This is a genomic window from Bradyrhizobium erythrophlei, from assembly GCF_042430365.1.
Taxonomy (GTDB): Bacteria; Pseudomonadota; Alphaproteobacteria; order Rhizobiales; family Xanthobacteraceae; genus Bradyrhizobium; species Bradyrhizobium erythrophlei.
Window position 1 is genome coordinate 135,059 of record NZ_JBHMET010000229.1, and the last position, 50,105, is coordinate 185,163.

Here is a 50,105-nt window from a genome sequence, read left to right on the forward strand (position 1 = left end):
ACGGTCTCGCCGGGGAGAGCACGAAGGAAACCGTAAAACCATCGCGCAGGGAAAGCCGGAGGATTCCGGTTACACCTGTGGTCCTACCCCCGTGCTTTTTGTTGCACGGGACCCATGGGTGCGATCGGCGCCTGTGCTTTTTGTTGCACAGGGCCCATGGGTGCAATCGGCACCCGGCTTTCCCTCCGCCCTCTGTTTTCAGAGGAGGGCGGAATGAGATGCAAAGCTCGGGCAGTTCATGTCGCGAGAACGAGGACTCATATCTGCAAGTTGCTAAAGGGAGATCGGTGCACACACTCGGTGTCGTCCCGGCGAAGGCCGGGACCCATAACCACTAAATTAATGGTTATTGCTTTGCGATGCTGGGTCGACGAGTCCCGTTCACAACATCGGCCGCGGAGTATGGGTCCCGGCCCCCGTGCGCAATTGCGCACTAGGCCGGGACGACGGAAGGTGGAGGCAGCCGGCGCAGCAACGCTACTCCGCCGTCCGCTCCCGCAGCCGCTGCGCGTAGACGTTGATGATCAGCGCGGCGAGCAGGATCAGGCCGCGGATCAGGATCTTCAGGAAGCTGTCGATATTGACATGGTCGAGCCCGTTGTTGAGCACGCCGAGCACGAACAGGCCGACGATGGTGTTGCCGATGCCGCCGCGGCCGCCGAACAGGCTGGTGCCGCCGACCACGACAGCGGCGATCGAATCCAGCAGATAGGTGTCGAACTCGTTCTGCTGCGCGCTGCCGAAATGCGCCACCCCGAGCATGCCGCCGATCCCGGAGCAGACCGCCGAGATCACCATCACGCTGCCGAGGATCAGCTTGACGTTGAGGCCGGAGAATTCCGCGGCCTCGCGATTGCCGCCGACCATGTAGACGTAGCGGCCGAACCGCGTGTAGGTCAGCACCAGATGGCCGCCGAGCAGCATCACCGCGGCCACGATCACGATCCAGGGGATTCCGCCGATCGAGCCGGAGCCGAGCGTCGTGATCAAAGGCGGGACCTTGTAGGCGATCTGGCCGCGCACCAGCAGCGCCGAGATGCCGGCGGCGATCTGCATCATCGCGAGCGTCATGATGAAGGAGGGGATGCCGATCGCGGTCAGCCCGAGCGCGTTGACGAGGCCGAGCAGCGCGCACAGCGCCAGCGCCAAAAGGATCGCGGCAAATCCCGGCATCGGGACGTTGGCGATGTTGACGTAGGAGTCCTGCAGCGTGAAATAAGCGACCGCGATCCCGGTGACATTGGCGATGCTGGCGATCGACAGGTCGATCTCGGCGCACAGGATCACGAAGGTGAGGCCGACGGCGATGATGCCGGTCACCGAGACCTGCGTGAGGATGTTGCCGACATTGTCGAGCGTCGCAAAGGAGGGGCTTGCGACGGCGAAGAAGCCGCTGAGGAAGATCAACGTCAGGAACGGCGCGATGTTGCGCATCTGCGAGCGCAGGAAGCTGCCGAGCCCGCGTGGCTGCCGGTGATCCGCCCGCGCGGTTGCGCTGTCACTGCTTGCCATCATGCCACTCCATCAAGCCGCCTCCAGCAGGCGGTCCTTGCTCACAGCCTCGCCCGCGAATTCCCGCACCACCGCGCCGCGCTTCAGGACCAGGATCCGGTCGGCCAGCGACAGCACCGTCTCCGGTTCCGTCGACAGCACGATGATCGCCAGTCCCTTGGCGCGGAGGTCGCGGACGATGTTGATCACGTCGTTCTTGGCACCAACGTCCATGCCGCGGGTCGGTTCGCACAGCACCAGCAGCCGCGGCGGGTAGGTCAGCCATTTCGCCAGCGCGACCTTCTGCTGGTTGCCGCCGGAGAGCATGCCGAGGTCGAGGCCGACGACCGGCGGGCGGATCTGCAACTGCTCGACCTGCTGCTGCGCGATCGCGCGCTCGCGCGCCGGTTTCAGCAGCAGGGCGGAGATGCGATCGAGGATGCTGATCGAGACGTTCTTGTAGACCGGCTCCTGGTGGAACAGCATGTCGCGCCGGCTCTCGGGGACCAGCGCAATGCCGGCGCGCCGCGCGGCCGCGGTGCTGCGGAAGGTTCTCGGCCGGCCGTCCACAGCGAGCGTTCCGCCATCGGGCTTCAGCTTGCCGAACAGGATGCGCGACAGCTCGAGCTGCCCGCAGCCCATGAAGCCGTAGACGCCGAGCACCTCGCCGGATCGCGCCTCGAACGAGACGTCCTTGAGGCTGCGGCCGAGCGAGAGCTCGTCGACCTTGAGGACAACAGCGCCGCCGTTGGATTGCGGAAGCATCAGGTCATCGGTGTAGCTGTGCTCCAGCGCCTCGCCGCCGCGGCCGATCATGGCCTCGATCAGCGCGCCCTTGGTGGTGCCGGCGGATGCGGTCTCGGCGACCTTCCGCCCGTTGCGGAACACGGTCACGGTGTCGGAGACGCGCAGGATGTCCTCGATGAAATGCGAGATGAAGACGATGCCGGTGCCTTCCTCGCGCAGCCTGCGCAGCGTCGCAAACAGGCGCTCGACCTCTGGCGGGGAGAGGGCGGATGTCGGCTCGTCCAGGATGATGATGCGCGCGCCGGAGAACAGCACGCGGGCGATCTCGATCAATTGCTGCAGGCCGATCGGCAGGTCGCCGAGCCGGGTCATCGGATCGACGTCGATGCCGAACCGCGCCAGCTGCTCGCCGGCCTCGCGCGCCATGCGCCGCCATTGCACGAGGCCGAGGCGGTTGGTCGGCTGGTTGCCGAGGAAGACGTTCTCGGCGACCGTGAGATCGGGTGCGACGCTGAGCTCCTGATGCACCATGGCAATGCCGGCCGCATGCGCGTCGCGGGTCGAGCGGAAGCGCGTCTCCCTGCCGTCGAGCACGAAGCGGCCGGAGAATTCCGGGTGCACGCCGGCGATGATCTTCATCAGCGTGCTTTTTCCCGCGCCGTTCTCGCCGACGAGACCGTGGATCTCGCCGGCGTAGAGCGCGAAGTCGACCCCACGAAGGGCTTCGACACCGCCGAAGGCCTTCGTGATCTGGTTCAACTCAAGGATCGGGGAACGTCCCTGCGACATGAGGGCCGCTCAGATCAGGAAGTGATCTTCCATCCATTGCATGCCGGCGGCGTTGGCCTTGGTCACGACGGGACCGTCGGTCACCACGCTCTTCGGGATGCCCTTGCCGCTCTTCTCGCCGGCGACCACGGCCGCGACACCGGCGATGATCGCGCCGCCATGGATCCGGCACGACGGATTGCGGACGGTCGCGAACATGCGGCCTTCGCTCACCGCCTGGATCGCCGGCGGCATGGCGTCGACGCCGCCGATCAGGATGTTGGTGCGGTTGCGCGCCCTCATGATGTTGTAGGCGGCGAGCGCCATGTCGTCATTGTGGAAGAAAGCGGCGTCGATCTGCGGGTATTTGGTCAGATAGGTTTCCCAAAGACGCGCGGTCTTCGAAACGTCCCAGTCGGCCGGCTGGGTGTCGAGCACCTCGATATTCGGGAACTGCTTGACGACCGAGTTGAAGCCCTTGGCGCGGCCCTGCGCACCGGTGTGGCCGAGCGCGCCTTGCGTCATGATGATCTTGCCCTTGCCGCCCATCGCGTTGCACAGGGCCTGGGTCACCGAGGCGCCCATGAACTCGTTGTCGGGCGCGAGGAAGGAATGGACGTTGATCTGGTCGAGCGGCGCGATCAGCGTGTCCATGTCGATGACCGGCGTGCCGGCATCGATCATCTTCTGCACCGGCTGGGTCAGGGTGCCGATGCCGAAGGCCTGGATCGCGACGAAGTCCCATTTCTGCGAAGCCATGTTGTCGATCGCGGCGCGCTGCTTGACGGCGTCAAGCTGGCCGTCGAACCAGGTGACCTCGACATTGAACAACTTGCCCCAGAACTCGGCGGCCTGCTTGCCTTGCGCGCACCAGGTCGCCTGCAATCCGGCGTTGGAGAATGCGGCCTTCAGCGGCTTCTCCGAGCGGCCCATCTCGGCCGCAAGCGCGGGGTTCACGCCCATCCCGCCGAACAGCGCGGCCGCTGCTCCGCCGGCCGCAGCCACTTGCAGAAGATCGCGCCTTGTCGTCGACGACTTGTCCGTCCCTGGCATCGTTGCTTGCTCCCTCATCCATTTTTGCCGTCGGCGTCAGTTGCACGCGCCGCGGATAAAGGGAGTGTGTCACAATCGGAACGACAGCGCTACGGGCTCTCATGCGCGAGATGTTTCTGTTGCAGCACGACAGCCTCAACGTCGCGCAACAGCTTGTGCCACGCAGCATCGATCTCATCGGACCATAGCTCGTCGAGGATGTCGCGCAGCGTGTCGGCGATTACGGCGAAGAACGCGACGAACAGGTCGCGTGGTGTGCCATATGCGTCGTGCGACGACACCTCGCATTCGATCAACCGGAAATGCCCGGTGCGCTCACCGGCGAAATCGAGCAGGGCTTCGATCGTCATCGACAGCATCGAACCCTTCACCGGCGCGCTACCTTCGGTGCGAAACATCGCCTGCGATTCGGGATGCTTAAGGAACAGGCGTCGATAGACGTGCGGCGTCAGATCATCGCAACGCTGTGCGGCCAATTCAAAACTGCGCTCGATCGGAGTAGATGATGACGTCATTGCGGTTGCGATCATCACATAAAAAAAGAGCAGGGCGCCGAGCCCTGCTCCAAAAATTGTGTCGACCCTATTTGCCCCAAAAATTCGATTTGATCTTGATTGATGGGGTGACGCTGCTTGTGCGCGTCGGGCTCCTCCCGAGACTTGGACCACCAGGACTAACCTTGCGGCTGGCCTGAGCCCGAATTGGTAGACCATCTTTTTCGTCTTGTCACCAATTTCGGCAACGATTGTTCAAATTTCGAGCAATTTGCGAAATGATTGGGATCATGCCACCGCCGGTTGCGAGATGCCTTCGAAAACCAGTGACCGGATAAGGAGATACGATCGCCTTGCCACGACGCGACGATGTACCCGGATGCACCGGCGCGTGCAGGTTATTTCCCGTCTCCCGGAACAAAGAGTTCGCCGGCCCGATCTCGACTTCCGACCCCCATAGTGGTTAGGTCCCCACCGGATGGATTTTGCGATGCGCCGGCGGCTGGAGAATTTTCTGCCCATCGTCCTGGTTGCCCTGTTGGTGCAGATCTTCGCACCGATCGGCGCATGCTGGGCCGCGAGCCTCGCGGCCACCGATCCGCTTGCCGCCGCCACCATTTGCCATAGCAATGGGGCGCAAGGAGCCGGGCAGGATGATCAGACCGGCCATCGCGCGCATGACGGCTGCTGCTCCGCCTGCTCAGTGCTGCAGACCGGCGCACCGGTCGACACACCGCAGGCATCGTCGGCGAACGCCGTCGACCGCCTGAGCAGCCAGATTGCCTGGCACGATCTCGCATCCGACCTCGATCGCATCCGCGCCGGCTCGCACGCGCAAGCGCGCGCTCCCCCATCGCTGTCCTGACGACGTTGCCGCGGCCGGTGCGTGACCCGCGCCGGTGAATGCCATTCAACAAGCCGGCCGAAGAGCCGGAGTCAGGACATCTTAATGCTTCACTCTCATCCGCGGGGCGGTGCCGGTGTGCTTGCGCTGGGCGCGGCGCTCAGCGATTCCATCCGCCGTCTACGCCAAGCCGGCCCGGACGATCCGCTACTCGTTTCCGACGGCAGACGGACCTATCTGCCCTGGATATGAAGGCCGACGGCTATCATTTTCAGACGATCGAAAGCGAACCATGAAACGCCAACTGCTTGCTGCGCTCATTCTACTGGCCACGCTGCCCTCGGGGCTGGCGTCGGAGGATGGCGCACTGAGACCGTTCGAGCGTGGCAGCTGGCGGCAATTGCTGCGCGCCCATGCGGGCCATCCCACCCTGGTGCATTTTTGGGGCGTGACCTGCGGGCCGTGCAAGGTCGAGCTGCCGCAGCTCGGGCAGTTCATGAAGGATCATCCGGGGATCGACATGGTCACAGTCAGTGCCGATCTCGTGCCGGATCTGCCGGCTGCAACGCGATCGATGCTCGATCGGGCCGGGCTCTCATCGGCCGAGAACTGGATCTTCGGTGACGGTTTTGCCGACCGCCTGAGACTCGAGATCGATCCGGCTTGGCAGGGCGACATTCCGCGAACCATGCTGATCGCCCGCGACGGGACGATCACGACGATCGAGGGATCGACCGAGATGACCGATCTGCAAAAATGGTCTGATGCGCAGGCCGCGACACAATAACGAAGCAACTTCAAACTGGACGACGGAACATATCGACATGAACATGCTCTCCCGCTTCATCACTCTCGCGGCGTTCGCCGCAGCACTCGTCTCCGCGCCGGTGCGCGCCGAAGACGTCAAGGCCGGCGATCTCGTGATCACGCAGGCCTGGAGCCGCGCCACACCCAACGGCGCCAAGATCGCCGGCGGCTATCTCACGATCGAGAACAAGGGCGCTGCGCCGGACCGGCTGGTCGGCGGCAGCGGCGAAATCGCAGGCAAGTTCGAGATCCACGAGATGGCTGTTGACAACGGCGTGATGAAGATGCGCCCGCTGGACAAGGGCCTTGCCATCGAACCCGGCAAGACGGTGAAGCTCGCGCCGGGCGGCTTCCATCTGATGATGTTCGACCTCAAGGGGCCGCTCAAGCAGGGCGACAAGGTGCCGGTGACGCTCGAATTCGAGAAGGCCGGCAAGGTCACGGTTTCGCTGGACGTGCAAGGCGTCGGCGCCCAGGCGCCTGTCGGCGGCGATCATTCCGGCCATATGAACATGAAGAAGATGTGAGGTCGGACATGAAGAGGCATACGCTGCCGCTCGTCGCCGTCGCGGCGCTGGCATTCTCGCCGGCCAGCGCGCACGTCACGGTTGAGAACAAGCAGGCTGCGGTCGGCACCTATTACAAGGCGGTGTTCGCCGTGCCGCATGGCTGCGCGGGCTCGCCCACGATCAAGGTTCGCGTGCAGATTCCCGAAGGCGTGATCGGGGTGAAGCCGATGCCGAAGCCCGGCTGGAACGTTGACACGGTCACTGGCAAATACGCCACCGAATACGATTTCCACGGAGCGAAGGTCACTGAAGGCGTCAAGGAAGTGGCCTGGAGCGGCGGCAAGCTTGCCGACCACAATTACGATGAGTTCGTGATCAGCACCTATCTCACACCTGGCCTGAAGCCGAACACCACGCTGTATTTCCCGGTCGTCCAGGAATGCGAGCAGGGCGTCAGCCGTTGGATCGACCTTCCGGTCGAGGGGCAGGGTGAGGGGCATGATCGCGGCAGCAAGGCGCCGGCGCCGGGCGTCAAGCTGTTGCCGAAGCCGTAACTGCCGTGCGGCTGCTCGCATGCCTCGCCGCGCTGCTCGCGGCGCTATGTCTTGCGACGCCAGCCCATGCGCATGCGGTCTTGATCGGTGCCGAGCCGGGCGACGGCAGCGTGCTCAAGGAGGCACCAAAAACGGTCGTTCTCCACTTCAACGAAGCGGTGGCGCCAACCGCGGTCAGCCTGCTCGATGCCTCGGGCAAGCCGCACGATGTCGCGTTCCGTGCCGTCGATCAGTCGGTGACGGTGACGATGCCGGGCGATCTGCCGCAGGGCACGCAGGTGGTCAACTATCGGGTCGTCTCGCAGGACGGCCATCCGGTCGCCGGCTCGTCGCTGTTCTCGATCGGCGTCATCACCGGCGCGGCGGTGACGCCGGGCGGTGGCGACGCACTGGTGACCGATTTCAAGAAAGTCACGCTGGAAGACGACTTCGACGTCAGGTAAAGGCGGGGTGTGCAAGCGCGTCTCCGCGGGCTGCTTCGCGCTCAAATGGCCGAAATTCGCCTGATTTGGCGGGTTTTTCGCCGCAAGCGGCCTTGTGTTTTCGCACCCGATCCGGTTTCACTGCAACTCTTCCCAGGCTCTCCTGATTCCCGAGTAACACCATGCGATTGTCGCGGTTTTTTCTGCCCATCCTGAAAGAGAACCCGAAAGAGGCGGAGATCGTCTCGCATCGGCTGATGCTGCGCGCGGGCATGATGCGGCAGGAGGCCGCCGGCATCTATGCCTGGCTGCCGCTCGGCTTCCGCGTGCTGAAGAAGATCGAGCAGATCGTGCGCGAGGAACAGGATCGCGCCGGTGCGCTGGAACTCTTGATGCCGACGCTGCAGCTCGCCGATCTCTGGCGCGAGAGCGGCCGTTACGACGCCTACGGCCCGGAAATGCTGCGCATCACCGATCGCCACAAGCGCGAGCTGCTGTACGGACCGACCAATGAGGAGATGATCACGGAGATCTTCCGCTCCTACGTGAAGTCCTACAAGAGCCTGCCGCTCAATCTGTACCACATCCAGTGGAAGTTCCGTGACGAGCAGCGTCCGCGGTTCGGCGTGATGCGCGGTCGCGAATTCCTGATGAAGGACGCCTATTCGTTCGACCTCGACGAGGCCGGCGCGCGCCGCGCCTACAACAAGATGTTCGTCGCCTACCTGCGCACCTTCGCAAGGATGGGCTTGAAGGCGATCCCGATGCGTGCCGAGACCGGCCCGATCGGCGGCGATCTCAGCCACGAATTCATCGTGCTGGCGGAGACCGGCGAGTCCGGCGTCTATATCAATCGCGATGTTCTGGACCTGCCAGTACCGGGCGAGGACGTCGATTATGACGGTGATCTGACGCCGATCATCAAGCAATGGACCTCGGTCTATGCCGCGACGGAAGATGTCCACGACGCTGCGCGCTTCGAACAGGAGGTCCCCGAAGCCAAGCGACTGAACACGCGCGGCATCGAGGTCGGCCAGATCTTCTATTTCGGCACCAAATATTCCGACACCATGAAGGCGCTGGTGGCGGGACCCGACGGCGTCGATGTGCCGATCCATGGCGGCTCCTACGGCGTCGGCGTCTCGCGTCTGGTCGGCGCGATCATCGAAGCCTGTCACGACGACGCCGGCATCAAGTGGCCCGAGGCGGTCGCCCCGTTCCGCGCGGCGATCCTCAACCTCAAGCAGGGCGATGGCGCCGTCGACGGCGCCTGCGAGCAGCTCTATCGCGAACTCTCGGCAAAGGGCGTCGACGTGCTCTATGACGACACCGACCAGCGCGCAGGCGCCAAGTTCGCCGCGGCCGACCTGATCGGCATTCCCTGGCAGATCCTCGTCGGGCCCAAGGGGCTTGCGGAGGGCAAGGTCGAGGTCAAGTGTCGCAGCGACGGCTCGCGTGAGAACATGAGCCCGGCCGACGTGGTCGCAAAGCTCGCGGGTTAAAGTTTATTCACCACGCGCTTTACGGCCGGGTAATCCGGCCACATTTGGCCCGAATCATGGGATTATCGAAAGGTGGATGAGACCATGAGCGAGCCAGTCCGTACCCCGCCGTTTGCGCCATTCGAATGGCTGCTGTCCGGACGCTACTTGCGCGCGCGCCGCAAGGAAGGATTCATTTCCGTCATCGCCGGTTTTTCGTTCCTCGGCATCATGCTTGGCGTCGCCACGCTGATCGTCGTGATGGCCGTCATGAATGGCTTCCGCAAGGAGCTCCTGGACAAGATCCTCGGCCTCAACGGGCACCTTCTGGTGCAGCCGCTGGAATCGCCGTTGACCGACTGGAAGGACGTCGCGGACCGGATCAGCCAGGTGCCCGGCATTCGCCTCGCCGCGCCGGTCGTGGACGGGCAGGGGCTCGGCTCGTCGCCCTTCAACGCGGCCGGCGTGTTCATCCGCGGCATCCGCTCCGACGACCTCAACAACCTCACCTCGATCGCCAAGAACGTCAAGCAGGGCTCGCTCGAGGGCTTTGACGAGGGGCAGGGCGTCGCGATCGGCCGCCGGCTTGCCGACCAGTTGTCGCTGCATGCCGGCGACAGCATCACGCTGGTCTCGCCGAAGGGCGCGGTGACCCCGATGGGCACCACGCCGCGCATCAAGCCCTACAAGATATCAGCGGTGTTCGAGATCGGCATGTCGGAATACGACTCGACCTTCGTGTTCATGCCGCTGACCGAGGCGCAGGCCTATTTCAACCGTAACAACGACGTATCCTCGATCGAGGTGTTCACCATCAACCCCGACCGGATCGACACCTATCGCAAGCTGGTGACCGAGGCGGCCGGGCGGCCGGTGTTCCTGGTCGACTGGCGGCAACGCAATTCGACCTTCTTCAACGCGCTGCAGGTCGAGCGCAACGTGATGTTCCTGATCCTGACCATGATCGTGCTGGTCGCAGCCCTCAACATCGTGTCCGGGTTGATCATGTTGGTGAAGGACAAAGGCCAGGACATCGCGATCCTGCGCACCATGGGCGCCTCGCAAGGCTCGATCATGCGCATTTTCCTGATCACCGGCGCCTCGATCGGCGTGGTGGGCACGCTGACCGGCTTCTTCGTCGGCATGCTGATCTGCCTGAACATCGAATCGATCCGGCAGTTCCTGTCATGGCTGACCAACACGGAGTTGTTCTCGCCTGAGCTCTATTTCCTCTCCAAGCTGCCGGCCGAAGTCGATTTCGGCGAGACGCTGGCGGTCGTGATCATGGCATTGACATTGTCTTTCCTGGCGACGCTCTACCCGTCGTGGCGCGCCGCGCGCCTCGATCCCGTCGACGCGCTTCGGTACGAGTGAGGGCGCACATGGCCGACGGGGCGGAAGATGTGCCGGTCATCTATCTCCACGACATCAAGCGGGAGTACAGGCAGGGCGAAGCGACGCTGACGATCCTGAACGGCGCCAAGCTTGCGCTGTGGCCGGGACAGTCGGTGGCGCTGGTGGCGCCGTCAGGCTCGGGCAAGTCGACATTGCTGCACATCGCCGGATTGCTGGAGAGCCCCGACGACGGCGAGGTCTATGTGGCGGGAACGCCGACCTCGCAATTGCCCGATATCGATCGCACCCAGATCCGCCGCTCCGATATCGGCTTCGTCTACCAGTCGCACCGGCTGCTGCCGGAATTCTCGGCGCTCGAAAACGTGATGCTGCCGCAGATGATCCGCGGCCTCAAACGTTCGGAGACGATCAAGCGGTCGACCGAAATCCTGGCTTATCTCGGGCTTGGCGACCGCATCACCCACCGTCCGGCGGAGCTCTCCGGCGGCGAGCAGCAGCGCGTGGCGATCGCCCGCGCGGTCGCGAACGCACCGCGGGCGCTGCTTGCGGACGAGCCGACGGGAAACCTCGATCCGAGCACCGCCGACCACGTGTTCAATGCGTTGATGCAGCTCGTGAAGGCGACGCGGGTGGCGATGCTGATCGCAACCCACAATATGGACCTCGCCGCGCGAATGGACCGCCGGGTATCGCTGTCGAACGGGCAGGTCGTCGAGCTGGACTAGGGCAATTTCGGTTCTGATTGAATCAGAACCGAAGCTCTGGATTTTCATTCTGACGCGTTTTCTTCACGCGAACCGGCGTCCACCGCGCTCGAAAGCGCTATCAGTAGGCCGGGCGAGTTCGCCTGGCAGGCCCCCGCGGCCGATCGGCGTAGGCACCGGCGTAATAGGGGTTGTTGACACATATCGCCCCGAGGCCGGACGCCGCCGCCTGGCACTGCGCCAGCGATGTGTAGCCGCAGTCGACATCCTCGCCGCCCCATCGGTAGTTGTGCTTGCAGAACGGCGAGGTCGTATCAAAGGTTTGGGCGGCCGCCGGCGCGCTTGCGACGGTGCCCAGGGCCAACAGCGCCAGAACCAGAATACGCATCAAATCTTCCCCGAACGGGCCGTGATTCTCCGCTGCCGACCCCACCCGGCAACAGGGCTTCCATCGTACGCTTGTGTCAAGTCACGTTCCCGAACGGTTCCGGCCGCGCGCCACGGTCAGTGGAAGAACAGCTCGAAGAAATTGCCTTCGCGACGTTCGCGCGGGGGAATATTGAGATAGGACCGCGGGTCACGGTCGCCGGCATAGTAGGGATTGGCGACGCAATTCTGTCCGATCCCCGAAGCCGAAGCCAGGCACTGCTGGTAGGTCTCGTACGAGCAGTTGCTGAGGCCGGGATATCGGTCGCCTTGCATGCAGAACGGATATCGGACGCCGACGGCGTGCGCAGGCGCTGCGGCGAGAAATGCGAGCGCGCTCGCTGACGCTGCCGCGAGAATCAGTCTGCGCATATGCATTCCTTTGTTCCGATGACTCGAGCTGTTGCAACGATCCAAACCGGACAAGCAGGTTCCCGTCAACTCAATCCCACACGCGAGAGCGCGCACATGATCGAATTGTGAAAACATTGCGGCGCGCGAGCGGCAAAATTGCAAGAAATGCCTGTAACACACCGTTAATTCACGATTTCGGGAGCGTCGTTTCGCGTCGCCTGTTGCAGCGAAGTTACAGCAATTCTGACTAGGACTGCTATGACGCTGCAACACGGCCTTGGGGGCCAGTAGAAAAGTTGGAACGGGAATAAAAATGAAGAAGGTTTTGCTTGTTACGGCCAGCCTGATCGCGCTCGGCGCGACTGCGCCGGCTCTCGCGGCGGATCTCGCGGCTCGCCCTTACACCAAGGCGCCGCCGATGATTCAGGCCGCTTATGATTGGAGCGGTTTCTACATCGGCATCAACGGTGGTTGGGGTTCGAGCCGCAACAGCTGGGATTCGGTTGCGCCGTTCTTGGTCGGCCCGGAAGGCAGCCATGACGCGACCGGCGGCACGATCGGTGGCCAGGTCGGCTATCGCTGGCAGGCCGGCACCTGGGTGTTCGGCCTCGAAGCGCAGGGCAACTGGGCTGACCTGAAGGGCAGCAACACGAGCACGCTGTTCCCCGGCTTCGTCAACACCTCGCAGATCGATGCGTTCGGCCTGTTCACCGGCCAGATCGGCTACGCCGCCAACAACGCGCTGTTCTACCTCAAGGGCGGTGCGGCTGTGACCTCGAACAAGAACCGCATCAACGCCGTCGCCACCAATGCGCTGTTCGCCCGCGCGAACGACGACACGGTTTGGGGCGGCACGGTTGGCGTCGGTCTCGAATACGCCTTCGCTCCGAACTGGTCGGTTGGCGTCGAGTACGATCACCTGTTCATGCAGGACCGTACCGTCAACTTCACCTCGCCGGCCGGCGTCACCGTTGCCAGCGATCGCATCCGCCAGGACGTCGACCTCGTCACCGTCCGCTTGAACTACAAGTTCGGCGGCCCGATCGTCGCGAAGTACTGATCGCTCGCTTAACTCAAGCGGCATCGAAAGCCCCGGGCCTTGGCCCGGGGCTTTTTTCGTTGGCCGGCCGTTTGCGGGTTAACCATCGCCTGCAATCCCCGGGATCAGCCCTTCTGGGTGCGCTTGACTCCTAGAACAAAAAAGGAACAATGTTCTTCATACGTTCCGGTTCGAGGAGACGGCCATGTTGAAGATTTTCGTTGAGGAAGCGGCGGCACTGGCATCGATCACGCTGTTCGTCGGGATGATCGCAGTCTGGGCCCAGTTGATTCCGCAGTTCTAGAAATGTGCGAGCGGGAGCAGGGGCATAGGCTGCCCTTGGGGATAAGCGGGAGGACCGGCCGCGATGCTGCGTTCCGCGTGGACACCGCAAGTCCGAAGCTTCACGATAGCGGGGCGAGTCGGGCCTGAAGTGTTCCTGCTTTCGGAGTTGGTGCTCGCTCCATCCCTGATGCAACGATCCTTCGAGCAGCCATGTCGAATGCCGGCTTCGTCCACCTTCACGTTCATTCGGCCTATTCGCTGCTGAAGGGCTCGATCAAGATCGCCAAGCTTGGCGAGCTTGCGAAAGCCGACCGCCAGCCGGCGCTGGCGCTCACCGACACCGACAACATGTTCGGTGCGCTGGAATTCTCCGACAAGATGGCGGGCTACGGCATCCAGCCGATCGTCGGCTGCGAGCTCGCCGTGGATTTCGGCGATGTCGATCCGAATTCCCGCAGCGTCCTCGCAGCGGGGCCCGCGCGCGTAGTGCTGCTCGCGGCGCGCGAGCGCGGCTATCGCAGCCTTATGCGGCTGAACTCGCGGGCGTTCCTGGAGACGCCCGTCAATCAGACCCCGCATATCAAGTTCGAATGGCTCACCGACGACGCCGAGGATCTGATCGCTCTGACCGGCGGTCCGGATGGACCGATTGCGCTGGCGCTCGGCGCCGACCAGGCCGCGCTTGCGGCGATCAGGTGCGATCGCCTCGCCAGCGTGTTCGGCGACCGCCTCTATATCGAGCTGCAGCGCCACGGCGCGGAGAAGGAACGTCGCACCGAAGGTGGCCTGATCGATCTCGCCTATGCCAAGGGCCTGCCGCTGGTCGCGACCAACGAGCCGTATTTCGCAACCAACGACGACTACGAATCGCACGACGCGCTCTTGTGCATCGCCGGCGGTCACCTGATCGCCGAGACCGATCGGGTGCAGCTCACTCCGGATCACCGCTTCAAGACACGCGCCGAGATGGCAGTGCTGTTCGCCGACATTCCCGAAGCGCTGGCGTCGACGGTGGAGATCGCCGAGCGTTGCTCGTTCCGGCCGAAGACCCGCAAGCCGATCCTGCCGTTCTTCACCGTCGGTGCCGCATCGAGCTCGGATGCCGCCGCCGACGAAGCCGCCGAACTGAAGCGTCAGGCGGAGGAGGGGCTCGCAAACCGCTTGCGTGTGCACGGTCTCTCGCCGGGAACGACCGACGAGGATTACAAGAAGCGGCTCGCCTTCGAGCTCGACGTCATCACCCGCATGAAATATGCGGGCTACTTCCTGATCGTCTCCGACTTCATCAAATGGGCCAAGGCGCAGGGCATTCCGGTCGGGCCAGGCCGTGGCTCCGGCGCAGGTTCGCTGGTCGCATGGGCGCTCACCATCACCGACCTCGATCCGATCCGGTTCGGCCTGCTGTTCGAGCGCTTCCTCAATCCCGAGCGCGTATCGATGCCGGACTTCGACATCGACTTTTGCCAGGATCGCCGCGGCGAGGTGATCCAGTATGTCCAGCAACGCTACGGCCGCGACCAGGTGGCGCAGATCATCACCTTCGGAACGCTGCAGGCGCGCGGCGTGCTGCGCGACGTCGGTCGCGTGCTGCAGATGCCCTACGGGCAGGTCGACAAGCTCACCAAGCTGGTTCCGCAGAATCCGGCCGCGCCGGTGACGCTGGCGCAGGCGATCGAAGGCGAACCCAAGCTGCAGGCGTTCCGTGACGAGGACCCGGTGGTGGCGCGCGCCTTCGACATCGCGCAGCGCCTCGAGGGACTGACCCGGCACGCGTCGACCCATGCGGCCGGCATCGTGATCGGCGACCGTCCCCTGAGCGAGCTGGTCCCGCTCTATCGCGATCCGAAATCGGACATGCCGGTGACCCAGTTCAACATGAAGTGGGTCGAACCGGCGGGCCTCGTCAAATTCGACTTCCTCGGCCTGAAGACGCTGACCGTGCTCGACGTCGCGGTGAAGCTGCTCAAGCCGCGCGACATCCACATCGATCTCGCAACGCTGCCGATCGACGACGCGCCGAGTTACCAGATGCTGGCGCGGGGCGACGTGGTCGGCGTGTTCCAGGTGGAAAGCCAGGGCATGCGCCGCGCGCTGATCGACATGCGCCCCGACCGTTTCGAAGACATCATCGCGCTGGTGGCGCTGTATCGCCCGGGGCCGATGGCCAACATCCCGACCTACTGCGCGCGCAAGCACGGCGACGAGGAGCCGGAATACCTGCATCCGATCTTGGAGCCGATCCTCAAGGAAACGTTCGGCGTCATCATCTACCAGGAACAGGTGATGCAGATCGCGCAGGTGATGGCCGGCTATTCGCTCGGCGACGCCGACCTCTTGCGCCGCGCGATGGGCAAGAAGATCCGCGCCGAGATGGACAAGCAGCGCGACATCTTCGTCGCCGGTGCGGTCAAGAACAACGTTCCGAAGGGGCAGGCGGAGACGATCTTCGAGCTGCTGGCGAAATTCGCCGACTACGGCTTCAACAAGAGCCACGCGGCGGCCTATGCGCTGGTGTCCTACCACACCGCCTACATGAAGGCGCATTATCCGGTGGAGTTCCTCGCGGCGTCGATGACGCTCGAACTGAACAACACCGACAAGCTGTCCGAATTTCGTTCCGAGGCGCAGCGGCTCGGCATCAAGGTCGAGGCGCCCAACATCAACCGGTCGGGCGCGACCTTCGAGGTCAGCGACAACACCATCTATTACGCGCTGGCCGCGCTGAAGGGCGTCGGCCTGCAGGCCGTCGAGCAGATCATCGAGGAGCGCAAGAAGGGCGCCTTCACCTCGCTCGCCGATTTTGCCGCCCGGGTGAGCCCGCGTGCGGTCAACAAGCGCATCATCGAAAGCCTTGCGGCGGCCGGCGCCTTCGACACGCTCGAGCCGAACCGCGCGCGGGTGTTTGCCGGTGCCGATGCGATCCTCGCCGCCTGCCAGCGCAGCCATGAAGCCGCGACCTCGGGACAGAACGACATGTTCGGTGGCGCGGCCGACGCCCCGAGCATCATGCTGCCGCAGGTCGAGCCGTGGCTGCCGGCGGACCGGTTGCGGCGCGAATATGATGCGATCGGCTTCTTCCTGTCCGGCCATCCGCTCGACGATTACGCGACCGCCCTGAAGCGGCTGCGTGTGCAAACCTGGGCGGAGTTCTCGCGCGCCGTTAAGACCGGCGCGACCGCAGGCAAGGTCGCGGCAACCGTGGTGTCGCGCATGGAGCGCCGCACCAAGACCGGCAACAAGATGGGCATCATGGGCCTGTCAGATCCGACCGGCCATTTCGAGGCGGTGCTGTTCTCGGAGGGACTTGCGCAGTATCGCGACGTGCTGGAGCCGGGAGCGGCCGTGCTGTTGCAACTCGGCGCCGAGCTGCAGGGCGACGACGTGCGGGCGAGGGTGCTGCACGCCGAACCGCTCGATCACGCCGCAGCGAAGACCCAGAAGGGCCTGCGGATCTTCGTGCGCGACACCAAGCCGCTCGATTCGATCGCCCGCCGCCTCAACATGCCGGAAGCCGCGCCGGCAGCCGGGAGTGCGGCGAAGGCACCGGCCGCAAGGCCTGCGCAAGCGCCACAGGCCGCGCCGCCGGGTGCCGCCGACGCCGACGTCTCGCTGGTGATGATGCTCGACCTCGAGACCGAGGTCGAAATGAAACTGCCCGGCCGCTACAAGGTCTCGCCGCAGATCGCGGGTGCGATCAAGGCGGTCGCCGGCGTCGTCGACGTCCAGACCCTGTAGGCGCCCTCGATTGGCCGAATAGGGGCCGTTTTGGCCGGAATCGGGCCCTCCCGGCCGCCAAGGCCGGCCGTATTTCCTTGCTTCTGCCGGAAATCGCGCTATATAGCGCGCCATCTCACACGGAAACATGGCTCTCAAAGGCCGTCCGGTGGCAACCGGGCCAATCAGGCCCGTTTGCTCACACGTTTCCGGAGGAACCAACCGGAGAATTAAAACCTATGTCGCTGCCGGAATTCAATATGCGTCAGCTCCTCGAAGCTGGCGTTCACTTTGGCCACCAGGCCCACCGCTGGAACCCGAAGATGGCGGACTACATCTTCGGCGCCCGCAACAACATCCACATCATCGACCTCGCGCAGACCGTGCCGATGCTGCACCGCGCGCTTCAGGCGGTCAGCGATACCGTTGCCAAGGGCGGCCGTATCCTGTTCGTCGGCACCAAGCGTTCCGCGCAGGATGGCGTCGCCGAGGCGGCCAAGCGTTCCGCGCAGTACTTCGTCAATTCGCGCTGGCTCGGCGGCACGCTGACCAACTGGAAGACGATTTCCGGCTCGATCAAGCGGCTGCGTCACCTCGACGACGTGCTCTCGTCGGGCGAAGCCAACTCCTACACCAAGAAGGAGCGGCTGACGCTGCAGCGCGAGCGCGACAAGCTCGACCGTTCGCTCGGCGGCATCAAGGACATGGGCGGTCTGCCCGACATGATCTTCGTCATCGACACGAACAAGGAAGACATCGCGATCCAGGAAGCGCAGCGGCTCAACATTCCCGTTGCCGCGATCGTCGATACCAACTCGGATCCGAAGGGCATCACCTATGTGGTGCCGGGCAATGACGACGCCGGTCGCGCGATCTCGCTGTATTGCGACCTCGTCGCGCGCGCAGCCATCGACGGCATCTCGCGCGCCCAGGGCGACGCCGGGATCGATATCGGTGCCTCCGCCTCGCCGGTGCAGGAAGACCTGCCCGCGGCTTCGGGATTCCAGGGCCTGGCCGGTCCGCGCGGCACCGCAGACAATCTCAAGAAGCTCACCGGCGTGTCGGGAGCGATCGAGAAGAAGCTCAACGACCTCGGCATCTTCCACTACTGGCAGCTCGCCGAGCTCGACCACGACACCGCGCACAAGATCGGCGAAGAAGTCGGTCTCCCGAGCCGTGCCGACGCCTGGGTCGCCCAGGCCAAGACGCTCGCGGAAGCGGAATAACGGTTACGCGGCGTGGCCGGGCCAGCCCCGGCCGACCGCTTCTAATCCACGAACAACGATTCCCTGTTGCTGACGGCGGCGCCTCCCGGCGCCGCGGTTTCCGTACAGGCAAGAAGGACATTGAACGATGGCAACGATCACAGCAGCGATGGTCAAGGATCTCCGCGAGTCGACCGGCGCGGGCATGATGGATTGCAAGGCGGCGCTGACCGAGAACAACGGCGACATGCAGGCTGCGCAGGATTGGCTGCGCAAGAAGGGCCTCTCGAAGGCCGCCAAGAAGGCCGGCCGCGTCGCAGCGGAAGGTCTGATCGGCGCGCTGACGTCAGGCACCAAGGGCGTGCTGGTCGAGGTCAACTCCGAGACCGACTTCGTCGCGCGCAACGAGCAGTTCCAGGGCCTGGTCAAGATGATCGCCCAGGTTGCGCTGCATAGCGGCGCCGACGTCGAGAAGATCAAGGCCGCCAAGGTCGGCGACGTCACGGTCGAGACTGCGATCTCGGACGCGATTGCGACCATCGGCGAGAACATGACGCTGCGCCGCGCGGCCTCGCTCGAGGTGAGCAAGGGCGTGGTGTCGAGCTATGTCCACAACGCCGTGATCGACGGCGCCGGCAAGATCGGCGTGATCGTGGCGCTCGAATCCGCCGGCAAGGCCGACGAGCTCGCCGTCCTCGGCCGTCAGCTCGCCATGCACGTGGCCGCGGCAAAACCGCTGGCGCTCGATCCGGCCGGCCTCGATCCGGAGACCGTCAAGCGCGAGAAGGACGTGCTGGCCGACAAATACCGTCAGCAGGGCAAGCCGGAGAACGTCATCGAGAAGATCGTCGATTCCGGCCTGAAGACCTACTACAAGGAAGTTTGCCTGCTGGATCAGGCCTTTATCCACGACAACGGCAAGTCCGTTGCCCAGGCGGTGAAGGAAGCTGAGGGTAAAGTCGGCGGGCCGATCAAAATCGCCGGCTTTGTGAACTATGCTCTCGGTGAGGGAATCGAGAAGCAGGAAAGCGATTTCGCCGCTGAAGTCGCGGCCGCCAGCGGCAAGAAGTAACTGCTGACGACGGCTTCCGGTGCGGTCGCACCGGAAGTTTGCCTGCGCGGGATAAGGAATCGATCGCATCATGGCTGAGCCGGTTTATCGTCGCGTGGTGATCAAGCTGTCCGGCGAATATCTCGCCGGTCCTCACGCCTTCGGTATCGATCAGCCGACTGTCGATCGTATCGCCGACGACCTGATCGCGGCGCGCCAGCTCGGCATCGAGGTCGCCGTTGTGATCGGCGGCGGCAACATCGTCCGCGGCGTGGAGGTCTCGTCGCGCGGCGTGTCGCGGCCGACCGGCGACACCATGGGCATGCTCGCCACCATGATGAACTGCCTTGCGCTGGAGGCCGCCATCGAGCGGAAGGGAACCCCGGCGCGGACGCTGTCTGCGTTCGTGATGCCGGAGATCTCCGAGCTGTTCACCCGCAGTGCAACGCACAAATATCTCGCCGAAGGACGTATCGTCCTGCTCGGCGGTGGAACCGGCAATCCGTTCTTCACCACCGACACGACCGCGGTCTTGCGCGCGGCCGAGATCGGGGCAGAGGCGGTGCTGAAGGCCACCAATGTCGACGGCGTCTATAGCGCCGATCCGAAGAAGGACCCGAAAGCCAAGCGTTTCGATCGCCTGACCCATTCGCAGGCAATCGAGGGCGGCTACAAGGTCATGGATGCGACTGCTTTCGCGCTTGCCCGCGAGACGTCGCTGCCTATCATCGTGTTCTCGATCGCAGAGCCCGGTTCGATCGGTGCGATCTTGCGCGGGACCGGACACGGTACGGTCGTCGCCGGCTGACGCGACTGCCTCGCGGCGTCGACGGCCGGTTTTCTTGAGAAGGGAGAGCGTCATGGCCACGCCTGGTTTTGACATCAATGAATTGAAGCGCCGCATGCAAGGCGCCACGCAGTCGCTCAAGCACGAGCTTGGCGGTCTGCGAACCGGCCGTGCCGCAGCCTCTATGCTGGAGCCGGTGCAGGTCGAGGCTTACGGCTCGCATATGCCGCTCAACCAGGTCGCGACCATCAGCGTCCCGGAGCCGCGTTTGCTCTCGGTGCAGGTCTGGGACAAGTCGATGGTCAAGGCCGTCGAGAAGGCGATCGTCGATTCCAATCTCGGCCTGTCGCCTGCGACCGAGGGGCAGGTGCTGCGTCTGCGCATTCCCGAGCTCAACCAGGAGCGCCGCAAGGAGCTCGTGAAGGTCGCGCACAAATACGCCGAAGCCGCGAAGGTCGCCGTGCGCCACGTCCGCCGCGACGGGCTCGATATCATCAAGAAGCTCGAGAAGAATCACGAGATCTCCGAGGACGATCAGGAACGCCTGTCCAACGACGTGCAGAAGGCGACCGACGGCATGATCTCGGAAATCGACCAGCTGCTTGCCGCCAAGGAAAAGGAAATCCTGACGGTCTGACGCCGGGAATCATCCGATGTCGAACGCAACTGCCCCTGCAACCAATGGCCCGGATCGCTCCGGCGGTCCGTTGCATGTGGCTGTTATCATGGACGGGAACGGGCGTTGGGCGGCCGCGCGCGGCCTGCCGCGTGCCGAAGGCCACCGCCGCGGCGTCGAGGCGTTGCGCCGCGTGGTGCGCGCGGCCCACGAGCTCGGCGTGCGCTATCTGACGATCTTTTCGTTCAGCTCGGAGAATTGGTCGCGGCCCGCCACTGAAATCGGCGACCTGTTCGGCCTGCTGCGCCGCTTCATCCGCAACGACCTCGCGACGTTGCATCGGGACGGGGTGAGGGTGCGCGTGATCGGCGAGCGTGAGGGGCTTGAGCCGGATATCTGCGCGCTGCTCAACGAGGCCGAGGAACTGACCAAGGCCAACACCAAGCTCAACCTGGTCGTCGCTTTCAACTACGGCTCGCGGGCCGAGATCGCGGCCGCGGCGCGGCGTCTTGCGCGCGAGGTCGCCGAAGGCAAGCGCGACGCCGAGTCCATCGACGCCGATACGCTCGGGCAATATCTCGACGCGCCCGACATTCCCGATCCCGATCTGATCATCCGCACCAGCGGCGAACAGCGCCTGTCGAACTTCCTGATGTGGCAGGCTGCCTACAGCGAGCTGGTATTCGTGCCGATCCATTGGCCCGATTTCGACAAGGCGGCGCTGGAAAGCGCGATCGCAGAATATGGCAGGCGCGAGCGCCGGTTCGGCGGACTCGCCGCGAAAACCGGATCGTGACCGAGGGCGAGGCCGCACCCGCGGCAGCGGGCGAGCAGGGATCGCGCAATCTCGTGCTGCGTATCGTCGCCGCATTGGTGCTGGTACCGCTCGCGGTCGCCAGCGCATATGCGGGCGGGTTGTTCTGGATCGCGCTCGTTACGCTTACCGTGGTCGGCCTTTACGTCGAATGGCTGACGATCGTCGGTACGGCGAGCCGCAAACTTGCGGCCTTCGCGGGCGCCACTGCGCTCGCGATCACGGGCGTTCTTCTGGCGCTCGGACGTCTAGATATCGCGCTGCCGGTTCTTTGTGTCGGCCTTGTTGCGGCGTTCCTCGATCGGAGCGGGCACCGCCTGTGGACGGCGACGGGCTTCGCTTACGCGGCGGCTGCCGAGGTGGCATCGGTGCTGGTGCGCGCCGACGCGGCAAAGGGTTTTGCCGCGCTGATGCTGGTCTTCACGGTGGTGTGGGCGACCGACACCGGCGGCTATTTCGCCGGACGCGGCATTGGTGGTCCAAAGCTCTGGCCGCAGGTCAGTCCGAAAAAGACCTGGGCTGGCGCGATCGGCGGTTTTGCGGCCAGCCTCGCCGTGGCCGCTTGCTTTGCCGCGCTTGATCTTGGCAAAAGCGGCCCGCTTCTCGTGCTGGCGGCGCTGCTGTCGGTGGTGTCGCAGCTCGGCGACCTCTTCGAATCCGCCCTGAAGCGGCGGTTCGGCGTGAAGGATTCGAGCCATATCATTCCCGGCCATGGCGGCCTGTTGGACCGCCTGGACGGATTTGTCGCGGCCGTCATTGTGGCGGCGATTTTCGGTTTTCTCCGCGGCGGCGCCGATGGCGTCGGACGCGGTCTTATGGTTTGGTGATGAGATGAGCGCAGTTCCATTGCGTAACAATAAAGCCGCGGTCTCCGACATGCGGAGCGTGACCGTCCTTGGAGCCACCGGCTCGATCGGCGACAGCACCATGGACCTGCTGCGTGGCGCCCGTGATCGCTACCGCGTCGAGGCGCTCACTGCGAACAGCAATGTCGAAGGGCTCGTCAAGCTCGCGAAGGAGTTTGGCGCGCGGTTTGCGGCTATTGCCGATCCGGCACGGCTCTCCGAGCTGAAGGATGCGCTGGCCGGCACGCGGATCGAATGCGGGGCCGGCGAGGGCGCGATCATTGAAGCGGCGGCGCGCCCGGCGGATTGGGTGATGGCGGCGGTAAGCGGCGCGGCGGGGCTGAAGCCCGCCCTTGCGGCAGTCGATCGCGGCGCCTCGGTTGCGCTCGCCAACAAGGAGTGCCTGGTCTGCGCCGGCGATTTCTTCATGGAACGCGCCGCGAAGGCGGGCGCCTGCATCCTGCCGGCCGACTCCGAGCATAACGCGCTGTTCCAGGCGCTCGGGTCCGGCAACCGCGAGGAACTGGTGCGGGTGATCATTACCGCCTCCGGCGGTCCGTTCCGCACCTGGTCGGCCGCCGATATCGAACAGGCGACGCTGGAACAGGCGCTGAAACACCCCAACTGGAGCATGGGCCAGAAGATCACCATCGATTCTGCATCGATGATGAACAAGGGCCTCGAGGTGATCGAGGCGTCCTATCTGTTTGCCCTGGCGCCCGACGAGATCGATGTTCTCGTGCATCCGCAATCGATCATCCATGGTATGGTCGAATTCTCGGACCGGTCGGTGGTCGCGCAATTGGGAGCGCCCGACATGCGGATTCCGATTGCGCATTGTCTCGGCTGGCCCGATCGTATCGTCGGACCGTCGGCGAGGCTCGACCTCGCCAAGATCGGGCAACTCACCTTCGAGGCGCCCGACTTCGAGCGCTTTCCGGGATTGCGGCTCGCCTACGAGGCTCTGCGGACCGGGAACGGCGCGACGACGGTTTACAATGCGGCCAATGAAGTGGCGGTCGCCGCCTTCATCGCCGGCAAGATCCGGTTCGGCGCGATCGCACGCCTCGTCGAGGCGACCATGAATGATTGGATCCGGTCCGGGAATCTGGCACCGCTGGAGTCGGCGGATGATGCGATTTCCGTTGACCATAACGCGCGAAATAAGGCTGCCGCCCTATTGCCTCAAATTGCCTTAAAGGCAACCTAGAGCGTTGGGGACGGAGCCTTTGGCTCTCGAGGGGAATCCGATGCCCGAATTTTTTCTCCATAGTTTCAATACGTTGAGCCATGGGCTCATCGGTTACATCATCCCCTTCTTGTTCGTCCTGACGATCGTGGTTTTCTTCCACGAGCTCGGCCATTTCCTCGTCGCACGCTGGAACGGTGTGAAGGTGTTGACCTTCTCGCTCGGTTTCGGTCCTGAACTCGCGGGCTTCAACGACCGCCATGGCACGCGCTGGAAGATTTCGGCGATCCCGCTCGGCGGTTACGTGAAGTTCTTTGGCGACGACACCGAAGCCTCCACCCCGTCGGTCGAGGCGCTCGCGGCGATGACGTCGGAGGAGCGCAAGGGCAGCTTCCATCATAAGACGGTCGGCCAGCGCGCCGCGATCGTGGCCGCTGGTCCGGTCGCGAATTTCATTCTGGCGATCGTGATCTTCACCTGTCTGTTCACCTTCTTCGGCAAGCCGAGCACCACGGCGCGCGTCGACAAGGTCGAGGCCAACAGCGCCGCCGCGGCCGCCGGGTTCCAGGTCGGCGACATCGTGACGGCGATCGACGGCAAGGCGATCGGCAGCTTCTCGGACATGCAGCGGGTCGTCAGCATCCATGCCGGCGATACGCTGACCTTCACGGTCAAGCGCGGCGATTCGTCCGTGCAGCTTCGCGGAACGCCGGAACTGCGCGAGGTGAAGGACCCATTCGGCAATGCCCATCGGCTCGGCGTGCTCGGCATCACCCGGGCGACCGCGCCCGGCGACGCCGTCACCGAGCGGGTCGATCCGGCCACCGCGCTGTGGCTCGGGGTCAAGGAAACCTGGTTCGTGATCGATCGGACCCTGGCCTATATCGGCGGCATCTTCACCGGCCGGGAGGCGGCCGACCAAGTCGGTGGTCCGCTCCGGATCGCGCAGATTTCCGGGCAGGTCGCCACCATCGGCGTGGCGGCCCTGATTCACTTGGCGGCGGTGCTCTCGATCTCGATCGGCCTGCTAAACCTGTTCCCGGTTCCGCTGCTCGATGGCGGCCACCTTTTGTTCTATGCGGTGGAAGCTATCCGTGGCCGTCCGCTGTCGGAGCGGGCGCAAGAAATGGGGTTCCGAATCGGGCTGGGTTTGGTGCTGATGTTGATGGTGTTTGCGACCTACAACGACATCCTGCATTTGGCGGCATCCTGATGCGGGCTTTTTTGTGGCGTTGCTAATGGGCAACGTCTTGGACTGAAAATGGAATCGCGCGGCCGTAGAACGTTTGCCCAAGTGGCAAATTTGGCTACAAGCTGGGCGGAAGGTTGGGATTCTGTCGGGCCGTAGGGGTACGGTCCGGCATTGGAAGGATAAGGGCGCGTTGCGCATGATGCTTGGAATGCGAGTGAGGGGGGGCTTGTTCGCCGCCTTGGTCATGTTCGCCGTGCCGGTGGCTGCCACCTTGGCGGCCGTTGCTGTGTCTTTGCCGGCGGTCGCTCAGACCGTCGATTCGATCACCGTCGAGGGGAACCGGCGCGTCGAGGTCGAGACCATTCGCTCCTATTTCCGGGCCGGACCGGGCGGTCGGCTAAGCCAGGCCCAGATCGACGACGGTCTGAAGGCGCTGATCGAAACCGGCCTGTTCCAGGACGTCCGCATCGATCAGCGGGGTGGCCGGCTGGTCGTGGTCGTTGTCGAAAACCCGGTGATCGGCCGCATCGCCTTCGAGGGCAACAAGAAGGTCAAGGACGAGCAGCTGACGGCGGAAATCCAGTCCAAGCCGCGCGGCACCTTCTCGCGTCCGATGGTTCAGTCCGATGCCCAGCGTATCACTGAAATCTACCGCCGCTCGGGTCGCTACGATGTGCGGGTGAACCCGCAGATCATCGAGCAGCCGAACAACCGCGTCGACCTGGTCTTTGAGATTTCCGAGGGCGTGAAGACCGGTGTCCGCTCAATCGAATTCGTCGGTAACCAGGCCTATTCGGGCTATCGCCTGCGCGACGTCATCAAGACGCGCGAATCGAACCTGTTGAGCTTCCTCGGCGGCAACGACGTCTACGATCCGGACCGCGTCGAGGCCGATCGCGACCTGCTGCGCCGGTTCTATCTCAAGAATGGCTACGCCGACGTCCAGGTGGTGGCCGCGCTCACCGAATACGATCCGGAGAAGAAGGGCTTCCTGGTCACGTTCAAGATCGAGGAGGGCCAGCAGTATCGCGTCGCCTCGGTGAACTACCAGTCGTCGATCGGCACGCTTGATCCGAATTCGCTGAGCTCGTTCTCGCGCGTCCGGGTCGGCTCGCTCTACAACGCCGAGGCACTGGAGAAGTCGGTCGAGGAAATGCAGATCGAGGCGTCGCGCCGCGGCTATGCGTTCGCGATCGTGCGGCCGCGCGGCGACCGCAATTTCGAGAATCACACGGTGTCGATCACCTTCGCCGTGGACGAGGGGCCGCGCACCTATATCGAGCGCATCAATATCCGCGGCAACAGCCGCACGCGCGACTACGTCATTCGCCGTGAGTTCGATATTTCCGAGGGCGACGCCTATAACCGCGCGCTGGTCGACCGAGCCGAGCGGCGCCTGAAGAACCTCGACTTCTTCAAGACCGTGAAGATCGTCACCGAGCCCGGCTCGTCTAGCGATCGCGTCATCCTGATCGTCGATCTCGAAGAGAAGTCGACCGGCGACTTCTCGATCTCGGGCGGCTATTCGACCACCGACGGCGCGCTCGCCGAAGTCAGCGTCTCCGAGCGCAACCTGCTCGGGCGGGGCCTGTTCGCGAAGGCGTCGGTGACCTACGGCCAGTTTGCGCGCGGCTATTCGCTGTCGTTCGTCGAGCCCTATCTGCTTGACTACCGCATCGCGCTAGGTCTCGACCTCTACCAGCGCCAGCAACTGTCCAACAGCTTCATCTCGTATGGCACCAAGACGCTGGGCTTCAGCCCGCGGCTCGGCTTCAGCCTGCGTGAAGACCTCTCGCTGCAGCTGCGCTACTCGATCTATCAGCAGAAGATCACGCTGCCCTCGACGCTGAATAACTGTAACAACGTGCAGACCTTGCCGGATGGAACGCCCAATCCCGCGTTCAATCCGAGCCCTGCATTCGCGAACCTTACCGGCCTTAGCTTGGTATCGACCAACGGGCTGGGTTGCTTCAGCGACGGCGAAGCCTCGCTGCCGGTCCGCAGGGAGCTGGCGAATGGCAAGACGCTGACGTCGGCGCTCGGTTATACCCTGAGCTACAACACGCTCGACAACAACAAGAACCCGACCGACGGCCTTCTGGTCGACTTCAAGCAGGATTTTGCCGGCGTTGGTGGCGACGTCAGCTACATCAAGAGCGCGATCGACGCGAAGTACTACACGCCGCTGGTCTCGGACATCGTCGGCGTGATCCACGCCCAGGGCGGCATCCTGAACAAGTTGGGTAGCCAAGACCTGCGCATGCTCGATCACTTCCAGATGGGCCCGAACCTGGTCCGCGGCTTCGCGCCGAACGGCATCGGCCCGCGCGACATCAATCCGTTCAGCTCGCAGGACGCGCTCGGCGGCACCAAGTACTGGGGCGTGTCGGCGGAATTGCAGATGCCGTTCTGGTTCCTGCCGAAGGAAGTCGGGCTGAAGGGCGCTGTCTATGCCGACGCCGGCGGTCTCTACGACTACCAGGGACCGACGGGCTGGACTTTGACTAACGAGGTCAATGGCTTCAACAACGGGGTCCCAACGCCGTGTCGCGCCGCGAGGACAAACGGTCCGACCGACTCGGGAACCTGCCTTGGCTTGCAGTTTGACGACAGCAAGGTCGTCCGCAGCTCGGTCGGTGTCGGCCTGATCTGGCAGTCACCGTTCGGTCCGCTGCGCTTCGACTATGCGGTGCCGCTGACCAAGGGTCGGTTTGACCGCGTCCAGGAGTTCAGGTTTGGCGGCGGAACGACGTTCTAAGAACGTTCGTACTCCGGACTGCGACGGGTGGAATGGCGCAGCCGATATTCTACAAGAGACCTCCTTCGTCGACGCTGGCTGAGATCGCCGCGCTGACGAAGGCGCAATTGGTCGACCCTTCAAGGGGATCACTGGAGATCAGGGGGCTGGCTTCGCTTGACGAGGCCGGTCCGATGCATCTCGCCTTCTTCGACAATCTCAAATACGCCGACCAGCTTGCCGCCACCAAGGCCGGCGCCTGCCTGGTCAGCCCGCGCTTCGAGGCGCAGGTGCCCAAGGGCGTCGCCGTGCTGCGGGCGACCAAGCCGTTCCACGCCTTCGTCCAGATTGCCCGCGAATGGCACGCCGACGCGCTGCGGCCGCAGTCCTGGTTCGACACCGAGGGGATCGCACCGTCAGCGATCATCGATCTCACCGCGCAGCTTGAGGACGGCGTGATCGTCGATCCGTTGGCCGTGATCGGCCCCCGGGTCGAGATCGGCGCGGGCACCATCATCGGCGCCGGCGCGGTGATCGGTGCCGACGTCAAGATCGGGCGGGACTGCAACGTCGGCGCCAAGACCACGATCCAGTTCGCCCTGATCGGCAACAACGTCCTGATCCATCCCGGCTGCAACATCGGGCAGGACGGTTATGGCTTCATCTTCTTCGGGCCGGCGGGCCATGTGAAGGTGCCGCAGACCGGCCGCGTGCTGATCCAGAACAACGTCGAGGTGGGGGCGGCATCCACCATCGATCGCGGTTCCCTGCGCGATACCGTGATCGGCGAGGGCACCAAAATCGACAATCAGGTCCAGATCGGCCACAATGTGACCATCGGCAGGCACTGCCTGCTCGCCGCCCAGATCGGGCTCGCGGGCAGCCTGACGATCGGCGACAATGTCGCGCTCGGCGCCAAGGTGGGCATCAACAACCACCTCACGATCGGCGACGGCGCCCAGGTCACGGCCATGAGCGCGGTCAAGGATGACATCCCGCCGAACGGCCGCTGGGGCGGGCACTTCGCCAAGCCGACCAAGCAGTGGTTCAGGGAGATCATCGCGGTCGAGCGCCTGGTGCGCGACAGCGCCGCCGAAGCGAAGGGTGAGGGGCAGGAGTGATGGAGGAGGCACCGGTCAGGTTCGAGCTCGTGGATATCAACGATATCCTGAAGACGCTGCCGCACCGCTACCCGATGCTGCTGATCGACCGGGTCGTCAAGATCCGCACCGATTACAGCGGTATCGGCATCAAGAACGTCACCTACAACGAGCCGCCGTTTCTCGGGCATTTCCCGGAGCGGCCGGTCTATCCCGGCGTGATGATGATCGAGGCGATGGCGCAGACCGCGGGCGTGATCGGAATCAAATCGGTCGAGGGCACCGAGAAGCCGCGTGCGGTGTACTTCCTCACCATCGACAAATGCAAATTCCGCAAGCCGGTGCTGCCCGGCGACACCATCGAGTACCACATGCGTTCAATCGGCCGCCGCAAGGCGATGTGGTGGTTTCACGGCGATGCCAAGGTCAACGGACAGACCGTGGCCGAGGCGGATGTCGGCGCGATGCTGACGGACTGACCCGCGGTTGGCGCAATCGCTACGTACGGCAGGCGTAGCGGCCGTCGGCACCCGCAATCCGCAGCACACGATTGAGAAACAGACCCATCGACGGCGCGTGCATCAGAGCATCATAGGTCTCCGCGGGCACGCCGCAGTAATGTTGGTAGGTGCCGCGGACGGCGACCAGGAGCGCCCGTTGCGCGGCGTCATAGCAGACGCGTTGGACCATTGTGCTGCGATTGATGTCGCGGCAATCGAACGTCGCGAGATCGACGCTGTCGCTGCGCCCGATATCGACCGTTTCCAAGCCGATCGGCGCAGCAAGCAGGGTGAAGATCAGCGCGGCGGCCCGGACCATGGCTAATGCGGCACCATCGCTTGCAACATCAGGTCATGATACGTCACTGGACAGATCAGGCAAGGTCGGGCTAACCACCGGAAAAGGCGACACTTTAGCGCATCGTGCGCCGTTAACGAATTCCGGACCGAGTTTCCATGAGCATGATCGATTCCTCCGCGCGGATTGCCGAGGGCGCTGTGATCGGCGCCGGCGTCGAGATCGGTCCGTATTGCATCATCGGTCCGAATGCCGTGATCGGCGACGAGTGCAAGCTGCTCGCGCATGTCACGGTCTCCGGCCATACCAGGATCGGCGCCGGTTGTGTGATCTCGCCGTTTGCCGCGCTCGGCGGGCCGCCGCAGGACCTCAGCTATCGCGGCGAGCCGACGCGGCTCGAGATCGGCGAGGCCTGCACGATCCGCGAAGGCGTCACGATGAATATCGGCACCGTCAAGGGCGGTGGCCTGACGCGCGTCGGCGATCGCGGCTTCTTCATGAACAACAGCCATGTCGGTCACGACTGCACGGTCGGCAACAACGTTATCTTCGCCACCTCGGCGACGCTCGGCGGGCACTGCGAGATCGGCGACTTCGTCTATATCGGCGGCCTGTCTGCGGTGCATCAGTTCACGCGGATCGGCCCCCAGGTCATGATCGGCGGCGTCTGCGGCGTGCGCGGTGACGTGATCCCGTTCGGGCTCGCCAATGGTCAATATGCCGTCCTCGAAGGCCTGAACATCATCGGCATGAAGCGCCGCCAGTTCACCAAGCAGCGGCTCGCGACCGTGCGCGCATTCTACCAGAAGCTGTTCCACGGCCCCGGCATCTTTGCCGAGCGGCTCGCCGCCGCGCAGCCGCTCGCCGGCGAAGACCCGGCGATCGCGGAAATCCTCGCCTTCATCGACGGCGGCAAGCACCGCGCGCTCTGCCTTCCCGCCGGCGCGAACTGACCAGGGGATGGCCGCCAGCATGACGTCAGCGGTGCCTTCGATCTCCTCGCCGGTCGGCGTGATCGCCGGTGGCGGTGCGATGCCCTTCGCGGTCGCGGACTCGCTCGTCGCCCGCGGCATCACTCCGGTGCTGTTCGCCTTGCGCGGGGCCTGCGATGCCGCACGCGCGGAGCGGTTTCGCCATCGCTGGATCTCGGTCGGCCAGCTTGGCCGCGCGACGCGGCTGTTCCGCGAGGAAGGCTGTCGCGACTTGATCTTCATCGGCACGCTGGTGCGCCCGGCGCTGTCCGAAATCCGGCTCGACTGGGGCACGCTGCGCGTTCTCGGAACGGTCATCCGTGCGTTTCGCGGCGGTGACGATCACCTGCTATCCGGCGTCGGCCGCATTCTCGAGCAGCAGGGATTTCGCATGGTCGGCATCAAGGACGTTGCGCCTGATCTCTTGATGCCGGAGGGCGCCATCACCCGTACAACGCCCGACGGCAGTGCGATCGTCGACATCGCGCGAGGGCGCGCGGTGCTGGGCGCGCTCGGTCCGTTCGACATCGGCCAGGCCGCCGTGGTGATCGACGGCCATGTGGTGGCGGTCGAGGACATCGAGGGCACCGACGGGCTGCTCGCGCGCGTGGCGCGATTGCGCACCGAGGGCCGCATCCGCGCCAAGGCCGGCCGCGGCGTGCTGGTGAAGGCGCCGAAGAGCGGGCAGGACCTGCGTTTCGATCTGCCGACGATCGGGCCGCGGACGGTCGAGGGCGCAGCCAAGGCAGGTATCGCGGGGATCGCAGTGATCGCCGGCAACACCATTGCAGCCGAGGCGCAGGCGATGATCGAGTCCGCCGACAGGGCCGGCCTCTTCATCCAAGGGCTGCCGGCGTGATGCCGCCGCGTCCAGTCGCCGCGGCGGAGCGGAAAATCTGTTTGATTGCGACCGAGGAGTCCGGCGATCGGCTCGGAGCCGCGCTGATGAAGGTGCTCCGCCAGCGGCTCGGCGACGCCGTGCAGTTTTCCGGTGTCGGCGGCCGCGGGATGGCCCGCGAGGGTATCTCGTCGCTGTTTCCGATCGAAGAGCTGTCGATCATCGGCCTGGCTGCGGTCGTGACGCAATTGCCGAAGATCCTGCGATTGATCCGGCTCACTGCGGATGCGGTGCTCGACGAGGCGCCCGACATGCTCGTCATCATCGACAGCCCCGACTTCACGCACCGCGTCGCCCGTCGCGTCCGCGCGCGCAATCCGAAGATCCCGATCGTCGACTACGTGTCGCCGTCGGTCTGGGCGTGGCGGCCGGGCCGGGCACGGACGATGCGAAGCTATGTCGACCATGTGCTCGCGCTGTTGCCGTTCGAGCCGGAGGAATATCGCAAGCTGCAGGGGCCACCCTGCAGCTATGTCGGTCACCCCCTGACCGAGCAGCTTGCTTCGCTCCGGCCGAACGCGCAGGAACAGGCGTGGCGCGATGCCGAACTGCCTGTCGTGCTGGTGCTGCCGGGAAGTCGCCGCAGCGAGATCAGGCATCACCTTGCCCTGTTCGGCGCGGCACTCGGCCAGCTCAGCGATCGGACCAAGTTCGAGCTCGTGTTGCCGACCATGTCGCATCTCGAAGCGATCGTCCGCGAGGGCGTCAAAACCTGGCCGATCGCGCCACGGATTGCGGTCGGCGAAGCCGAAAAGCGCGCGGCGTTCCGCCTGGCCCGTGCCGCGCTCGCGAAGTCAGGCACCGTGACGCTGGAGCTCGCGCTGGCAGGTGTCCCGATGGTGACGGCCTATCGGGTCGGTGCCGCGGAGGCCTTCATCCTGCGCCGCGCCATCAGGGTATCGTCGGTGATCCTCGCCAATCTCGTGATCGGCAGCGAGGTCATTCCGGAGTTCCTGCAGGAGGACTGCACGCCCGAGAATCTCGCTCAGGCGCTCGGCGAGGTGCTTGCGGATTCGTCCGCGCGCCAGCGGCAGCTCGAGGCGTTCGCGACGCTGGATGCGAAGATGTCCACCGGCAACCAGCCGCCGAGCGTGCGTGCCGCCGACATCGTGCTGGCGACCATGGGCCGGCGGTCGGGTTAGTCGATCGATGACGACGTCGTGGGCGGCGACACCGGGCCGCAGCGGTCCCGCTTGCGTCATGGGATTAGGCTGCGCTAATATTAGCTGCATCTAATATAAATGCCGGAGCCGCCGATGAAGATCGATCCCGTTGCCTATGTCGGAGCCGTCGTTCGCGAAGTCGCCGTCAGGGAGCGCGACGGCAAACCGGCTCGGGCGGTGATCGCGACCCGCCGCTACGACACCGACATCGCGGACCTCTGGGATGCGCTGACCAATCCCGAGCGGATTCCGCGCTGGTTCCTGCCCATTTCGGGCGAGCTGAGACCAGGCGGCCGCTACCAGTTCGAGGGGCAGGCCGGCGGCGAAATCACGATCTGCGAGCCGCCGCGCCGGCTCGCCGTGACTTGGGAAGCGCGCGACACCGTCAGCTGGGTCACCGTGACGCTGACGGATGATGGCACTGGCGGGGCGCGCCTCGAGGTCGAGCATCTCTCGCTTGTCGAGGGCGACTTCTGGGATCGCTACGGGCCTGGCGCCGTCGGCGTCGGCTGGGATCTCGCCCTGATCGGGCTAGCCCTCTACATTGCCGCGCGTCCGGCTGGGCAATTCGACCGCGCCGCGGCGGAGGCGTGGCCTGCCTCTGATGACGGCAAGGATTTCATGCGCCGGAGCGGCGCGGACTGGTGCAGGGCGTCGATCGCGGCGGGCACAGACGAGGCTGCAGCACAGAGGGCCGCCGCCAACACGACGGCATTCTATTGCGGCGAGCCGGAGCCAGGCGGCGGGAGCTAGCGGTCGATGCACGCTTTCGACATTCTGGGCGATCCCGTCCGCCGGCGCATCCTGGAGCTGCTCGCGACCGGCGAGCACAGTTCGGGCGACATCGTCGTCGTCGTGCAGCGCGAATTCGGCATTACCCAGTCGGCGGTGTCGCAACAGCTACGGATTTTGCGGGATGCCGGTTTCGCGTCGGTGCGTGCCGACGGGACGCGGCGCATCTACGCGGTCGAGCCGGGACGGCTGCGCGAGGTCGACGACTGGCTCGACCGCTTCCGCGCATTCTGGCTGCCGCGCCTTGATGCACTCGCCACCGAAGTCGCGCGCGGCAAACGAAAACGGCGTCAGCCCGACTGATGGCGCCGTGAGGGAATTCTGCCTGCGCCCTAGGTCTTCGGCGGCGCGCCTTCCGGCCACTCGGGCAACTCGTCCTTTGGGTCGAACCATGACGCGCACTCCGAGCGCCAGATATGCATCTTGGGTCGATCGGTGATCGGCGTTTCGAGGCAGCCCATCCGCAGCAGGATTGTATCTCGGCCATCGCGCGCGGCGACGATATGCGATCCACATTGCGTGCAGAAATAGCGGGTCTTGCCGGGCGACGATTCAAAGCCCTTCCTGTCAGCATGAGGCCTCCCGCGTGCATCAGATTGTGCAGTCTTCCATAAAAAAATCTCGCCCAAGGATATCCGATCCTTGGGCGAGATCATTTGGTTCGCAGGCTAAATTCCGCCTGTTACCTTCGCTTCTCGATCGGAACGTAATCGCGGCGCGCGACGCCGGTGTAGAGCTGGCGCGGACGGCCGATCTTCTGCTGAGGATCCTCGATCATCTCGCTCCACTGGCTGATCCAGCCGACGGTGCGGGCGACCGCGAACAGCACGGTGAACATCGAGGTCGGGAAGCCCATCGCCTTCAGCGTGATGCCCGAATAGAAGTCGACGTTCGGGTAGAGCTTGCGGTCGATGAAGTACTGGTCGTTGAGCGCGATCTTCTCCAGCTCCAGTGCGACCTTCAGCATCGGGTCATCGCCATGGCCGGTCTCGGCCAGCACAGCGTGACACATCTTCTGCATGATCTTGGCGCGCGGATCATAGTTCTTGTAGACGCGGTGACCGAAGCCCATCAGGCGGACTTCGCTGTTCTTGTCCTTCACCTTGGCGATGAACTCGGGAATCTTGTCGACCGTGCCGATCGACGACAGCATGGCCAGGGCCGCTTCGTTGGCGCCGCCATGGGCCGGGCCCCACAGGCAGGCGATGCCGGCCGCGATGCAGGCGAACGGGTTGGCGCCGGACGAGCCGGCGATACGCACCGTGGAGGTTGACGCGTTCTGCTCGTGGTCGGCATGCAGGATGAAGATCTTGTCCAGTGCATCCGCCAGCACCGGATTGATCCTGTACTCCTCGCAGGGCACCGCGAAGCACATGTTGAGGAAGTTCTCGGCGAAGGACAGCGAGTTCTTCGGATACACGAAGGGCTGGCCGACGGTGTATTTGAAGGCCATCGCCGCCAGCGTCGGGATCTTCGCGATCATCCGCATCGAGGCGATCATGCGCTGCCGCGGGTCGTTGATGTCGGTCGAGTCATGATAGAACGCGGCCAGCGCGCCGACGGCGGCGACCATGATCGCCATCGGGTGGGCGTCGCGGCGGAAGCCCTGGAAGAACCGGGCCATCTGCTCGTGCACCATGGTGTGGTGCGTGACGCGGTAGTCGAAATCCTTCTTCTGCGCCGGGGTCGGAAGCTCCCCGTACAGCAGCAGATAGCAGGTCTCGAGGAAGTCGCCGTGCTCGGCGAGCTGCTCGATCGGGTAGCCGCGGTATTCGAGCACACCGGCGTCGCCGTCGATATAGGTGATCTTGGACTGGCAGCTGCCCGTCGAGGTGAACCCGGGGTCGTAGGTGAACACCCCAGCCTGGCTGTAGAGCTTGGCGATGTCGATGACATCAGGCCCAACCGTGCCGCTCAGGATCGGGAAATCATAGGTCTTGTTGCCAATGGTGAGTGTGGCTGTCTTGCTGGATTTTGCGTCCATCGTGATATCCCCGATGAATTCGTTGCGAAAACCGACCTTGCCCGGTCGCCGTTTTGCGGCGCATGGCGGGGTGGGACGGCTTGTGTAGAAGGCGTCCGAAGATGCGTAGCTTATTGCAATGTGCGCTGCAAGATGGACCCTGGGAGGGGTCCATGCAGGGTCAGCCGCCCGCCTGATCGGCGAGCCGGGCGAGGCATTCCTGGCGTCCCAGGACCGCCAGAACGTCGAAAATACCCGGCGATGTCGTGCGTCCCGTCAGCGCCACCCGTAGCGGCTGGGCCACGGCGCCGAGCTTCAGATTGTTCTGCTCGGCAAAATTCCGCATCGCGGTTTCGGTGGTTTCCGCGGACCAGTCGTTCACGGTTTCGAGCGCTGCGCGGAGCCTGCCGATCAGCGCGCGCGTCTCCGGCGTCAGCAGCGCGGCCGCCTTCGGGTCGAGTTCGAGCGGGCGGTCGGCGAAGATGAAATAGGCACCGCTGATCAGCTCGATCAGCGTCTTGGCGCGCTCCTTCAGGCTCGGCATTGCCCGCAGCAATTGGGCGCGCGTGGTGTCGTTGAGCTTGGCCTTGAGTGCCGCCCCCTCGGGGACGTAGTCGAGCACGCTCTCGAACTGGGTCACGAGGGCCTGATCGTCGCTCTGACGGATATAGTGGCCGTTGAGGTTCTCCAGCTTGGCGAAATCGAACCGTGCCGCGGAGCGGCCGATGCCCGACAGGTCGAAGGCATCGATCATCTCCTGCGTCGAGAAGATTTCCTGATCGCCGTGGCTCCAGCCGAGCCTGACGAGATAGTTGCGCAACGCGGTGGGCAGATAGCCCAAGGCGCGATAGGCGTCGACGCCGAGCGCGCCATGGCGCTTCGACAGCTTCGAGCCGTCGGGGCCGTGGATCAGCGGGATATGGGACATGCTGGGGATGGCCCAGTCCAGCGCGTCGTAAATCTGCTTCTGGCGCGCGGCATTGATCAGATGATCGTCGCCGCGGATGACATGCGTGACGCCCATGTCGTGGTCGTCGACCACGACCGCGAGCATGTAGGTTGGCGTGCCGTCGCCACGCAGCAGCACGAGATCGTCGAGGTTCTCGTTCTGCCACACCACGCGGCCCTGGACTTGGTCCTCGATCACGGTCTCGCCGGTCTGAGGCGCCTTGAGGCGGATGGTCGGCTTGACGCCGGCCGGAGCTGTGGAGGGATCGCGATCGCGCCACATTCCGTCATAGAGGCGGGTGCGACCCTCAGCGCGCGCCTTCTCGCGCATCGCCGCCAGTTCCTCCGGCGTCGCGTAACAGCGATAGGCCCGCCCTGCGGCGAGCAGGCTCTCGGCCACCTCGCGATGGCGGGCGGCGCGGCTGAACTGGTAGATGACGTCGCCGTCCCAATCGAGCTCGAGCCACCTCAGCCCGTCCAGGATGGCGTCGATCGCCTCCTTGGTCGAGCGCTCGCGGTCGGTGTCCTCGATCCGGAGCAGCATCTTGCCGCCGTGTTTCTTGGCGTAGAGCCAGTTGAACAGCGCGGTGCGGGCTCCCCCGATATGGAGGAAGCCGGTCGGTGAGGGGGCGAAGCGGGTGACGATGGAATCGGTCATGATTGGGCGAGGCGTATGCGGGAACGGCGGTGGTGTATAGCAGGAACCAGGCATAACTAAAGCCTCGGTTACTCGGCCGGCCTGCCAAAGCGGGCTTGGCTCAATCCGGCGAATTTGGCAGAAGGTCCGCTTGAACCCTCCAGGGAACCCTTTGATGACGACTGACACGGCGACGGCAGAGGCAGGGCGCGACTTCATTCGCGACATCGTCCAGGCCGATCTCTCCTCCCACAGGCACAGCCAGATCGTGACGCGCTTCCCGCCGGAGCCGAACGGTTACCTGCACATCGGCCATGCCAAGTCGATTGCCCTGAATTTCGGCATCGCGCAGGAGTTCGCCGGGCGCTGTCATCTGCGCTTCGATGACACCAACCCGACCAAGGAGGAGCAGGAATATATCGACTCGATCCAGGCCGACGTCCGCTGGCTCGGCTATGACTGGGGAACCAACCTCTATTTCGCTTCGGATTACTTCGAGCGCCTGTACGAGTGGGCCGAGGGCCTGATCAAGGCCGGCTACGCCTATGTCGACGACCAGTCGCAGGAGGAGATTCGCGTCTCGCGCGGCACGCTGACCGAGCCGGGCAAGAACTCGCCGTTCCGCGACCGCTCGGTCGAGGAGAACCTCGACCTGTTCCGCCGCATGAAGGCCGGCGAATTCGGGAACGGCGCCCGCGTGCTGCGGGCCAAGATCGACATGGCCGCCGGCAACATCAACCTGCGCGATCCCGTGCTGTATCGGATCCTGCATGCCCATCACCCGCGCACCGGCGACAAATGGTCGATCTATCCGAGCTACGACTACGCCCACGGCCAGTCGGATGCGATCGAAGGCATCACGCACTCGATCTGCACGCTCGAGTTCGAGGATCACCGGCCGCTTTACGATTGGCTGCTCGACAAGCTGCCGGTGCCGTCGAAGCCGCACCAGTATGAGTTCGCGCGGCTGAACCTGACCTACACACTGCTGTCCAAGCGCGTGCTGACCCAGCTTGTGCGCGACGGTCATGTCTCGGGGTGGGACGATCCGCGCATGCCAACGATCGCCGGCCTGAAGCGCCGCGGCGTACCGCCGGCGGCCGTGCGCGAATTCGTCAAGCGCATCGGCGTGGCCAAGGCCAACAGCGTGGTCGATGTCGGAATGCTCGAGTTCTGCATCCGCGAGGAGCTGAACCGCACCGCGCTCCGCCGCATGGCGGTGCTGCGGCCGCTCAAGGTCGTGATCGAGAACTATCCGGAAGGGCAGGTCGAGGAGATCGAGGCGATCAACCATCCCGACAATCCCGAGGCCGGCACCCGCAAGATCGCCTTCGGCCGCGAGCTCTATATCGAGCGCGACGACTTCATGGAGAACCCGCCGAAGAAGTTCTTCCGCCTTTCGCCCGGCAACGAGGTGCGGCTGCGCTACGCCTATTTCATCAAGTGCACTGATGTGGTGAAGGACGCATCCGGCGAGATCGTCGAGCTCCGCTGCACCTACGATCCGCTGACCAGGGGCGGCAACGCGCCCGATGGCCGCAAGGTGAAGGCGACCATGCACTGGCTGCCGGCGGCGCAGTCGAAGCCCGCGGAGATCCGCATCTACAATCAGCTGTTCTCCAATCCGAACCCGAGCGCCACCTACTTTGCCGCCGACCTCAATCCGCAGTCGCTGGAAGTGCTGACGGACGCGCGGGTCGAGCCGGCGATCGCCGAGAGCAACGCGACCGAAGCGATGCAGTTCGAGCGGCAGGGCTATTTCGTTCGCGATCCGGATTCGACGGCAGACAAGCTCGTGTTCAACCGCACCATCGGCTTGCGCGACACCTTCGCCAAGGAAGTCGGCGGAAAAGCCTAGGCCGCATCAGCGCGGGCAATGAATGGGGGCGATCGATGCCAAGCGAAGCCGAGGAGATCGCCTCAGGCATCATCGGCAAGTGGTCCGCGCGCTTCAAGACGCTCGACGCGGATGCGCTTGCCGCGCTGTATTCGAAGAGCGCGTTCTTCTTCGGCTCGAACCCGACCCTCTACCGTGGCCGCGACGGTGTGAAGGCCTACTTCAGTGCGCTGCCGCGCTGGAGCGCGCCGCGTGTCCAGTTCAGCGAGGTGAGGGCGGAGCAAGTGAACGCCGATCTCGTCAACATGGCCGCCATCGCGTCGTTCTTCCTCGACGGCGAAGCGTCGACGCTTGCCGTGAAGATCACCTGGGTGATCGTGCGCGAGGACGGTGACTGGAGGATCGGCTGCCATCATGTCTCCTCGCAAACGCCGCTGATCTAGCGGGCACCACGCGCACGCGACGGCATCAGGCAACAAAAATGCGAGGACCGACGGTCCCCGCAGTCAGGGAGAGCTGCTATGAGGGGTGCGGCCAGGTCGCCCTCGATCTGCCTGGTCCGCATGTGGAGCATCGTATCCACAGCGCCACATATCGGGAGGAGGGACCAAGGTAGTACGACTGCGGCATTCCCGGAGATGCCCACCGCCTCCGATCGTCGCCCGGCGGCATCACGCCTTGGCGGACGCGTTCGCCGCTAGATGTCGTAGTACAGGTGGAACTCGTAGGGATGAGGCCGCAGCCGGATTGGATCCACCTCCTTCTTCCGCTTGTAGTCGAGCCAGGTCTCGATCACGTCGCCGGTGAACACGTCGCCGCGGAGCAGAAAGGCGTGATCGCGCTCGAGCGCATCGAGCGCCTGATCGAGCGATCCCGGTGTCGACTTCACGTCCTTCGCCTCCGCGGGCGGCAGGTCATAGAGGTTCTTGTCGATCGGGCTGCCCGGATCGATCCGGTTGTTGATTCCGTCCAGGCCGGCCATCAGCATCGCGGCAAAAGCCAGGTAGGGATTGCAGGAGGGGTCTGGCGAGCGAAACTCAACGCGCTTCGCCTTCGGATTTGGCGAATACATCGGAATCCGACAGCAGGCCGAGCGGTTGCGCTGGGAATAGACCAGATTGATGGGAGCCTCGTAGCCTGGCACCAGGCGCCGATAGGAGTTCGTGGTAGGGGCGCAAAGCGCACACAATGCCCAGGCGTGGGTTAGGAGGCCGCCGATGTAGTAGCGGCCGAGCTGGCTCAACTCGGCGTAGTCGCCCCTGTCGTAGAACAGATTGGTCTCACCCTTCCATAGCGACTGGTGAACGTGCATCCCCGAGGCGTTGTCCTCGAACAGCGGCTTCGGCATGAACGTTGCGGTCATGCCGCGCTGGCGGGCGGTGTTCTTCACCACGTATTTGTACATCATCAGATTGTCCGCCATGCGCGTGAGCGTGGTGAAGCGCATGTCGATTTCGTTCTGGCCGCCGGTCGCGACTTCATGGTGATGGGCTTCGATTGGGATGCCCAGCTGTTCCATGGTCAGCACCATTTCGGTGCGGAGAGCCTGCATGCTGTCGGTTGGAGGAACGGGAAAGTATCCCTCCTTCGGGCGCGGCTTGTGGGCCAGATTGGGCTCTTCCTCCTTGCCCGTGTTCCAGCTGCCTTCGCTGGAATCGATTTCGTGGAAGGCGAAATTGATGCCCTGTCCGTAGCGCACGTCGTCGAACACGAAGAACTCCGCTTCCGGGCCGAAATAGCTCGTATCGGCGCTGCCGGTTCCCTTCAGGTAGGTTTCAGCTTTTTGGGCGATGTAGCGGGCGTCGCGGCTGTAGGATTGACCGGTCACAGGGTCCCGAATGTTGCAGATCAGGACCAGGGTCGATGCCGGGGAGTACGGGTCGAGGAACGCTGTGCTCGGATCCGGGACGACCAGCATGTCGCTTTCCTGGATCTCCTGGAAACCGCGGATCGATGAACCGTCAAAGCCTATGCCTTCGCTCAAAGCATCGGCGCTCGCTGCACTCGGCGGGACGGAAAAGTGTTGCCACACCCCGGGCAAGTCGGTGAAGCGCAGATCGATCATCTGCACCTTCTCGTCCTTGATCGCCTTCACGAGATCTTGGGCCGTCGCACAATTCGGAAACATGGCTTCACTCCTGTCATGGAGAGCCGCATCCTGGAGGTCGTGCTACCGTTCAGCCGCGACCAAGCGGCTTCGACCGATCCTGCTCCACGTTCTGCGCTGCGGCGCCGGTGGCCTCAGCTTTGGTGCGGCCCGCGCATGAGCTTCATCGCGTCTTCGATGTGCCGCCAGGTTTTGGCCAGTTCGGCCTCGCCTTTGGCCTCGAGCTCGATGGCGTTCTGGGCAGCTTCCGCAATGGCCTTGGCACCATGTGCTTCCAGCAGCTGCCGCGCATAATTGTGGATTTCGGTTTCCCGCATGGCGTCATCCTCCTCTCGTTCTCACCGCAACCGCGAATTCCAGTTGGGCCGAGGGCCGTAGACGTTGACACCTTGTCAGCGCGCGTAGTGTGCATCCTGCCGTGCCTTACTTGCAAGAGCGCTTCCGGGGTAGCCGGCCGGGGGGGGGGCAGCTCTGCTCGTCGCAAGAGCGGCAACACATCGCAGGCCCGAGGTATCCCTTTCCTGCGGCGGCTCACCATATGCAGGACAGAGGGAGGTGAGCATCATGCGCATTCAACACTGGCAGGACGCTGTCAGTCTGTTGGTAGGCGTGTGGCTGGTCGTGTCGCCGCTGATCCTGGGATTTTCCGGGGCGGCCCTCTGGCTGACCATCGCGCTCGGGCTGGGCGTCATACTGTTTGCGGTCGAAGCATTCGTCATTCCATCCTATCTGGAGGAATGGGGAGAGATGCTGGTCGGCTTGGCTCTCGTGCTGGTCCCCTGGACGGTCGGCTACGAGCAGGCCTCCGCCACGGCAAACAGTGTTGCGTCGGGTATACTGGTGATCCTGCTTGCTTGCTGGGAGCTGACGACGGATCGTGACTTCACGACGTGGTGGCACGACCGCTGGCATCACCGAGCCGGCTGAAGGATTTGGGCCGCGCACTCGGTCTGACCGCCGTCTACAGCGGCCGGAATACTGCTGCAGGGGCTGATGGCCCCTGCAGCAGTATGATCGCCTTACGATGCGGTTCTCGGTTCGATCGGCTGCCAGATGCTGATCTTGCGCGTCTCCGGCATCAGGAACATGGCGAGCACGAAGCAGACCGCAGGCACCGCAATCGGGTAAATCAGCGCGTAGCCGATGCTACCGGTCGCCGCGAAAGCGGCCGACGTGACGAACGGCACCAGTCCGCCGCCCCAGCCATTGCCGATGTGATACGGCACCGACACTGACGTGTATCTGATCCTGCCGGGAAAGAACTCCGCCAGGAATGCACCGACCGGCCCGTAGACCATCCCGACGTAGCAAACCAGGATGAAGATGATGAAGACGGCGACCGGATAATTGATGCTCCCGGGCTGAGTGACCGTTCCCAGCCACAGATACAGCGGATAGTACGTGATTGCGGCAAGCAGCATGCCGCCAAGGATCACCGGCTTGCGGCCGATCTGGTCCGACAGCCAGCCAAAGAAGATCAGGCTCGGCGTTGCAATCAGCAATGCCGTTCCCACGATGTAGGCCGAGGTCACGGGCTCGACCTTGGACACCTGTTGCAGGAAGTACAGCGCCCAGAACTGCCCGCTGTACCAGACCACGCCCTGTCCGATCAGGACCACGATCGCGATCAGGATGAATTTCACGTTCGAGCTTAGGAATGCCTCCTTCCAAGGGTTCCTGGTCATCTGACCGCGCGCCTTGATCTCCTGGAAAATCGGCGTCTCCTGGAGTTGCAGGCGGATGTAGATGGCGATAGCCACCAGCAGGAACGACACCAGGAATGGTACCCGCCAGGCCCATTCGTCGAAGGCCTTGTTGCCGGCCCAGGTCCGGGTCAGGACGATCACGCCGAGCGAGACCACGATTCCCAGTGTCGGCGAGGTCTGCAGCCAGCCGGTGTAGTAGCCGCGCCTGTCGTCTGGCACGTGCTCGGCAACATAGGTGATGGCGCCGCCATATTCACCGCCCAGGCACAGTCCCTGGATCATGCGCAGGCCGAACAGGACGAAAGCGGCGGTGAGGCCGATCGACTGGTAGGTCGGAATCAATCCAATTGCTCCCGTCCCCAATCCCATTCCACTGAGCGTGATGAGGAACGTGTATTTGCGGCCAACCCGATCGCCCATCCATCCGAACAGGAATGCTCCCAACGGACGGATCAGGAAGCCCGCGGTGAACAGCGCGATCGTGCTCAACAGGGCGGCGACGGGGTGGGATTGCTCGAAAAATTTGACCGACAGAACTGCGGCCAGGCTGCCAAAGATATAGAAATCATACCATTCGATAACGTTTCCTACCGACGCAGCCACAATCACGCGGCGAAAATCACGCGGTATTTGAATTGCCATGTGCTGCTCCTATCAATTTAAGCTGTTTCCTCGCGTTTCAGCGATCCATTCGCTCGCGAAGGGGCCTGCTGCGCGACGCTACGGGCGTGAGTGCGAGTTGCGTGCGCAACACCTGGTCTCAGGGATGCTCGAGGATGCTCCGAGCCGCCTGAGAAGAGCTCCAGCGGATTTCCCACCGCGAGCCACAAATTGCGTCGGTCACCCTCTCCCGGGGAACCGACGCGCAGCCGCAGTCTAATCCTCAACGGAGTGCCGCCTTATGCGACTTTCGGCGCAATCGGGCCCGCAGCGGCCGGCGCACCGTTTCCTCCACATTCCGCATCTGTTCCGCTAGCGGCCCCATAACACGTTCCGGTAGCTTCGCGTCCCGACAGGGATCGCAAGGCGAGGAATGGCGGAGCAGGGCGCGACGCCGGGCGGCAAACGCGGCTACGCCGGGACGTGGCCGCCGCGCGCCGCCGTCCCCGCCGGCGGCTACCTGCCGGCATGGATCAGTGTCCTGCCGCCGTTCGTCGAGACGCTGCAGCAATGGGCCCGCGCAGAGGCCGGCGCCGGGCGGCTGTTGCCGTGGGTGCCGGTCGCGTTCGGCACCGGCGTCGCGCTTTACTTCGCCGCTGACCATGAGCCCGTGCTGTCGGTCGCGGCCACGGTCGCGATCGCACTATGTGCGCTGGCGGTCCTGCTGCGGCGGCAGAAGGTCCTTCCGGCCATCCTCCTGGTGGCGGCGGTCGCGGCCGGCTTTGCGATTGCGACCTGGAAGACGGCGCGCATGGCCCATGGCGTGCTGGCGCGGCCGATGTTCTCGGTGGCGTTGACCGGCTTTGTCGAGACGCGCGACATCCGCGAGAAGACCGACCGCTTCGTGTTGCGCGTGGTCACGATGGAAAGCCAGCGCGACACGATCAGGCTCGAGCGCGTCCGGCTCTCGGTCAAGAAGGGGACTGCGCCCGAGGTCGGCAGCTTCGTCGAACTGAAGGCCCGGCTGCTGCCGCCGCTCACCCCGCAGCGTCCGGGCTCCTACGACTTCAGCCGCGATCTCTACTTCCAGGGCATCGGCGCCTCCGGCTTCGTGATGGGGGCAATCAAGGCGAAGGAGCCGCCGGCGAGCGGCGGCTTTGGCTTGCGCTACGCTGCCTTCATGCAGGGCCTGCGCGACGCCATCGACGCGCGCATCCGCGCCACGCTCGACGGCGATCAACGGGCGATCGCGACCGCGCTCTTGACCGGACGGCGCGACGCGATCTCCACGCCCGTCAACGACGCGATGTTCATCTCCGGGCTTGGCCATGTGCTGTCGATCTCCGGCTACCATATGGCGGACGTGGCGGGTGCGGTGTTCTTCGCGGTGCGTGCGCTGCTCGCGTTGTTCCCGGCGCTGACCGTCGGCCATCCGATCAAGAAATGGTCGGCTGCGGCAGCGCTTGTCGCCGCCGCATTCTATCTGCTGCTGTCGGGCGCCGAGGTTGCGACCCAGCGGTCGTTTTTCATGACGGCGGTGGTGCTGATCGCCGTCATCGTCGACCGCCGCGCGATCACCTTCCGCGCGCTCGCGGTGGCCGCGCTTATCGTGCTCGCGGTCGCGCCGGAAGCGCTGGTGCACCCGAGCTTCCAGATGTCGTTCGCGGCGACGCTCGGGCTGGTGGCGCTGGTGCAGATCGGGATGCCGAACCTGTTGGCGTCGCCCGATCATTCCACGACCGCACGCATCGCGCTGTGGGGCGGGCGCGAGATCTCGATGTTGGTGCTGGCCTCGCTGGTGGCGGGGCTTGCGACGACGCCCTATGCCGCGTTCCACTTCCACCGCGTCACGCCCTATGGGCTGCTTGCCAACCTTGCGGCGATGCCGGTGGTCTCGGCGCTGGTGATGCCGGCGGGCATGTTCGGGCTGCTTGCGATGCCGTTCGGCTTCGACAGCGTGTTCTGGGTCATGATGGGGTTCGGCATCGACTGGATGATCGCTGTCACCCAATGGGTCGCAGCCCTGCCGGGCGCGGTCGGCCGCATGGCGGCGTTCGGCACCGGCCCGCTGATCGTGGCGAGCGCGGGCATCATCCTGCTCGGGCTGTTGCGGACGCCGCTGCGCTGGTCGGGGGCTGCGGTGCTGGTGGTGGCGACGGTCTGGGCGGTGAGGGCGCCGCAGCCGGATATTCTGATCTCCGCCGACGGCCGCGACGTCGCCGTGCGCGGCGGCGACGGGCGGCTGCATCTGATGCGGGGCGGCAAGGACGCGTTCCTCGTCAAGGAGTGGCTGGCGGCGGATGCCGATGCGCGGACGGCAACCGATGCCTCGCTCGCGGATGGGGTCTCCTGCGACGGCAGCGGCTGCGTCACCCAGGGCGTCGGCGGCGGCTTCGTTGCCCTGGCGCTGCGGCCCGAGGCGCTGGCGGACGATTGCGAACGAGCGGCGCTGATCGTGACCGCGCGGCCGGTGCCGCAGGGTTGCGCGGCCGGCGTGGTCGATGCCGACCGGCTGCGCCGCCACGGCGCGCTGACGCTGCGGCGCGGCCGCGACGGGTTCGTCGTGGATGCGGTCAAGCCGGGCGGGATTGATCGGCCGTGGTCGCCGGCGGTTCCCGGCGACGGCGAGGCCGAGTCCGTGCTGCGCACACCCGCCGTCACGGCCCGGCCCGCGGTCGACGCGACTCCGGCTGAGGTCGATCTTCAGAGCGACGACCAATGCTGGTCGGGTGAGGGGGCGGTCGGCAACTCGAAGGCGCCGAGATGGTACTCGTCGGAGTCGGGCCCGCCGCCCGGCAGTTTGACGAGGGTGAAGGCGGCATCCGGATATTGCTGCCAGATCTTCAGATCGTCAGGCGTGATCGTGAGCCAGCCGAACCGGAACATGTAGCGGCCCGGCTCCGTGACGCGTCCAGCCCTTTGCCATGTGACCTTGTCGACCACCGATCACGTCCTCAGTCGGACTTGTCGGGAGCAATGATGCGCCAAGGCGTCGTCGGACGCAAATACCCCATCAGCCCCGGAACAGGGTTCCGGGGCCCTTGAAATCGTTCAAGTCACGCGCCGCAGGACCGCGCGCGGGGCTCGGGCTGCAGCTACGATGCTCTCAACCCAAAAACAGCGATGCGAATACGGAAGGCCTGGCTTCCGCGACCTTGGGCTTTTGCTCGACGGGCGGATGCAGCGCGGGTAGCTGCAGGATCGTCACCCGCTGCCCTTCGCAAAGCTGGGTCACGAGCACGTGGCTGCCATCGGGGAATTCGACCGCGTCATGATGGCGGTCGGGTACGTCGGGCTCGACCTCGTTGAACACGCCGACCCGGTAGCCGATCGTCTTGGTCCAGATCCACCGGCTGTCGTAGCGAACGTTGTCGGCGAAGGCGAGCTCGGTGCCCGGCAGCATGCAGACCGCGACGGCGGGATCTTTCTCCGAAGCGAAGCCGCGGGTCGAGGTGCCGCGGAATGTCGTGGTGATCAGCGTCTCTCCAACCACGGCGGGACGCGATTGCACCGCGTGCAGACTATAGTCACACATCGGATAGCTCCTCGGTTCGAGATAGCGACCCGTGCCTCTCCTCGAGGCGCTGGCCTCTATCAGAGTGGACGATGACGAACGAGTTTCTTCCCGTTTCTGGGCGATTGTACGACTGGCTGCGCCGGCCTCCGATCACAAACACGCTACAGCACGCCGGGAGGTATCGGGGCGCGCTGACGGGAGCAACGCAGCGCAGTCCACTATTGATGTTTGTGCGCGCCGCGTTTTCGCAAGGACTGCGCGCCCGCATTTCGTGCGCGTACGAAAAAAAGCTGGAGCCTGGTCCGGCGAGGATCAGGGCCAGGCCTCAGCCATCAGACCGCGCCGCCGTCAGTACTTGCGATACAGCCCGATCAGCTTGCCCTGGATCCGCACCCGGTTCGGCGGCAGGATGCGCACTTCATAGGCCGTATTGGCTGGCTCGAGCGCGATCGATGCGCCGCGGCGGCGGAAACGCTTCAGGGTCGCTTCCTCCTCGTCGATCAGCGCCACCACGATATCGCCGGTGTTGGCGGTGTCGTTGCGCTGGATCAAGGCCATATCGCCGTCGAGGATGCCGGCATCGACCATGGAATCGCCGCGCACTTCCAGCGCGTAGTGCTCGCCCGCGCCGAGCATGTCGGGCGGCACGCTGATGGTGTGGCTGCGGGTCTGCAGCGCCTCGATCGGCGTACCGGCCGCGATCCGGCCCATCACGGGCACGGCGACCGGACGGTTGCCGTCGTCCTCGGCTGATATCGACGGGCTCGAGGACCGCTTGCCGAGCGTGCCCTCGATGACGCTCGGCGTGAAGCCGCGGCGGCCATTGCCAGCGCCGGCCGCGAGCTCGGGCAGCTTGATGACCTCGATGGCGCGGGCGCGGTTGGGCAGGCGGCGGATGAAGCCGCGTTCTTCCAGCGCGGTGATGAGGCGGTGGATACCGGATTTCGAGCGCAGGTCGAGCGCATCCTTCATCTCGTCGAAGGAGGGCGGCACGCCGGCCTCTTTCAGACGTTCATTGATGAAACGCAGAAGTTCGTACTGTTTGCGCGTGAGCATCTCGAGTATTCCCCCGGTTGATAGCGTCGTTCGATTCCGAGACTTCAGGAAGCCTGACCTCGGGAGGGCGTGGCTCCCCGGTGGACTCCCGATTGTAGACACCAGTACTCGAAACAAATCATGAACGGACACTATATGTTCGATATGTGTTCCGCAACCACTTAATTTCAGGTGAACGCGACAAGCTTCGCCGCTGCAACGCGGCCGCGGCGCGTCATTCCGGCAGCATCAGGATCTCGCATGCGGCGCCTTCGGCGGCCGCGGGCGCGAACGGCGGACGGATCACAAGTGCCCGCGCCGCAGCGAGATTCCCGAGCAACGAGCTGTCCTGCTGGGTAACCGGGGTCGCAATCAGCGTGCCGTCCTCGCGCTCCTCCAGCCGCGCGCGCAGATAGTCCTCGCGCTGGTCGTTGGCGGCCAGCGCGCGGCCGAGCAGGGCGCTCTCGCGGACATGCTGCGTAGCCTTGCGGCCGCTCAGCGCGCGAATCAACGGCACCAGGAACAGGAAGGCGCAGACATAGGACGACACCGGATTGCCGGGCAGGCCGATCACCCGCATCGCACCCAGCCGCCCGTGCATCATCGGCTTGCCCGGCCGCATCGCGATCTGCCAGAACGCCATCTGGACGCCCTCGGCTTCCAGTGACCGCTTGACGAGATCGTGGTCGCCGACTGACGCGCCGCCGATGGTGACCAGGATGTCCGCGCCGCTGTCGCGTGCCTGGCGGATGCCGGCCGAGGTTGCAGCGACCGTGTCGCCGGCGATCCCGAGGTCGACCGTCTCGGCACCTTCCGCGCGGGCGAGCGCCCGCAGCGCGTAGCCGTTGGAGTAGACGATCTGGCCGGGACCGGGGCTCGATCCCGGCGTCACCAACTCGTCGCCGGTCGCGAGCACCGCGACCCGCGGCCGGCGACGCACCGGCAGCTCGGGATAGTTCATGGCCGCCGCGAGCGAGAGCGCACGGTCGGAGAGGCGGTCGCCCGCGGCCAGCAGCACGTCGCCCTCGCGGAAGTCGACCCCGGCGGGGCGGATATGCCGTCCCGTGGCGGCCGCCTCGGTGATCGAGATATGGTCGCCGTCGACCCTGGTGTCTTCCTGGATGATGACGGCGTCGGCGCCGGCGGGGATCACGCCGCCGGTGAAGATACGCACGGCCTCGCCGGCACCGACCGTCCGCTCGAACGGCCGGCCGGCTGCGACCTCGCCGATCACCTTCAGCCGCGCCGACAAATCGGACGCGTCTTCGGCGCGCACCGCGTAGCCGTCCATGGCCGACATCGCCAGCGGCGGCTGGGTGCGCCGTGCCGCGATGTCGCGCGACAGCGTACGATGATAGGCGGCATCGAGCGCCACCATTTCCTCGGGCAGCGGCTTGGCGCCCGCAAGGACGGCAGACAACGCATCGGCAACCGGCATCAAGGCCACGGGCAACTCCTAGCCTGGTGAAATCTCGAGTGCAGTGAGTGCCATCGCCACGTCATCCGTCGATGTCACGTGGATGGCACGAAGGCCGCGCGCCCGCGCGCCCTCGATATTGGCGGTCAGGTCGTCGAAGAACAGGATCCGCGACGCCGGCACGCCAATCGCTTGGACCACGTGATCATAGGCCGCGGCGTCGGGCTTTCTCAAGCCGATCGTCGAGGACAGGAAGACCTTTTTGAAGTGGCAGAGCAGATCGGCATATTCAGCGGTGAAGTGTGCGACATGGGCGGGGTTGGTGTTGGAGAAGGCATAGAGCGGCAGCCGCGCCGCGGCGCCTGCGAGCAGCGGCGCGATGCCGGGCATTTCGCCGGTGAACAGCGCATTCCAGCCTTCGAGTAGCTGCGCGTCGCTGAGGCCGATGCCGAGCGACCGGCGCAGGTTCGCAAAGAAGGTCGCGTCGTCGATCCTGCCGGTCTCGTGATGCCTAAAACTGTCGTCGACGACGAAGCGCCTGGCGAGCTCGTCCGGCGCGCAGCCGGCATCGCCGGCCCACTTCGCCATCACCTTGTCGAAACGGATGTCGAGCACGACGCGGCCGATATCGAACAGCAGCACGTCGACGGAATCGGGAGAGAGGGAGGAGGTCATTGTGTCCACGGTGTACGAAAATCCGGGGCGGGCGGCAATGTGTTCCGGTTTCGCGATGGGCGATGCCGTCGCGCGGGCGACGGGTGGAGCAACGAATGCGCGGCTCTGTCCGCGTCATTGCGAGGAGCGATAGCGACGAAGCAATCCATGTCTCCGCAAGCGGACATATGGATTGCTTCGCTCCGCTCGCAATGAAGCAAGACATATATCCACCTTCTCGCGGCACAATCTGCCCGAGTCTTGCAGGTCGTTCCGCCCTCTCATTGAACAGAGGACGCAGGGAAAGCCGGGTGCCGATTGCACCCATGGGTCCCGAGCAAAGGAAAGCTCGGGAGGTAGGACCACAGGTGTAACCGGATCAATCCCGGCTTTCCCTGCGCGATGGTTTTACGGCTTATTTCGTGCTCTCCCCGGCGAGACCGCTATCCGATTCACACATTTTCGAGCCTTAGAGTGG

47 protein-coding genes are annotated in these 50,105 nt (G+C 64.6%); 30 read left to right on the plus strand and 17 right to left on the minus strand.

Annotated elements, in window-relative coordinates:
* Positions 1–477 precede the first annotated feature (477 nt).
* From ACFFWD_RS33095 to ACFFWD_RS33110, 4 genes are all read right to left on the minus strand, one after another.
* On the minus strand, positions 478–1,512 hold the full coding sequence (locus tag ACFFWD_RS33095; RefSeq protein WP_376972635.1) for an ABC transporter permease: 1,035 nt from the start codon (positions 1,510–1,512) through the stop codon (positions 478–480).
* 12 nt (positions 1,513–1,524) lie between these two features.
* Positions 1,525–3,027, minus strand: a complete 1,503-nt coding sequence (locus tag ACFFWD_RS33100) for a sugar ABC transporter ATP-binding protein (protein WP_376972637.1) — start codon at positions 3,025–3,027, stop codon at positions 1,525–1,527.
* Between the two features lie 9 nt (positions 3,028–3,036).
* On the minus strand, positions 3,037–4,059 hold the full coding sequence (locus tag ACFFWD_RS33105) for a sugar ABC transporter substrate-binding protein (protein WP_376972640.1): 1,023 nt from the start codon (positions 4,057–4,059) through the stop codon (positions 3,037–3,039).
* An 89-nt stretch (positions 4,060–4,148) separates the two neighbouring features.
* Entirely contained in the window at positions 4,149–4,574 is a 426-nt protein-coding gene (locus tag ACFFWD_RS33110; RefSeq protein ID WP_376973062.1) for a globin, read from the minus strand.
* Positions 4,575–5,043: 469 nt separating this feature from the next.
* On the opposite strand from ACFFWD_RS33110, the gene ACFFWD_RS33115 reads away from it, so the two are divergent.
* The 8 genes from ACFFWD_RS33115 (at position 5,044) to ACFFWD_RS33150 (ending at position 11,251) form a co-directional block, all read left to right on the plus strand.
* Positions 5,044–5,418 carry a DUF2946 family protein gene (locus tag ACFFWD_RS33115; RefSeq protein ID WP_376972642.1) on the plus strand — a complete coding sequence of 125 codons (375 nt, stop codon included), beginning with the start codon at positions 5,044–5,046 and terminating at the stop codon, positions 5,416–5,418.
* A gap of 271 nt (positions 5,419–5,689) precedes the next feature.
* On the plus strand, positions 5,690–6,184 hold the full coding sequence (locus ACFFWD_RS33120; RefSeq protein WP_376972645.1) for a TlpA family protein disulfide reductase: 495 nt from the start codon (positions 5,690–5,692) through the stop codon (positions 6,182–6,184).
* A 37-nt stretch (positions 6,185–6,221) separates the two neighbouring features.
* Complete coding sequence (locus tag ACFFWD_RS33125) at positions 6,222–6,731, plus strand: copper chaperone PCu(A)C (RefSeq protein WP_376972648.1); 510 nt, start codon at positions 6,222–6,224, stop codon at positions 6,729–6,731.
* Between the two features lie 8 nt (positions 6,732–6,739).
* On the plus strand, positions 6,740–7,267 hold the full coding sequence (locus tag ACFFWD_RS33130; RefSeq protein ID WP_376972651.1) for a YcnI family copper-binding membrane protein: 528 nt from the start codon (positions 6,740–6,742) through the stop codon (positions 7,265–7,267).
* A 5-nt stretch (positions 7,268–7,272) separates the two neighbouring features.
* Entirely contained in the window at positions 7,273–7,710 is a 438-nt protein-coding gene (locus tag ACFFWD_RS33135) for a copper resistance CopC family protein (RefSeq protein ID WP_376972654.1), read from the plus strand.
* A 161-nt stretch (positions 7,711–7,871) separates the two neighbouring features.
* Positions 7,872–9,191 (plus strand): proline--tRNA ligase, encoded by a 1,320-nt coding sequence (proS, locus tag ACFFWD_RS33140; protein ID WP_376972656.1) that lies wholly within the window; start codon positions 7,872–7,874, stop codon positions 9,189–9,191.
* 72 nt (positions 9,192–9,263) lie between these two features.
* Positions 9,264–10,544, plus strand: a complete 1,281-nt coding sequence (locus ACFFWD_RS33145) for a lipoprotein-releasing ABC transporter permease subunit (protein ID WP_376972658.1) — start codon at positions 9,264–9,266, stop codon at positions 10,542–10,544.
* An 8-nt stretch (positions 10,545–10,552) separates the two neighbouring features.
* Positions 10,553–11,251 carry an ABC transporter ATP-binding protein gene (locus tag ACFFWD_RS33150; RefSeq protein WP_376972660.1) on the plus strand — a complete coding sequence of 233 codons (699 nt, stop codon included), beginning with the start codon at positions 10,553–10,555 and terminating at the stop codon, positions 11,249–11,251.
* Positions 11,252–11,351: 100 nt separating this feature from the next.
* On the opposite strand, the gene ACFFWD_RS33155 is transcribed toward ACFFWD_RS33150, so the two are convergent.
* Together ACFFWD_RS33155 and ACFFWD_RS33160 are read right to left on the minus strand one after the other, a co-directional pair.
* Positions 11,352–11,618 carry a DUF3551 domain-containing protein gene (locus tag ACFFWD_RS33155; RefSeq protein WP_376972662.1) on the minus strand — a complete coding sequence of 89 codons (267 nt, stop codon included), beginning with the start codon at positions 11,616–11,618 and terminating at the stop codon, positions 11,352–11,354.
* A gap of 116 nt (positions 11,619–11,734) precedes the next feature.
* Entirely contained in the window at positions 11,735–12,028 is a 294-nt protein-coding gene (locus tag ACFFWD_RS33160) for a DUF3551 domain-containing protein (RefSeq protein ID WP_376972664.1), read from the minus strand.
* Positions 12,029–12,323: 295 nt separating this feature from the next.
* Between ACFFWD_RS33160 and ACFFWD_RS33165 the strand changes: the two genes are divergently transcribed.
* The 13 genes from ACFFWD_RS33165 to fabZ all read left to right on the plus strand — a co-directional run bounded on the left by ACFFWD_RS33165 (position 12,324) and on the right by fabZ (position 29,063).
* A complete protein-coding gene (locus ACFFWD_RS33165) occupies positions 12,324–13,070 on the plus strand; it encodes an outer membrane protein (protein WP_376972666.1) in 747 nt (248 codons plus the stop codon).
* Between the two features lie 474 nt (positions 13,071–13,544).
* Complete coding sequence (dnaE, locus tag ACFFWD_RS33170) at positions 13,545–17,069, plus strand: DNA polymerase III subunit alpha (protein WP_376972668.1); 3,525 nt, start codon at positions 13,545–13,547, stop codon at positions 17,067–17,069.
* Positions 17,070–17,287: 218 nt separating this feature from the next.
* Positions 17,288–18,274 carry a 30S ribosomal protein S2 gene (locus ACFFWD_RS33175; RefSeq protein ID WP_376972670.1) on the plus strand — a complete coding sequence of 329 codons (987 nt, stop codon included), beginning with the start codon at positions 17,288–17,290 and terminating at the stop codon, positions 18,272–18,274.
* A 127-nt stretch (positions 18,275–18,401) separates the two neighbouring features.
* Entirely contained in the window at positions 18,402–19,325 is a 924-nt protein-coding gene (gene tsf / locus ACFFWD_RS33180; protein ID WP_376972672.1) for a translation elongation factor Ts, read from the plus strand.
* 70 nt (positions 19,326–19,395) lie between these two features.
* Entirely contained in the window at positions 19,396–20,112 is a 717-nt protein-coding gene (gene pyrH, locus ACFFWD_RS33185; protein WP_376972674.1) for a UMP kinase, read from the plus strand.
* A gap of 52 nt (positions 20,113–20,164) precedes the next feature.
* Positions 20,165–20,728: a ribosome recycling factor gene (frr, locus tag ACFFWD_RS33190; protein ID WP_376972676.1), complete on the plus strand. Its 564-nt coding sequence runs from the start codon at positions 20,165–20,167 to the stop codon at positions 20,726–20,728.
* Positions 20,729–20,744: 16 nt separating this feature from the next.
* Positions 20,745–21,503, plus strand: coding sequence for an isoprenyl transferase (locus tag ACFFWD_RS33195; protein ID WP_376972678.1), 759 nt, complete (start codon positions 20,745–20,747; stop codon positions 21,501–21,503).
* Positions 21,500–22,348, plus strand: coding sequence for a phosphatidate cytidylyltransferase (locus ACFFWD_RS33200; RefSeq protein WP_376972680.1), 849 nt, complete (start codon positions 21,500–21,502; stop codon positions 22,346–22,348). Before ACFFWD_RS33195 ends, ACFFWD_RS33200 begins: the two co-directional genes overlap by 4 nt.
* Before the next feature lie 4 nt (positions 22,349–22,352).
* Positions 22,353–23,576 (plus strand): 1-deoxy-D-xylulose-5-phosphate reductoisomerase, encoded by a 1,224-nt coding sequence (dxr, locus tag ACFFWD_RS33205; RefSeq protein ID WP_376972682.1) that lies wholly within the window; start codon positions 22,353–22,355, stop codon positions 23,574–23,576.
* 40 nt (positions 23,577–23,616) lie between these two features.
* Positions 23,617–24,768, plus strand: a complete 1,152-nt coding sequence (gene rseP, locus ACFFWD_RS33210; RefSeq protein ID WP_376972684.1) for an RIP metalloprotease RseP — start codon at positions 23,617–23,619, stop codon at positions 24,766–24,768.
* Positions 24,769–24,943: 175 nt separating this feature from the next.
* The gene (gene bamA, locus ACFFWD_RS33215; protein ID WP_376972686.1) at positions 24,944–27,505 is read left to right on the plus strand and encodes an outer membrane protein assembly factor BamA; all 2,562 of its coding nucleotides are present in this window, start codon (positions 24,944–24,946) and stop codon (positions 27,503–27,505) included.
* Positions 27,506–27,537: 32 nt separating this feature from the next.
* Positions 27,538–28,605: a UDP-3-O-(3-hydroxymyristoyl)glucosamine N-acyltransferase gene (gene lpxD, locus ACFFWD_RS33220; protein ID WP_376972688.1), complete on the plus strand. Its 1,068-nt coding sequence runs from the start codon at positions 27,538–27,540 to the stop codon at positions 28,603–28,605.
* Positions 28,605–29,063 carry a 3-hydroxyacyl-ACP dehydratase FabZ gene (gene fabZ / locus ACFFWD_RS33225; RefSeq protein WP_376972690.1) on the plus strand — a complete coding sequence of 153 codons (459 nt, stop codon included), beginning with the start codon at positions 28,605–28,607 and terminating at the stop codon, positions 29,061–29,063. The genes lpxD and fabZ overlap by 1 nt, the downstream gene beginning before the upstream one ends.
* Before the next feature lie 19 nt (positions 29,064–29,082).
* Here fabZ and ACFFWD_RS33230 read toward each other — a convergent pair whose 3' ends face one another.
* Positions 29,083–29,403, minus strand: coding sequence for a KTSC domain-containing protein (locus ACFFWD_RS33230; protein ID WP_376972692.1), 321 nt, complete (start codon positions 29,401–29,403; stop codon positions 29,083–29,085).
* A 137-nt stretch (positions 29,404–29,540) separates the two neighbouring features.
* Between ACFFWD_RS33230 and lpxA the strand changes: the two genes are divergently transcribed.
* The 5 genes from lpxA (at position 29,541) to ACFFWD_RS33255 (ending at position 33,509) form a co-directional block, all read left to right on the plus strand.
* Positions 29,541–30,335, plus strand: a complete 795-nt coding sequence (gene lpxA, locus ACFFWD_RS33235) for an acyl-ACP--UDP-N-acetylglucosamine O-acyltransferase (RefSeq protein WP_376972694.1) — start codon at positions 29,541–29,543, stop codon at positions 30,333–30,335.
* A 19-nt stretch (positions 30,336–30,354) separates the two neighbouring features.
* On the plus strand, positions 30,355–31,212 hold the full coding sequence (locus tag ACFFWD_RS33240) for an LpxI family protein (RefSeq protein ID WP_376972696.1): 858 nt from the start codon (positions 30,355–30,357) through the stop codon (positions 31,210–31,212).
* Positions 31,212–32,393, plus strand: a complete 1,182-nt coding sequence (gene lpxB, locus ACFFWD_RS33245) for a lipid-A-disaccharide synthase (protein WP_376972698.1) — start codon at positions 31,212–31,214, stop codon at positions 32,391–32,393. The genes ACFFWD_RS33240 and lpxB overlap by 1 nt, the downstream gene beginning before the upstream one ends.
* A gap of 114 nt (positions 32,394–32,507) precedes the next feature.
* On the plus strand, positions 32,508–33,167 hold the full coding sequence (locus tag ACFFWD_RS33250; RefSeq protein WP_376972700.1) for an SRPBCC family protein: 660 nt from the start codon (positions 32,508–32,510) through the stop codon (positions 33,165–33,167).
* A gap of 6 nt (positions 33,168–33,173) precedes the next feature.
* Positions 33,174–33,509 (plus strand): ArsR/SmtB family transcription factor, encoded by a 336-nt coding sequence (locus tag ACFFWD_RS33255; protein ID WP_376972702.1) that lies wholly within the window; start codon positions 33,174–33,176, stop codon positions 33,507–33,509.
* Positions 33,510–33,538: 29 nt separating this feature from the next.
* Here the strand turns inward: ACFFWD_RS33255 and ACFFWD_RS33260 are convergent, their stop codons facing one another.
* From ACFFWD_RS33260 to gltX, 3 genes are all read right to left on the minus strand, one after another.
* Positions 33,539–33,862 carry a GFA family protein gene (locus ACFFWD_RS33260; protein ID WP_376972704.1) on the minus strand — a complete coding sequence of 108 codons (324 nt, stop codon included), beginning with the start codon at positions 33,860–33,862 and terminating at the stop codon, positions 33,539–33,541.
* Positions 33,863–33,888: 26 nt separating this feature from the next.
* Complete coding sequence (gene gltA / locus ACFFWD_RS33265) at positions 33,889–35,190, minus strand: citrate synthase (protein ID WP_376972706.1); 1,302 nt, start codon at positions 35,188–35,190, stop codon at positions 33,889–33,891.
* A gap of 160 nt (positions 35,191–35,350) precedes the next feature.
* Positions 35,351–36,775, minus strand: a complete 1,425-nt coding sequence (gene gltX, locus ACFFWD_RS33270) for a glutamate--tRNA ligase (RefSeq protein WP_376972708.1) — start codon at positions 36,773–36,775, stop codon at positions 35,351–35,353.
* Positions 36,776–36,929: 154 nt separating this feature from the next.
* On the opposite strand from gltX, the gene ACFFWD_RS33275 reads away from it, so the two are divergent.
* Both ACFFWD_RS33275 and ACFFWD_RS33280 read left to right on the plus strand, forming a co-directional pair.
* A complete protein-coding gene (locus ACFFWD_RS33275; protein WP_376972710.1) occupies positions 36,930–38,612 on the plus strand; it encodes a glutamine--tRNA ligase/YqeY domain fusion protein in 1,683 nt (560 codons plus the stop codon).
* 35 nt (positions 38,613–38,647) lie between these two features.
* Positions 38,648–39,034 (plus strand): YybH family protein, encoded by a 387-nt coding sequence (locus tag ACFFWD_RS33280; RefSeq protein ID WP_376972712.1) that lies wholly within the window; start codon positions 38,648–38,650, stop codon positions 39,032–39,034.
* A 254-nt stretch (positions 39,035–39,288) separates the two neighbouring features.
* On the opposite strand, the gene glnA is transcribed toward ACFFWD_RS33280, so the two are convergent.
* Together glnA and ACFFWD_RS33290 are read right to left on the minus strand one after the other, a co-directional pair.
* On the minus strand, positions 39,289–40,719 hold the full coding sequence (gene glnA, locus ACFFWD_RS33285) for a type I glutamate--ammonia ligase (RefSeq protein ID WP_376972714.1): 1,431 nt from the start codon (positions 40,717–40,719) through the stop codon (positions 39,289–39,291).
* Positions 40,720–40,832: 113 nt separating this feature from the next.
* Complete coding sequence (locus tag ACFFWD_RS33290; RefSeq protein WP_376972716.1) at positions 40,833–41,015, minus strand: hypothetical protein; 183 nt, start codon at positions 41,013–41,015, stop codon at positions 40,833–40,835.
* A gap of 247 nt (positions 41,016–41,262) precedes the next feature.
* On the opposite strand from ACFFWD_RS33290, the gene ACFFWD_RS33295 reads away from it, so the two are divergent.
* A complete protein-coding gene (locus ACFFWD_RS33295) occupies positions 41,263–41,625 on the plus strand; it encodes an SPW repeat protein (protein ID WP_376972718.1) in 363 nt (120 codons plus the stop codon).
* A 92-nt stretch (positions 41,626–41,717) separates the two neighbouring features.
* Here ACFFWD_RS33295 and ACFFWD_RS33300 read toward each other — a convergent pair whose 3' ends face one another.
* The gene (locus ACFFWD_RS33300) at positions 41,718–43,046 is read right to left on the minus strand and encodes an MFS transporter (protein WP_376972720.1); all 1,329 of its coding nucleotides are present in this window, start codon (positions 43,044–43,046) and stop codon (positions 41,718–41,720) included.
* A gap of 391 nt (positions 43,047–43,437) precedes the next feature.
* Between ACFFWD_RS33300 and ACFFWD_RS33305 the strand changes: the two genes are divergently transcribed.
* Complete coding sequence (locus tag ACFFWD_RS33305; RefSeq protein WP_376972722.1) at positions 43,438–45,894, plus strand: ComEC/Rec2 family competence protein; 2,457 nt, start codon at positions 43,438–43,440, stop codon at positions 45,892–45,894.
* Between the two features lie 216 nt (positions 45,895–46,110).
* Here the strand turns inward: ACFFWD_RS33305 and ACFFWD_RS33310 are convergent, their stop codons facing one another.
* The 4 genes from ACFFWD_RS33310 to ACFFWD_RS33325 form a co-directional block, all read right to left on the minus strand.
* On the minus strand, positions 46,111–46,539 hold the full coding sequence (locus ACFFWD_RS33310) for a hypothetical protein (protein ID WP_376972724.1): 429 nt from the start codon (positions 46,537–46,539) through the stop codon (positions 46,111–46,113).
* Between the two features lie 330 nt (positions 46,540–46,869).
* Positions 46,870–47,577, minus strand: a complete 708-nt coding sequence (gene lexA, locus ACFFWD_RS33315) for a transcriptional repressor LexA (RefSeq protein WP_376972726.1) — start codon at positions 47,575–47,577, stop codon at positions 46,870–46,872.
* 214 nt (positions 47,578–47,791) lie between these two features.
* Complete coding sequence (locus tag ACFFWD_RS33320; protein ID WP_376972728.1) at positions 47,792–49,003, minus strand: molybdopterin molybdotransferase MoeA; 1,212 nt, start codon at positions 49,001–49,003, stop codon at positions 47,792–47,794.
* 9 nt (positions 49,004–49,012) lie between these two features.
* A complete protein-coding gene (locus tag ACFFWD_RS33325) occupies positions 49,013–49,648 on the minus strand; it encodes an HAD family hydrolase (RefSeq protein WP_376972730.1) in 636 nt (211 codons plus the stop codon).
* Positions 49,649–50,105 lie beyond the last annotated feature (457 nt).

What these genes read in the sequence shown, in the direction of transcription:
- ACFFWD_RS33130 (WP_376972651.1), top strand. Translation starts at nt 6,740, where the DNA reads ATGAAGAGGCATACGCTGCCGCTCGTCGCCGTCGCGGCGCTGGCATTC.
- pyrH (WP_376972674.1), top strand. Translation starts at nt 19,396, where the DNA reads ATGGCTGAGCCGGTTTATCGTCGCGTGGTGATCAAGCTGTCCGGCGAA.
- ACFFWD_RS33105 (WP_376972640.1), bottom strand. Translation starts at nt 4,059, where the DNA reads ATGCCAGGGACGGACAAGTCGTCGACGACAAGGCGCGATCTTCTGCAA.
- ACFFWD_RS33275 (WP_376972710.1), top strand. Translation starts at nt 36,930, where the DNA reads ATGACGACTGACACGGCGACGGCAGAGGCAGGGCGCGACTTCATTCGC.
- ACFFWD_RS33280 (WP_376972712.1), top strand. Translation starts at nt 38,648, where the DNA reads ATGCCAAGCGAAGCCGAGGAGATCGCCTCAGGCATCATCGGCAAGTGG.
- ACFFWD_RS33100 (WP_376972637.1), bottom strand. Translation starts at nt 3,027, where the DNA reads ATGTCGCAGGGACGTTCCCCGATCCTTGAGTTGAACCAGATCACGAAG.
- ACFFWD_RS33305 (WP_376972722.1), top strand. Translation starts at nt 43,438, where the DNA reads ATGGCGGAGCAGGGCGCGACGCCGGGCGGCAAACGCGGCTACGCCGGG.
- lexA (WP_376972726.1), bottom strand. Translation starts at nt 47,577, where the DNA reads ATGCTCACGCGCAAACAGTACGAACTTCTGCGTTTCATCAATGAACGT.
- ACFFWD_RS33295 (WP_376972718.1), top strand. Translation starts at nt 41,263, where the DNA reads ATGCGCATTCAACACTGGCAGGACGCTGTCAGTCTGTTGGTAGGCGTG.
- dxr (WP_376972682.1), top strand. Translation starts at nt 22,353, where the DNA reads ATGAGCGCAGTTCCATTGCGTAACAATAAAGCCGCGGTCTCCGACATG.
- ACFFWD_RS33095 (WP_376972635.1), bottom strand. Translation starts at nt 1,512, where the DNA reads ATGGCAAGCAGTGACAGCGCAACCGCGCGGGCGGATCACCGGCAGCCA.
- ACFFWD_RS33310 (WP_376972724.1), bottom strand. Translation starts at nt 46,539, where the DNA reads ATGTGTGACTATAGTCTGCACGCGGTGCAATCGCGTCCCGCCGTGGTT.
- ACFFWD_RS33255 (WP_376972702.1), top strand. Translation starts at nt 33,174, where the DNA reads ATGCACGCTTTCGACATTCTGGGCGATCCCGTCCGCCGGCGCATCCTG.
- bamA (WP_376972686.1), top strand. Translation starts at nt 24,944, where the DNA reads ATGATGCTTGGAATGCGAGTGAGGGGGGGCTTGTTCGCCGCCTTGGTC.
- ACFFWD_RS33325 (WP_376972730.1), bottom strand. Translation starts at nt 49,648, where the DNA reads ATGACCTCCTCCCTCTCTCCCGATTCCGTCGACGTGCTGCTGTTCGAT.
- ACFFWD_RS33110 (WP_376973062.1), bottom strand. Translation starts at nt 4,574, where the DNA reads ATGACGTCATCATCTACTCCGATCGAGCGCAGTTTTGAATTGGCCGCA.
- ACFFWD_RS33250 (WP_376972700.1), top strand. Translation starts at nt 32,508, where the DNA reads ATGAAGATCGATCCCGTTGCCTATGTCGGAGCCGTCGTTCGCGAAGTC.
- proS (WP_376972656.1), top strand. Translation starts at nt 7,872, where the DNA reads ATGCGATTGTCGCGGTTTTTTCTGCCCATCCTGAAAGAGAACCCGAAA.
- gltX (WP_376972708.1), bottom strand. Translation starts at nt 36,775, where the DNA reads ATGACCGATTCCATCGTCACCCGCTTCGCCCCCTCACCGACCGGCTTC.
- lpxB (WP_376972698.1), top strand. Translation starts at nt 31,212, where the DNA reads ATGCCGCCGCGTCCAGTCGCCGCGGCGGAGCGGAAAATCTGTTTGATT.
- gltA (WP_376972706.1), bottom strand. Translation starts at nt 35,190, where the DNA reads ATGGACGCAAAATCCAGCAAGACAGCCACACTCACCATTGGCAACAAG.
- frr (WP_376972676.1), top strand. Translation starts at nt 20,165, where the DNA reads ATGGCCACGCCTGGTTTTGACATCAATGAATTGAAGCGCCGCATGCAA.
- ACFFWD_RS33160 (WP_376972664.1), bottom strand. Translation starts at nt 12,028, where the DNA reads ATGCGCAGACTGATTCTCGCGGCAGCGTCAGCGAGCGCGCTCGCATTT.
- ACFFWD_RS33300 (WP_376972720.1), bottom strand. Translation starts at nt 43,046, where the DNA reads ATGGCAATTCAAATACCGCGTGATTTTCGCCGCGTGATTGTGGCTGCG.
- rseP (WP_376972684.1), top strand. Translation starts at nt 23,617, where the DNA reads ATGCCCGAATTTTTTCTCCATAGTTTCAATACGTTGAGCCATGGGCTC.
- ACFFWD_RS33290 (WP_376972716.1), bottom strand. Translation starts at nt 41,015, where the DNA reads ATGCGGGAAACCGAAATCCACAATTATGCGCGGCAGCTGCTGGAAGCA.
- lpxD (WP_376972688.1), top strand. Translation starts at nt 27,538, where the DNA reads ATGGCGCAGCCGATATTCTACAAGAGACCTCCTTCGTCGACGCTGGCT.
- tsf (WP_376972672.1), top strand. Translation starts at nt 18,402, where the DNA reads ATGGCAACGATCACAGCAGCGATGGTCAAGGATCTCCGCGAGTCGACC.
- ACFFWD_RS33115 (WP_376972642.1), top strand. Translation starts at nt 5,044, where the DNA reads ATGCGCCGGCGGCTGGAGAATTTTCTGCCCATCGTCCTGGTTGCCCTG.
- ACFFWD_RS33260 (WP_376972704.1), bottom strand. Translation starts at nt 33,862, where the DNA reads ATGATCTCGCCCAAGGATCGGATATCCTTGGGCGAGATTTTTTTATGG.
- ACFFWD_RS33150 (WP_376972660.1), top strand. Translation starts at nt 10,553, where the DNA reads ATGGCCGACGGGGCGGAAGATGTGCCGGTCATCTATCTCCACGACATC.
- lpxA (WP_376972694.1), top strand. Translation starts at nt 29,541, where the DNA reads ATGAGCATGATCGATTCCTCCGCGCGGATTGCCGAGGGCGCTGTGATC.
- ACFFWD_RS33240 (WP_376972696.1), top strand. Translation starts at nt 30,355, where the DNA reads ATGACGTCAGCGGTGCCTTCGATCTCCTCGCCGGTCGGCGTGATCGCC.
- ACFFWD_RS33120 (WP_376972645.1), top strand. Translation starts at nt 5,690, where the DNA reads ATGAAACGCCAACTGCTTGCTGCGCTCATTCTACTGGCCACGCTGCCC.
- dnaE (WP_376972668.1), top strand. Translation starts at nt 13,545, where the DNA reads ATGTCGAATGCCGGCTTCGTCCACCTTCACGTTCATTCGGCCTATTCG.
- ACFFWD_RS33165 (WP_376972666.1), top strand. Translation starts at nt 12,324, where the DNA reads ATGAAGAAGGTTTTGCTTGTTACGGCCAGCCTGATCGCGCTCGGCGCG.
- ACFFWD_RS33230 (WP_376972692.1), bottom strand. Translation starts at nt 29,403, where the DNA reads ATGGTCCGGGCCGCCGCGCTGATCTTCACCCTGCTTGCTGCGCCGATC.
- glnA (WP_376972714.1), bottom strand. Translation starts at nt 40,719, where the DNA reads ATGTTTCCGAATTGTGCGACGGCCCAAGATCTCGTGAAGGCGATCAAG.
- ACFFWD_RS33175 (WP_376972670.1), top strand. Translation starts at nt 17,288, where the DNA reads ATGTCGCTGCCGGAATTCAATATGCGTCAGCTCCTCGAAGCTGGCGTT.
- ACFFWD_RS33155 (WP_376972662.1), bottom strand. Translation starts at nt 11,618, where the DNA reads ATGCGTATTCTGGTTCTGGCGCTGTTGGCCCTGGGCACCGTCGCAAGC.
- ACFFWD_RS33195 (WP_376972678.1), top strand. Translation starts at nt 20,745, where the DNA reads ATGTCGAACGCAACTGCCCCTGCAACCAATGGCCCGGATCGCTCCGGC.
- fabZ (WP_376972690.1), top strand. Translation starts at nt 28,605, where the DNA reads ATGGAGGAGGCACCGGTCAGGTTCGAGCTCGTGGATATCAACGATATC.
- ACFFWD_RS33125 (WP_376972648.1), top strand. Translation starts at nt 6,222, where the DNA reads ATGAACATGCTCTCCCGCTTCATCACTCTCGCGGCGTTCGCCGCAGCA.